Raw genomic sequence first — 57,671 nt, 5'->3', positions numbered from 1 at the left:
CCCCGCCAGAGGTAATGCCGGTCGAACTTCCCGATCCGCCAGAACCACCGGAGCCTCCCGAGGAGCTTCCGCCACCACCGGATCCTCCGGTACTGACTCTCGGCACAGTCTCATCCTGCGTGACAAACACGATCCGGACACGGCACTGCGCCTTGATATGCCCATGGGTCTGATCCTCACTGACGGCCGTCACCACTTCTTCTTTCACTCCGTTTCCACTTACTTTTTCCAACGGTTTTTCCTGTTTCAGGGTGCAGTCCCGGCTGATCAGGTTCTGGATCCATGCCGGATTATGCTCTCCTTTCGGATCCCATACCGGTGTGATCCTGCAGTTCTGTCTGTTTGCTCCCGATACTTCCAGATGCAGATTTTTTCCGCTTTCCGTATCGGTCCAGCTCACCTGTTCATAGAACGGGTGCTCCGGATTCAATGCCGCAGTCAGGGTCACCGGTCCTGTTACTGTGATGCTCTCGGTCGGCTGATAGCAGCTTCCTGTCAGTTTTCTCGTTATGGTAAAGACTGCCTCGTTCTGATTCAGGTTTAATGTTTCCACGCGCAGGGTTGTCCGGTCCACGATCTGGAAATCCACGGCTACGCGACAGTTTGCGTAAAGTGTCGCATGGTCCAATGAGGTATCCGGATTGGTCATTGCCGACACCACACCATAGCGGGTGTAAACGGTATCGCGGATTTTCTCCCGGTACTCATTTTCTGCCTGGGCTTTTACTTCCTGGTTTATGATATCTGTGATAAATGCAGAATTCATATTGGGCAGAACCGCTGCATCTTTCCGGGTATATCCGGTCTCCGAACGGTTTTCCAGAAGATCCGTGTCATCGACCGTCCAGCGCACGGTGCGGTCTATCGTCTGCCCATTTCCATTGTGCTCCACATGAATATATACCGGCTGAACCTCCACGCTGTGATCCTGCTTTCCATCCACGTAACGGGCGATTAAAATGCCATCCTCGTTTTTTACTTCCGTCACGATCTGCGGATGCTTGCGGTCTCCGCTTCGCGTCTGAACAACCGAGAGCCGCGTCTCATTTGGATCTGCTGTCAGCTTCGTAGTCAGCTTGATGTATTCCGCTGTCAGCTCTGTATCGCACTCCGGCATGAGGAACGAGTAGGCACCTGCACCCACATACTGCATTGGCTGCTCCAGACCGTCCTCATCGAGATAAACCGGTGGCTTCACTCCGCCGGTCTCGGATTCGTCCACAACCATCTGGTAGCGGTTTTCCGCTGTATTGTTGGGTGCGGTTGTCACGGTCACCGTTGCCCCGGCTTTGATCGCGGACGGATGATCCTTATCCACATCCCGGTAATAGGAACTTCCCGTAGAAGAGATTGCCGATAACGTTGCCACATCCGTGTCATAGGTTCCATTGGCATTCATCGTGTCAATCCTCGGAATGTAAACCAGATACCCTCTTGTCGGCTCTCCCATATATCCTGGCGCAAAATGATCCATGGCAAACGGAAGGTCTTTTTTGTATCCATCCATGGTAAACTCCCGCCCGAGTTTCTGGGTAACGATATAGCAGATGCCATCCTCCAGTTCCTCATAAAAGAAGCGCTCCCCGCAGTCGTATTCAAGCTGACCGGATATCGTCTTATATTTGCGCTCCATGTCAGACCAGTAGCCAATGTGGGCATCTTTTTCAAACTTGTTATCCCCGTCGATCGTGCTTCCAAATACCTGCTTCGCCTTCGCCAGGGTATTGGTAAACAAATAGGAAATCCGGCTGTCCCGTTCGGTTCCGTAAGTGAACCGGTCGCTGCTGGCACGGGTTCCTATAAACGTGCCCTCCCGGGAAGCACTGCCCGCGTTGGTCCTGGAGATGATACCCGCCATACGCGCCAACACCAGATTGCCGCTCTCATATTTTCCAACAATTCCTCCCACAGAACGGCTTCCGTTTCCGCCGATCGTACCGTTGACGTAGGAATTGTAAATGCCGCTCAGATTCATGATACCGGCAATTCCACCCACATAGCCTTTGCCCTGGATGCGGTCGGAACTGCCATTTTGCGTGATCACCACATTGTCGATCAGGTATGCCTTTTCTGCCTTGCCTGTGATTCCTCCGACTGCCCCGTCGGACTCCTTCACATTCATGGTGATTCCGTCCGCCCTGCAGTTTTCAATGATTACCGCTCCATCGCCTTCCTGCAGCTGCGTCCCGGATCCGGTTCCGTTTCCCGTACCACTTGCAATTGCAGCGATTCCTCCCGCGTAATGCTTTGAACATACATAGCCCGATACGGTGACATTGCGGATCACTGCACCATTTTTTATCGTACCAGCCAGAATTCCGGTCCAGTTTTCTCCGGTGACCTGTTCGCCCTCAATCTCCAGATTTTCCACACTTCCGCCGTCAATCACACCAAACAAGCCAAGGTTGCTCATCCCGCCTGATTCTCCAAGGATCTGAAATCCGGTTATTGTATTTCCGCAGCCATTAAAATGACCGCGAAACGGTGTCTGGACCTCACCGCCAAGTTCTGCCCGGTTACAGTACCATCCGATCGGATTCCAGTTGCCATTGTTTATGGAAAGTCCACCCAGATCCAGACTCTGTGTCAGTTCAAAGTAACAGTCCTCATAATCATTTCCTGCTGCCACCGACTCGGAAAGTCCCATCAGATGCGACAGCGTTTCGATCTGATACGGTGATTCTTTCGTTCCTTCTCCCGGGAAATTTGTATTGCCATTCCAATCCGTCCAGAGATCCCCTGTAGTGGAAAGCTGCATCGCAAACAAGGCTAGGTTCGACTGGGTCGCAATCTGAGGGAGCGGCTGCGCATTGGAATCCGTTGCCAGATCAGCCATAGCCTGTTTTTTCCGATTCATGCCTAAATCAGCTTCGCTTGCCGCATCAGAATCCGTCGCCAGATCCATCTCCAGTTCTATCTCGTCCACTCCGGATTCGCCGTCTTCCAAATCATCCGTTCCAATCGCACGGGTCTCCCATTCGTCCTGTCCGGATCTTTCTGTCTTCAAGCCGTTCTCCCCGGCTTCTGCTTGTCTGGCGATACCTTTCCCTGTTCCTTTCCCTCCTGACTGCTGCCAGAGCGAATCGCTCCCGCTTGCCCGCTCATATCCGGCTCTGCTTTCCGGCACAAACGCCCCTGCGCTCTCTGCCATGGCGTACCCGGCAGGAAGTACCCCCGGTGACAATACTGCCAGCATAACCGCCATAGCCGATGCTGTTTTCCGTCTCATCTCATAATTCTTCCTGTATTTCTTCATACATCCCCCTTACTTTCCTGTTTCTTCCCGCAACGTTTTACTTTTTTCTGTGTTTTTGCCCGCTCATCTCTTTTCCAGGTTCTTTCCCGGATTTTTCCTGATTTCCCGTTTTTTCCAGGTACATGTTCCTCTTTTTCACTGATTTTCCCATGTTCTTCCGTACCTTTCTCCGACCAGCAAACACGGTTACCTCTGCGGCAGCACAAAGGCAGGCCGCACCCCGGTTGTACCGGTCACCTTGATTTCTTCATCCTGCTCCATCCCCTTTCCCGATTTCTGCTCGCGTACACTGACTTTCTCCGGCCGGATATTCCCATTCACCAGATCCACAATGTAAATTTCCGTGCCTTCTGCCTTCCCGCATGGTGTCCGCAGCCAATATCCTTTGCAGAATTCCCCAATCTGTGTCTCTGGATTGCGTTTCTTTGCCCCATGAAATTTCCACAGCCAGTTCCGGTAACGGTATGCCTCATCCACAGAAAGGATAAACAGCCGGTCTTCCATCTTCTGGCTTCCCAGATAAAGCGGTGCCAGGTCATCCTGTAACAGCTGTTCCCAGTATTCTGCTTTTGTACTGCCCTGATAGGCGCGCTCTACCCCCGTATTGACCATAATGGCATCTGCAAAACCACTCTCGGACCTGGAAAGCCATCCCCGGACAGAAGAATATTTGTAGTCCGCACTGCTTCCAAAACGCACGATCGGTCCCGGAACATACACATAGTCATGAGGTCCATCCTCTGGCATCTCAAACTCATACCTGGAACCGGTATTGGCCGGGATTACTTCATCGCAGAGAAACAGAGCCCCGTTCCGGTGAACGTCCATATGGTCGGCATAATTCTGGTCAATGCAGCGAAACCGGTAATCTTTTCCGTCAATCCGGCGTATTACGGTGTCTCCAATGTTCCAATGCCTGGCCGCAGTGCCCGCACCAAAGGCCCGAACTGCCGGAATCAGAAACAAGCAAAGCCATACACGCAGCGCCAAATGCCATGCTTTCCTCTTTTTAAACATGCTCAAATATCATTGCATCCCCCTCTCTTTCGATTCCCTGTAATCCGGCTATCCCGTTTTCTTAACGGGTCATTCCTATTTCCATCTACCGTTTCTAAGTTTCTGACTGTCATTCATCTCACCATCTATCGCGGACGGGAGAAACCTTGCTGCTGTTTGTTGAAAATGCGCGATCTGCGCGGTTATAATCCGAACCGAACATGGATACGCTTTCTGCGTAAGAAATAACATGTGATGAATCTTTCAAATAATCATTTTGTAATACTGTGGGTATATAAAGGTGTGATATCAATGGAAAAAATGAAATGGGTAATGAAAAATGAGATAACAGGAAAAACAAGATCTCAGATGAATCGTTACTGTGCCATCATCATAGCACAGTAACGAAAACAGTACAAGAAAAGTTCATCGACAAAATATGACAAAAAATGCGTTATCGTCTGCCCATTCCGGAAACGATAACGCATGAGAAAATCCTATCCGCGCAGGCAGAACTCGCTGCAGTCCACTACGCGGGTGGCAAAACTTTCATAAAACTCTGGCTCATGGCAGATTAAAAGGATGCTGCCCTTATAAGCTTTCAAGGCACGAGCCAGTTCTTCCTTGGCATCTACATCCAGGTGGTTGGTCGGCTCGTCCAAAAGCAGGACATTGGTTTCGCGGTTGATCAGTTTACATAATCTTACCTTTGCCTGCTCACCGCCGGAAAGGACACGCACCTGACTCTCGATATGCTTGGTCGTCAGACCGCATTTTGCCAGGGCAGAACGCACCTGATACTGGGTATAGGACGGAAACTCCTTCCAGATTTCCTCGATGCAGGTCGTGGTATTGCCCGGCGCCATCTCCTGCTCAAAGTAACCAAGATACAGGTAATCACCTAACTCTACACTGCCGGAAAGCGGCGGGATCAGCCCAAGGATACTCTTTAAGAGCGTGGTCTTTCCGATTCCGTTGGAACCCTTTAACACAACCTTTTCCCCGCGCTCCATGCTGATATCAAACGGGCGGGTCAGCGGCTCATCGTAACCGATCACCAGATCCTTCGCCTCGAAGATCATCTTGCCTGCGGCACGGGCTTCCATAAAGTTGAACTCTGGCTTCGGCTTCTCCTTCGCCAGCTCGATGACTTCCATCTTATCCAGCTTTTTCTGACGGGACATTGCCATATTCCGGGTCGATACACGCGCCTTGTTGCGCGCTACAAAGTCCTCCAGCTCGGCGATTTCCTGCTGCTGGCGCTTGTAAGCAGCCTCCAGCTGCGCCTTTTTCACCGCATAAACTTCCTGGAAATGGTCGTAATCGCCCACATAACGGTCCAGCTTCTGGTTCTCCATGTGATAGATCAGGTTGATGACGCTGTTTAAGAACGGGATATCGTGGGAGATCAGGATGAAAGCATTCTCGTATTCCTGGAGATAACGCTTCAGCCACTCGATGTGCTGCTCATCCAGATAGTTGGTCGGCTCGTCCAAAAGCAGAATGTCTGGTTTTTCCAGAAGCAGTTTTCCTAAAAGCACCTTCGTTCGCTGACCGCCAGACAGCTCGGAAACATCCTTCTCCATGCCGATTTCCTGCAGTCCAAGTGCACGGCCAACCTCCTCAACTTTGCTGTCGATGATATAAAAATCATGAGCCATCAGCAGATCCTGGATCGTGCCCAGTTCTTCCATCATGGCGTTCATCTCATCCTCAGAGGCTTCGCCCATCTTATCGCAGATGGCGTTCATCTGCTCTTCCATCTCAAACAGATACGCAAAGGCACTCTTTAACACATCGCGGATGGTCATGCCTTTTTCGAGCACAGTATGCTGGTCCAGATAACCGGCACGCACATGTTTTGCCCATTCCACCTTGCCTTCGTCCGGCTGCAGTTTGCCGGTAATGATGTTCATGAACGTGGATTTTCCCTCGCCGTTCGCGCCCACCAGACCGATATGCTCTCCCTTTAAAAGGCGGAATGACACATCCTGGAAAATAGCACGGTCACCAAAACCGTGGCTCAAATGTTCTACATTTAAAATACTCATTCAAAACTCCTCTCAAGCTTGTTACCGTTCACCCGCAGCATACCTGCGCTCAAAAACCTGCTGCCATCTCCAGCAGCGCAGCCAGACCTCATGGTTTTTTCACTGCATCAAGACTGTGTCTCATTTTACATGACAAACCCTGCCATGGCAAGCTATTTTCCCTGAAATTGCGCATATCTTATCGTAACAGATCACGGTTTGCGAGGAATGCTATGGTTCTTCCCCTCAGTCATATTCCATCTGCCGCGGATGCACGCATCATCTGGATCGCCAGCGAACCCGTAAAACGGGAACGTCTGGAAAAACAGGGCTTTGTCCCTGGTGCAGTCATTCACTGTGTCCGCCGTTCCCGGCACAGACGTTTTTTTCTCTTCCGGGTCAATGGCCGCCTGATTTTGCTGCCGGGGAAGCTGGCGGGAGAAATTTTCGCGGAAATTCAGAGATGAGAAGAGGCAGGTGGCGTGGGCGATGACATGATCCATGCCATCTGTTCCCACGGCTACGGCATCTGCTGCGATGTGGAACCTGTCCACGAGATGGAAAAAGTGCTGTTTGCTGCTGACGAGCTGACCGGCCTGATCGGTGCCGCTGCCCGCATGCGCCCATCCAAAAGCACTAAAGATATGGAAGTTTCCAGCTTAAAGAAAAAATTCAAAGACAAAAAATTCGCTGCCGGATGCTCCCGCGATATCATCCGCACCGGAGCCGAGCGCCTGGGATGGGAACTGGATGACCTTTTTGCAAAGACCATCGAGGCCATGCGGTCCTGCGAAGACTACGTGAATGCGGAGATGGAGCAGGAGTAACGTTATTTTTCTACATTGTTTCGGTCTGTTAAAATAATTCCCTTATAGCGTGGGGAGGTCCGCTCGAGTTCATAGCATTCGCCTTCCGGGGTCGGATACTGGTCGACGAAATCGCGGATGGTCTTCATCTCGTCTGCGGTTAAGTCGAACTCCAGTGTCTGGATGTTGGACTGCACGTGCTTAGAATTTCTGGTTCCGACCATGACCGCACCCACGCTCTTCTGATTTAAGATGTACTGGGTTGCTACATTGGCGATCGTCACACCGTGATGTTCTGCGATTTCTTTTAAGACTGGAAGAAGCTTCTGCATGCCATCCCAGCCCAGGGAATCTTCGATGATCTGCATGTATTTGACCTGGGAACGGGTTTCCGGTGCCTCGTATTCTTTGCCCATATAGCGCTCCGCCAGAAATCCGCCCGCCAGTGTGCCGTAAGCGAAGGTATAAATGCCATGCTCGGCACTGTAATCCAACAGGGTGCGCTCCGGGCGGCGGTCAAAGACGGAATACTGAGCCTGGTTGGAAACAACCGGGATACCGGCATCGACCATCAGTTTCAAGGCACTGGTGTCCATGTTGCACATACCGATGTTGCGGATCTTGCCTTTTTCCTGAAGACGGAGCAGATCAAACGCGGTGTCCAGCATGCCCGGCACGTTGAAATCCCACCAGTGAAACTGCACAAGATCCAGTGCTTCCCGGTGCATGCGCTTTAAGGAACGGTCTACGATTCCCTCGGTATACTGCATGTTGATGACCGGGAGGACATCCTTATCCGGCACAAATTTGGTATGAATCTGGATATCTTCCTCGTTATAATGACCGGTTCCTTTTAAGTCCATAACGAAACGGCCAAGCACCTCTTCTGCACCGGTATAGATATCCGCACAGTCGAACGTGGTAAAGCCCTGCTCCACCAACATATGAAACGCACGGATGGCATCGTCGTAGTCGAGATGTCCCTGAAGGCAATGCTCGGCAGAAAGCTGCCAGCAGCCATTGATCACACGGTTAAACGTATATCCATTTTTTAATTGACATTTTTTCTGCATGTTCTTTTTTCTCCTTTTTCAATTCGTGATGAATCTGTATCCCTATATTCTTCTCGTATACCTACAGGACTATTTTCCGCTCTGGAAATACGAATTCCGTAACCGTTACAGCAGGCTTACACTTACTCTGCCTCCTGTTTCGCAAGCGGCACAACCGTGCACTGTCCGTGGCTCTGGATCCGTTTGCCAATCCGCGTGATTTTAAATCTCGCCCCGCAGTTTGGGTCCGGACAGGCGATCTCACAGTCGGAAAGCATCCAGTCGTTTGGATGAAGCGGCCGCTCTTTTGCCGGGAGCAGCGGAAGCAGCGCGCTGAGCGAGTACATGGAAAACGATGTCTGCTCCGGAAATACCAGATTTTCGCCCTGCACCAGGAAGTAATCGCCCACTTTGTGACTGCAGACCATGGGACGGTCCGTTGCCACGACTTCTACTTTTAAATCATATAACTCAAAGGTATCGTCCATATCATTCCTCTTTCTGGCATCCCCAGCCGGTGATGACCGCAATCAAAAATACAAAGAACAGTGCAAATCCGTAAATCGTGCCGCCCGCTACCATAACCGGAGACAGACCGGTCAGGGCGGAACCGATGAACACGAACACGCTCATGAACGGAATGATCGCCGGAAGGCTGTTTGCTGTTCCATCCAGCAGGTTTGCCCGGCGGTACGGGTGAATATTTCTTGCTGCACCGATCTTGTTTAAGATCGGACCAAACGTCAGGATCGAAGCACTGGTCACACCACCCAGCAAAATGGTGGTAAACGCAATGCCTGCCATGCAGACTAACTCCGCGCCGCGGGCGCTTTCTGCCATTTTACTGTCCAGGATTTTCTCTGCAATCAGGTTCAGCATGCCCGCATCCGTCAAAACGCCCATAATACCAAATACCGAAATGACCAGCGCGCAGGTCGGCAGAATGTTGTTGATGCCGTCTACCAAAAATCCGACTGCCGCATTGTTCGCCGCATCATTGGAAAATACCTGTGCCGGAGTAAACAGTCCTGCTGCAAGACCGGTCACTGTGCCAACTGCAAGACCAACCAGAATACCCTCGTAGATATTTCGGGTTTTGGTGGAAACGACCAGCATCAGCACAACCGGGATCAGCATGATCAGAGACATCGGGTTTGCAGCCGCATCGATGGAACCGCCCTCGTAGGTACCGCCAATTCCGCCAAGCACCGCAAACAGCACGATCGTAATGATGCCTGCGACTGCAGAATATTTGATACGGCTGGATACGACACCGCCAATATCGGCCGGCTTGCCATTTTTAAACTGCTGGGTAGAAGCAGAAGCAATCGTGGTATCGGAAATCGGTGCCAGGTTGTCGCCGAAAATAGCGCCGGATACGATGCAGCCCGCCATCATCATCTCATTGGCACCTAACATCATACCCGCCGGGTAAAAGATCGGAAATGCAATGAACATGGTTCCGATGGAAGAACCGGTCGCAGTGGATACAATACAGGTAGCCAGAAACGTAAACGCTACAAAGATACCACCCTTCATACCAACGACATTGGCGATCCACACAAAACCGCCGGACAGACCGCAAAGCTTGATCAGCGCACTGAACATGCCGACCAGCAGCAGGATCACAACAACTGACACTGACGTGATCGAGGAAATGCCGCGAATGGCACTGTCCCAGAACTTGCTGTAGTTGGTGCAGAAGACGCCTCCGATCAAGAGCGCCAGAAATCCGCCCACCGCCAAAGCTTCCATATTGAATGCCTTAAACCCAATAAATAGCACCATACAGAAAAACACATAGATACCAACCGGGATCAGCGACATACCGATCCCGCCGCGAAACTCTAACTTCTTTTCCTCTTCCATATGCAGGTCCTCTTTTCGCAAGTTTTGTGATTTGCTTTCGCAATTTAATGTTGTAAACCATCATAGCAACATTCAAAAATCATGTCAAGCAATCAGAGGGATATTTGTGTTTGTTTTTTCCATTCATAACCACATAGAAAAAGCCGGAGATCCTTATAAAATAAGGCTCCGGCAAAAAATGAAAGAAGCAGGCGACGGGAATCGAACCCGCCTCCTCAGCTTGGGAAGCTGATGTTCTACCAATGAACTACGCCTGCACGAACTATTTAGAACAAGATTTATTATAGTTCGAACTTTTTGAAAAGTAAAGAGGCTTTTTTAGCATATCTCGATTCAGTACATTCTTATGGCCAAAATGAAGATCACTTGTATAATATATCATCTGATATTGTTCTCCTCGAAACTTTCTACTTTGTTATCCTAACAGATTTTCACAATTTGATGATACAAGATCTGATATGCTTTCCCTTCCAAAATAAATTCTTCATCCACATGATAATGACCGCAATACCAGGTGCGAAATTCCACTTGTTTTCTAAGTTTTTCAAAATACTCTGTCAATTTATCCTTATCAAATTTGCCCGCTGAAAAATATTGGGCTACCATAGAGGGAGCTGCATGTGTCAGAATATAATCTACCCTATTTTCATGAGATTTTAACACTTCCAAACCAGCTTGCAGTTCGTCATCTGATGGAAGTTCTTCCTCAAACCAGTCCAGTCCCTTTGTTCGATACCAATATTTTCCTTCTGCTTCTAACTTCGCAATTTTTTCAAGACGCCTGGAATCATCCAATTCAAAAATCCCATCCGTAACATCAACGGACCGTGCGCCTCCCATTACAAAAAAAGTACGATTTTCAATCATATAGCAGTTACCGCGCATCAAATGAATAATGTGCGGACGAATGAAGTGTACTTTTCCCTGATGCCATGTTTCGACGGGATAGTTTTTCAAAAGATCAAAATTTTCATGATTTCCATCTACAAAAAGAAGGGTAAACGGCACATAATCTTCCAAAAAATCCAATAATGCGTCTTCCGCCTGTGTTCCATAGAACAATCCGCCAAAGTCCCCCGTCACAATCATGTAGTCACATTTATCTACATCCATAGACTTCACAAATCTCGGATCCAAAAAGCGTTCAAAATTCCCGTGTGTATCTCCGGTGATATAAATAGACATAATTTCTCTAATCTCCATTTTTTTATAGTTACGACTGTACAGCAGCCGAGTGGAAAATCTAAAGCCAGTTTAGCCATGCTCATAACCGTTCTCCCGGATTTTTACCAGAAAGCATAAGGAAAAAAGATCAAAGGAAAAAGTCTTGCAATCAGAAAAAAACTTTTCATCAAACAGAAACAAAAAAGAAAAATCCATCTTTTTTTCTGTATGGACAGGAATCGAACCTGTGACTTCTTGATCCAAAATCAAGCGCTCTACCTTTGAGCTTTACCATATCGAATCTCTTTTCATTTTAGGCTGCATTATGCTCCGCAGCCAGGAGCGGCTAAAGTGAAAGATTTTCGCTGCACAGTCATATCAGAAACCGAACATTTACAAAAAACAGCCGGAATAATTTTCTAATTTTCTTTTCGAAAACATATTCCCATAGCTTATTTATCCTGTATGAATCCTTCTTTCTATGATTTCAAGTAAAACCTCATTCGTAATTGTGTTCTCTAATTCCCGTAGTCTCCGTTTTCCAATCCTTCTGTCACACACCCTGAGGATTTCTGTGATTTCCCATTTATCATCTTCAAAATCATGAAGGATTCCTGATTCCGGACATTGGATATATTCCTCAATCACGTCTGATATTTCACTCATATCCGTAAGCCAGGGATATGCTGTTGACTCATATGACTTGTTTGTATCAAAATCTTTTGGATAATCAAATACGATCTTCTTGCCTATGGTAATAAAATATCGGGGTAACTTATTACCATGATATCCATCATTACTATTCATTTCATATAATGCACAATGAATTTGAAAATTTATTTTAGGATCCATCAAATTATATAATCGCTTTTGTAATTTACTCCATCTCTTTGACATATTACTCCCTTATAACATCTATGCCTGCACAGCTGCCAGGCGGATTACCTCAAGCCAGTTTAGCCATGCTCATAACCGTTCTCCTGGATTTTTACCAAAAATCGCAAAAGAAACATCATTTCTATCAGACAGAAAAAAGCAAAAAACATCATTCACAAAAGATCAAAAAGGAAACAAAAATCAGTTTATATGGACAGGAATCGAACCTGCGCAACTCGATTAAATGTCGAGGGCTCTACCCAGTTGAGCTACCATATGGGATTTGCAATCCTATTTTCATCATTGGCTGCATTAAGCCCGCAGCAGGGCGGCTAAAGTCTGAAGATTTTCGCTGTACAGACACATGGATTAGAAGCTTACTGTAATCGTAGTCGTCGCATTGGAGATCTTAATGGCCGTGTCAAGCTCATTGAGTAAGTCTTCACGATCCGCTTTTAACTGCGTAAGCTTCCTAGAAAGATCCAGCGGATCTACAAGCTTATACTGGTTTGCCTTCAGATACTCATCGACAACTGCAATGGATGCAGAATCCTTCTTGGTCTTTTCGCCGCCCAGAATGTTATTGCGCATCTGCTCTGCAGATGCCTCCAATGCCGCCTGTGACGTCTTCAGTTTTTCCATGACATCTACCATCTGATTCTGCATTGCAAGAATCATTTCCGATTCAAAATCGCGCTTCGCCATCATGTTTTTATCCATAGACAAAAGTGACCGCGGCATTTCCTTCCCGCCTGAAATTTTCAGACGCTGTTTTAACGCGATGGCTGCCGCCACTGTATACTCGCCATATTTGGTTTTCACCATCGTATTTGCATTGCTGGCCACGATTGCGGCATCAATCTCATCGTAATTGTGAATGAGATCCTGGATACTTTGAAAACCAGATTTTACCATCTCGCAAAATGCAGTCTCTTCCATCAGCATTCCGGCTGTGCGTTCTTCGCACTTCTTCTTATAGTCCAGAAAATGCATCTTTTCAAGCTTTTCATGAATTCTGTCCCGAATGAGATCTCGCTCCTGCAACGCTTTGATTACTAATATTTCTCGCATTTTTTATTCCTCCTCTAAATTAAAATTCCTAAATACATACTCTCTATTTTCTCTATTCTTCCCCGACAAAAATCAGTCGCTCAATGTACTCCCGGCCATCGCCCTTGAACATTGGCGGCTCCTTGTCGATGATCCAGTTGGGTCTTCCTTCCTCCGCATTCTCATTCCGGATACAGCAACATCCACGTTTTAAATAAGTATCCAGGTCATTCCAGTTAATTCCTTTTTCCTGCATCAGCATATCCTGAATCTGATTACAGGATTTGCCATGCAGCTGCTTATGGGAGAAGTTAGCCTGTCCAACCATCTGAATGGAATTGCGGGCAGCATCCAGCTGTCTCCAGTAAATCAGGTTGCAGCATTCCTCCTTCGGAATGTTGAAGCAGCGGGCATCAAACATAGCACCTTTTTCAACTGCTTTCTGCAATGCAGCCAGATATGACGCATCATCCGATAGACACTGCTTTACACCTTCTGCAAAATACTGGTTGAATGCCATAGTTGCCATGCTGGCTGCAATGGAACAAACCTTCTGGACCTCGTAATCGAACCACGCATCTGAGGTGAATTTTTTATAATCGATCAGCAATAATGTAATCTCATCTGACTGCGTGTACCCTAACACGCAGCCTTGTATATTTTCGCAGAGATATAGCATCGTTTTGTGCATGCTTTCCATCAATATGTAGTCAAATGGTTTTTGCATTCCACGCGTATAGGTGTGGAATGCTTTACCATCGATCCGGATTGCCACCGGCGTGCGGCGCATCAGCTTCGTTTTGGGAATCACTTCATAATTGTTCTTCATACGGTTTCCTAAATCGTCGCGAAATGTCATAAATTGCTTCTCCTATTGTCGTATAAAATTTTTGTTTTCCAACAGACCAGCCTTTTAAAGTGTATAGGGTGAATTTGGAATATGATACATTTCAAAGAGTTTTTGCGCATAGTCTCCATCATGGAACATCTTACGAATTTCTTCTTTCTTTCCATCCGCTATCATGGAAGCAATTAACAAGCGATAGGCATTTAATGTTCGATCTCTGTTTTGATCAGAAAATGGATCTCGATCTGCAGAAATATTTTTTTCTTCCTCAAGATTCCACGTCCATACTACTTCTTCCAAGATTTGATCGAAGACATCACCATGAAAGATCTCTACATTTTCCGGAAGAATGGTTTGAAACACAGCATCCTCGATCTGTTCTCTGATTTTTTCTTCCCAGATTGGAGTTCCAACCCGTTCAGCGACAAACACATCCACCTCGATCGGATACTCCAACTTCCTTTCTGCACATTGTTCTTCTGACATCATAATTCTAATGTGGTATTCCCCATTGCCATCATTCCGAAACAGTATCCTATTTTCTTCGGGTTCCAAATCCCAGGTCCATGGAATTTTTTCAAACCAAAAATCGTAGGTTTGATACAAAGCATCTTGGATTTCTTTCCGCATTTCTTTTTCCCAGTCCGCACTTTCCGCTGCCTCGAAGACATACACATCCACCTCAATCGGATACTCCAACTTTAACCAGATGCACTCCTCTTTGGATAGCGAAATTCTCACATGAAACCAACCATTTCCTTCTGCTCTGTAAACCAGTTTTCTTTCGTTCATCTGTCTTTCTCCTATTCTCATCCATTTTCTTTGCTTCTAATTCACACGAATTTTCTCTTTCTCATAGGAATTTCAACACGTGTTTCTGATTGAACATCTCCTTCCTATTGTTTTCCGGCTCTGCCGGATGCAATTTATGGATTTCTCTTTTCTGATGCACATTATAAAAAATTTTGCGCTTTACCGATACTGCCAATTTCCGGCACAATCGTTTCATTTGTACAAATTGGTGCAAAACACCAGAATTCGGACACAGGCTCTTCAAGAGCTGCTTTGTCATTCCAATCTATAAAATCACTTACAAAGGCAGCTTCTGACTCACTCCATTTTTCGAACCCAAGCTTTTCTAAAACCCGGATGGATGCTTTATTTCTGGAAAGCGCCTTTGCACGCAGTGCACTGTTTTTATCACAATTCTCGATGAGTTCTCCATCGAAAAATTTCTTTAATAACATAGTCATTGCCTCTGTTGCATAGCCTGCATTTCTATAATTCTCTGCAACATAAAATTCAACCTCAAACCGATTCTCATAATCTGAGAAATCCCAGTCTTTGTGAAACCCAGCATAGCCGATAAATTTGTCCGGTTCATTTTTGGGAAATAACGCATACAGGTATTCCCCAAAATGTTTAAAATACGCTCTGAAACCAAACAAAAAACTCCCATAGGCATTCACACCGGTAAACATGCGAAAATCTTCATTTCCGGCATCCAGAAGCATCTGGAAAAAGATTTCTCCGTCCCGCTCCTGGTTGCTCGGACGCAAGATGAGATGTTGTGTAAACATATTTTTCTTCATGTACTTCACCTCTTGACTTTTCTTCACCGCTTATTAAAATAGAAGGTAAATAACATTACGTTTTCTAACGTTCATGGCTCTATTATAATGAAAAATAACCTTTACTTCCAATGCCAATCCCACACTTTACAACCACATTTGTACAAATTGGAGGCGTTTTATGCATTATATGCTCTATAACTATCGCTGCAGCAGACTAATCGAAGCTGAACTACGTTATCGTGAGTTCTATCGCAAGACCCACGCGAATGCAGATAACACTCAGACTGATTCCCAACATTATCAACTCAACTATCGCAAATTAAAAACTTTAACAAAATTACTTCCTTCTCTGGAAACATTAGAAAAAGAATTTGACCAGGCAATGGACCCAACTCTGAATACGGCAAAATTTTGGAAAGACTTCAAATACAACAGTGAATCCAAGGATCAGAATCTCAGTACATACATGCAGCAAAGTTTTCTGTCCGAACGCTCTCTCAGTAGATTAAGGGGGATGTATCGTCATAAAGAATCGACTAAAAATGTTGCTGAAAAAGATGATCGTTCTTCTAAACCTTATACGGACAGCAAAGAAGAAGCAGAAATGAAAAAATGGTATCCTGTTGTTCTTCGTGCTTCTGCTCTGTTAGACCTTCCTCTGCTCTATATGCTGCAGATTTTTAAATATGAAGATTATTTGGATGATAATATCATCAATAGAGAATTCCTTAATCCCAAAACAGATTATATATGGAAGGAAAATATTGGAAAAAAAGTATTTTTCTGGAAAGATGCCCTTAGTGATGACACCAAAAAAGATTTCAAAAAGAAAAACGGCATAGAAAATGCAGATAACAAAGAAATTGACACACTGACTTCCGATCCATGGATGGAACAGTATATTCGTTTGATTCGTCGTCCTGCCCTGCTGCACCGCAAGGCAATGCAGGCATCCAAAGGTTATCTGCCCTATGAGGAAGTCGCACCAGAGAAATTTATGGAAGCAGAAATGTATGGAAACATCCTGCTCAACCCGGTGCTTTATAAAATTCATGGCATGCTTTATGAAATGAAACTTCAGGAACACACCCCTCTGTATCTGGAACTTTACCGCACGTTCCTTTCCATGAAGCCGGATGATGCTTTTTATCTTTCTTACCTCACATGCCACTCCTATGATGGATCCGATGAAGGGTTTGAATTCTTTGAAGAAATCAAAAAGAATTTGCTCAAATATGCCACCATACGAAAACCTGGCGATGAGCGGTTCCTTGCACTGTTAAATCTGGCAACCCGTGCAAGCGTTCCAACGAAGGAACATTCCGAACAAGAACTGCCAGAAACTCTCTATGAACTGCATTTTGTATCTGATATCAGAAATATTTTTGCTACCATATCCATAACAGATTACGATGAGCGGGAGTTAAAGGAATCGATTTTTTCAAATAATCAGTTTATTCCTTTTTCCAGTCTGTTTGGTGAAGATTCCGAGTGTCAGGCATTGACCCCGGATATTGAAAAAATGAATATTGCACAGTTAGAAAGCCATGTCCTGTCCTGCCTGGAAGCCGCCTATTGGCTTGTGAGCGTCCATGCAGTAACCGAACGTTTCGAAGAATTGATGACCTTGTTTTCCCTGTACCTGTTTTTAACAGATGCACAGAAAAATCATCTCACGATCAAACTTGATAAAACTCTTTACCAGTGTTTTATTCCAGATGATCTCAAAAAAGAGGCTGCGGAATATTTTTCTATCAAAGAAGTGAAGGATAAACTATGAGATTTTTAAAGAAAGTATCTTATCAAGATATAATCCGTGAAACAGATGAAAGTCCGTTTTACTATTACCGGGATATTTCAAATAGATTGAAAGAACTTGAACTTTGTTTAACAGAAGATGATTTATCCACGATTAAAAAAAATGAAGAGAGTTGTCTCAACACATTAAGCAATAAACTAGAAAAGAGCCAAACAGTAATTGCAGCAATATATTGTTCAAAGTCCTGTAATACCAAAGATGTGCTCACGCTTGCAGGTGCTCTGTATAAAAAGCAGTATGCAGCAAATACCAGTGACTCAGAATTCAATGAAAAAAATCATGCCGACAAAGCAATCATTGTAATCCTTCATCCTAACGATAACGATGAAAATTTTGACATTATCGAAAAGTCCAACTTACAGTCTAAGGTTCGTATTGCATTTATGGAAACTATAGAATCTTGTTCTACAATAGATACTGAAATGTTAAAAAATAAAGGGATAGGTCTATGTATCGATTTGACCCCCATCCTGAGTTCTGATGAAGCCAAAAACAAAATTAAAAACCTCAAACCTACAGTTTACGACAATATCTATTTGTACCATGTTTCAAATTATGGTCAAAATTTTCCTCATGGTCATCTGTCTTCGTTTGAACATGAAAATGATCGAAAAACAGTTGAACTGATCAGACAACTATGCACAAAGCACGAAAATGGTCATGACATCCCTATTACTTTTGAAATGACCGCAGGAACTAGTGTTGAAAAAACTTGTCTGAATTACGAAGATATCATATTTTCTTTTAGCAAAAAACATGTATTTGGAAAATTTTACGAGCTATTAAAAAATGAAAGCAATATGGATCTAAAAAGCTTTTTTGATGAGTTGTTTTTTGTTTATACCTGTGACAGAAAATCTGTTTATGAAATAACAGAGGCACTTTGGAAAATAAAAAACACTATATTCAAAAATACTGTATCTCCCACTAAGGATAACACCCTATTTGGAGTTGATTTCGATAAGACGGAGGTAAATTTATCACTCATTCGATTAAAAGCATACATATATTACACCAGGTTTTGTAATCTAGGAATTTATTTGGCAAATAACTACTATAACGGTGAAAATTGTATCTGGTCAAAAGAACAGTGGCCTAAAGAGTATCAGGTAAAGCAAAACTGGGCCGATATGGCTGCAGAAGATTTTGGACTTTCGATGAAATATTTTATGTTTAACGATAATATTCATCAATGTGTGTATACTGGTATCCGGTTTAAGTTTTTAATCGATTTTTTGCCCAAAAAAGAAACGTTTTTCAGATTTAATGACAACATAACAAGTACCAGAAAGATAGAATTCAATGGAGAAAATACAGTTGAAGTTATAATCAAAAAAATATGTGATCATATCTCCGGAACCACTATTGATAAAGATGATAATAGCATTGCAGATTTTTATTCCACAGGTAAAAATTTTGGACAATGCTTATTCAAATACTTTGATAGTAAGCGTGAGGACTGGTCATTGCGTATATATGAAAAACAGCCAATCAATTATGTCCTCTATGATAATAAAGTATATTCTATTCCGGCATTTACACAATACATGCTGATAGAAAATAACAGCATAAAAGGACCTATCAAATTATCCCTGGATATTAGCAGATTTGCAAAAGGAAGAGATGGCGATACTTCAGCTAGTTTGGAAGGATTTCTAAAATATTTTTTAAAGGAACAAAAATCTTTTATAAAAGAAAACGTGGCATCTATCTCAGATGGAGAAATTTTGTTTACCGATTTACCAGCCCCTTCAGCCAAATATACTTTGAATGCTATAGAAGGCGTGATTCTGAAAACAATATTTCTTAAAATAATATCTCTTAAAATGAATATGAATAAAGAGATAATCATTCCTTGTACACTTAATTTTATTGAAAATTCCAATGATACTACAATTGATGGAACTAGACAGCCCAACCAAGACGATTTGAAAGCTCTAAAAGAGCTAAAAGAAAAAATAGATATTGTAAATAAAAATCCTACTCATTCCATATGGGAAATTTTAAAAACAATTCAAAAACTCATTGATTATTCTAATATAAAAGATGAAAGAGCCTCTTTGGAAGAATCTAAGCCATATTCCGGACTCAATGATAAAGACCTCTATACTAATTTAAAAAATTATATTAATTGTAATTGGAAGGAAAACGCAAATGAGTAATAACAGCAGTGTTAGAAAATTAGGCGAAATCATAGAAAATAACGAGTTTTTGATTCCTCTGTATCAAAGAACTTATAAATGGAACTCGGCACAAGCTCAAAAATTGGCAGAGGACATTTATAAATGCCACAAAGATAATCCCAACGGCAACAAATCTTTAGGCTTAATTACTCTGTATAAAGACAAAGGAACAAATGATAATAGATATTACATCATCGATGGACAACAGCGTTTTATTACATTGTCTATTATATTATATTTATTAGACAATAACGATGAGTCAATATCATTGCATTTTGAAAGAGATAACTATGATAATAAGCGACTCAATGCAATCAAAGGATTTACCAAAAATGAGGGAATCTGCCCCGATGTCGACCGAATAGTTCGTAACAGAGTGGCCATTGAGACAAAAATTTCCTTAAACACCATGTCTACAAAAGAAAAGGTGGCTTTAAAAGATTTTATTCTGGGTCATATAGAATTACTTTACAACCAAACCAACGAACTGCCTATTCAAGAATTCATGAATTTAAATGCCTATAAAACAGCATTTTCAGTAAGTGATCATATCCGGGCAAATTTAATTTCACTTAACTCATTTTATAAAGAAGACTTGATGAGCGATAAGTATACTCCTATTCTTGCTAAAAATTTAAGTAATCATTCATACAAGACAGCCATTGCGCTTTTATACAATAATATTCAAAATAAATTATACTGGACCCATGATAGTGGCCACACTGACAATGCTGTCTATAAAAGCATTTACGAGCTATTATCAAAACCCGAAATAATCATTGATCCAGAAAAATGGAACGAATCTCATATAAATATTTTGTTTGGAAGTTTATTGAAAGTAAAATCTGAGAATTATTATTCTGGCGAAATCCCTGAAGAGCTGAATTATTGGATAAACATGCTGCAAAAACTTGCCTATGTTAATAAATTATTAGATGAATTAAAAGACGAACTGACGCAAAATGAATTTCACTCATTCAAGCAAATAGACAATTACCAGACGACAACGAAAAAATCATTTATTCGGGAAGTATTTGATGGAATCAGCAACTTTGACCTGGAACCAGATGTAAAAAACCTTGCAAAAGAAATTCAGAAATATAGTAACATCGACAGTGTTTTAATCCGTTATCTGAAACTGGATTCACAACGATTAGCAAATCAATATTTAGAAGCCTTCGTTTACTCTAATGTTAATGATAAAATAAATAAGCAGGCAGACAGCAAAAGTAATGATAAAATTGAACTTCCTCAGATGTCTATGGATGAAACAATTGAAGATATCAATGAATGCGGAAGATATATTATTGATCGCTATGAATCCGAACATCGAAAGGATTTAAATATTAATATATCAATTCCACCCATAATCAATTTAAACGATTGTGAAAATATAGATTTTGGCGGATCATTAGATTGCTTCAATTCGGGAACAGATACCATTTCTGTCGGAAAATTATTCGAATATAATATCAAAATTCCAGTAATCCAAAGAGACTACTGTATGGGCGCAAAAATTACCGGCAAAAATGATTTTTTAGCTTTTTTACTTGAGGGATTTTCAAACAACCAGGAAAACTTAACAATCAGCACAATCGTAATCGCCGTATCAAAAGATAACAACGATATCTATATTTTTGACGGCCAGCAAAGATCCTTTACGCTCTACAATATACTGCAATTTTGTCTCGGTAATAATAATATGAAAGGCTATGATTTTATTGGAAGAGATTCAAAGCAAAATAGCCAAACACCTTTATCCGGTGGAAGTCTGTACGCCCAAGCAGCTGTTGATCATCTTAAGGATGTTTTGGGAGAAAATGCTATACCCAAAGAAAAGAAAACAGAGTTTGCTGATTATATAAAAAACAAAGTTTACTTTAAAGTAAAACTTGTTAATAACGTATCTGGTGCAGAACAATTTTTTATGGATATTAACGGTGGTGTTCCGCTTGAAAAATATGAAATATATAAAACAATACTATGTGATAAATTATCTCAGTTAGGAAAAGAAGATATCGTAAAAAAAATAGAAAATGTATGGCTGGATTTCTTTTATAACTATAGAAAAAACAATTTAAACGTCAACGATGTCGAAACAGATGAGAGCACTGACGTTCCCCAGGATGAAGAAGAAGTACTAGAAATTCGATTTATCGAGCATGTGTGCCGCTTTATAATGAAACCCAAAGTTAATAATGACTCTGGAGTAAATTTAATTTTTGATGAAATCCCGTCAAAAAGTGAGCTTGTTTCTAAATTAAAATATATAGAACATTTGTCAAACGAGGATGTGGATAAACTGTCTTCTATCATGGATGCAGTTTGTGAGGCACCTAATAGCCCCAAAGAATCTTCCTTGGATTTTCAGCTGAGTGAAGAAGACGATTATTTTATTCGAACCAGCTCCAATGGAAAAATACCTAAAATTTTTATTGCTAAAGCAACCGGCAAACTAAAAAAAGAAGAACTTTTATCAGAAAAAGAAGCTGCTTATATTAATCGTTTTATCTGGTCACTATCGCAAAATGGCAGAGAGCATTTAAAACATTATTATAAATACGCTAAATACGCAGCTGTATCTAGTTTAAGAAAAATATATGATAATGATCAAATAATTCAAGATATATTTCTTAGCAAAATTGATCCAAATTCGGTAAAAAATGACGCTTATTTATATTCGGATCTTTCTAATAAAAAAGTATATATATATGGTGGATATCACAATAAGGAAAAGAGCTTTGATAAGATACCTGAAAAAGAAATTCCAGCATACTATTTAGAAAATATTAATGACATAACTGACAAAGAAAACAGAAAAGAAATCGAAATTTTGAGACTACAATTTCTTTGTGAAAAAGCGAAAGAAGCTAATTTGTCAAAAGAAAATAAATTGTATTTTGCACTTGTTGAAAACGGAATTCGTTATGAAAACGGCGACTTCAGCAGATTACTCCTATTAGAAGATTCTATCAAATACTTTAAAGATCATTATGATAAAGACGAGTTTGAATATTTCTGGTTTTCAACAGATCGAGTCTTGTATAATTCTTTAGCTAAAAATAGCGCTTACCTATTTAGAGGTTCTGCTTTAAAATATGTAAATACAAAGAGCATATAGCTTTCGCAACAAGCGAGTAAATTGCTGCTGATCTTATGAACAAGGAAAATCCGTCGTTGGTCAGACTGAGAAGTCAGCAACATGATATATTATTCCTATAATATTTTTCTTGGTAATCAATTGGTAGGCTCGAACTGATAAAGAAGGTATAGAAATGGATTCATGGTGATATCGAATTTCAAACTGGAAAATATCTGTAAGATTCCCGTTCTTACAAGAAGGAGAGGGAGTATAATGAAACTTAAGAAATGGTTGGCTGAATATAAAAAAATCACTTATGCCGAATATAAAGCATTTTCAGATTATGATAGATGGGCAATGGAAGAAGAGTTTCGACAATTCAATCGACGTGAGCAAATACATGCAAGTCAGAATTGGAGACCAATGACTGAAGAAGAAAAGGAAAAATTAGATATTGTACTTGAAAAAGAAAGAATTCGATATGAAACAAGCTTGAAAATCGGCGGCATTGACGAAAGCGGAAATTATATGGCGCTTTCACATAGATGGGAAAATGTATGAATTTTTTGAATATTATGATGCGGCTGGTTCTTCCGCAATTATCCGGAATGGTGACTCCCAATATAGTCCGTCTCCGGACAAGCGGCTCAGATAGCCCCGGAATAATCAGCCAAATCATATTTCAAATATATTTTTGACAAATCTTCAACATAGTTCTCAGTCTCATTAACAGAAAGTGTTCTTACCGATGAGAATCTAAACTCATTTGCATATACCCTAATATATGAGGCAAGATCAAATTCTTTATCAAAAGCAGAGTTTTCTATTTCTTCTTTAATTCCTCTTAAATAAAGCTTAACAAAATCTACATCGGCCTCATCGTCAAAGGCTTGAAAGCGCTGGAAATTGGAGATATATTTGAAATCACGTTGTCCTGTTGTTACATTGTGAAATAATACACCTATACATAAGCACTCATCAGAAATAGGTGAATGATAATAATTCAATGCCGCATATTCAATGTGGTACATAATATTTCCTCCTTCCTTACCTGTTATTGTATGTTAGAATCGTGGATACTATCACATCCAAATTATCGACTCTGTATAGAATATAGTTTACAAGTTCATCCAAGTCTTTTTGTGTTGGTTTCCATTCGTCTGGAATAATGCTGATAAACTCCGTTATTATATCACGGCTAATTTTATTTTTAAAGACGATGCTTTCCCTTTCCAACATTTCCCTGGTAATTGAAAAATTATGAAAAAACATTTCATAAAGATAAGAATTATACTCAAGTACCTTTGTATCTAGCAAGTCATTTTCTTCCATTGCTCTTTTCAGGCAGTTCGCATCCCAAAAAGTCTGATTAATAAAAACATGTGTATGATCTATGACTTTGAGCGAAACATCATCTTTGCAGAATCTAACCAAAAGATTACCTGGATTTCTATCCGTATTAAAAATAATATGGTCAAACAAAAGAATTTTCACAAAGTCTTCTTTATTTTTCATCTTACCTATAATAGGAGAAAGCAACTTTGTTACTTTAGGCATATATTCTGAAAAAAAGGCTTTACCATAATTTCGTGTACTTGCAAGTTCATCCTCTTGAATTTCCGATGAGCTATCTAAAATACAGATTCCTGATCTGGGCATAGGAATATCTAGCAAAATAGCCAAACGATAGCATAAATACTCATTAAAAAGTACCAAAGTACCTTCCGGTCCATTATATAATTTAGTGATAACCTGTCTCCCATCATCCAAAATTGCGAATTTAGGTTCTGTAGAACCAATCTTCATATTATAGCATAATTGACTAATTCTAGGCTCGTTAATAAATATCACCTCCTCGTAACCATACATATTCATGGAGCTCTTTCCAACAAACAAAAAGCATCACTCGTTTTTTATATTTCAAGTGCTGCTTTTTGTTGTCCTTATGAAATTTATTCCTCGTCATCCTCTTCTGCCACAACACTGCCGATGATGCCCAGCATGCTGGCTACCACGGATACTACCACGAACAACACCAGCAAAAGAATGCATCCAAGAAAAATCATGATATCCATTTGAAAACGCCTCCATTCTTACTTGACTTGTATCTGTTCAATGCTTCACAGATACAGGCAAAAATCCATTTAAAATACCTGCTCATTTATCAACAATTAAGTTAAGTATAGCACAGCTTGTTTTTCAAGTAAAGAGAACTTCCGGGACTTTCCTGCGAATAAATCCTGTAAATATCCCTGTAAAAATCCTGTTTCCGTGCAGAAACCTACGCGTCATAATCATCCAGAAAATGATGCCGTACTCCGCCTTTTTTGTACGCTACCACGGTATCCAGATTGACATTCTCCACGCTCTTGAAGATGTTGCTCTCCACGAATGGGTTCTTCTGTTTCAGGGTGCGGATCAGCTCTTTGATCTCCACACGCTTGGACTGGTTTTCTTCGTTGTTGCAGGTGGTGCAGGTGTCGGTGAACTTGCAGGCGCACTGGATAAAGTGCAGGTTATTGTAATCGCGCCACGCCTTAATGTCGTCCTCGCGCACCAGATACAGCGGGCGGATGAGCTCCATGCCCTCAAAGTTGGTGCTGTGAAGCTTCGGCATCATGGTCTGGACCTGGGCACCGTAAAGCATGCCCATAAGAATGGTCTCGATGACATCGTCATAGTGGTGTCCCAGCGCGATCTTGTTGCAGCCCAGCTGCTTCGCGAACGTGTAGAGATGACCGCGTCTCATGCGGGCGCAGAGATAACACGGGGATTTCTCGATGGTATAGACCGCATCGAAAATGTCGGACTCAAAGATCTCAATCGGAATCTTTAACTTTCTGGCATTCTCCTCGATGACCTGGCGGTTTTCCGGGCTGTAGCCCGGATCCATAACCAGGAATTTTACTTCAAACGGGAACTTGTTGTGTTTCTTTAATTCCTGGAACAGCTTTGCCATCAGCATGGAGTCCTTGCCTCCGGAAATGCAGACGGCAATGCGGTCGCCTTCTTTCACCAGTTCATACTGGTTGATAGCTTTCGCAAATTTACTGAAAATGTTTTTGTGGAATTTCTTACGCAGGCTCTTTTCCACGGAGTCGCAGATCTCGTCTGCTTCCTGCTTTTTGATCTCGGCCATGAGCCAGGTAATGTAGCCGCCCTTTAAGCTGACTGCGTCGTAGCCCTGCTCGCAGAGATTCTCTGCTACATCACGGCTGACACGGCCGCGGCTGCAGCAGATGATGATCTTTTTATTCTTTTCTTCCGGCGGGTTTTCTTCCAGCTCTTCTGCGGAGCTGGCAATGGCTCCCTTAATGGCACCGTGATTGATTTCTTCCGTGCTGCGGATGTCGTAGAGCAGGTAGGAAGCCGGGTCCAGCGCGTCAAATTCTTCTATTGTGATCTCGTTCATAATTTCGCTCCTGTGTGATGGTAAATCCAAATTCTTATCATGCAAAAACAGACGCCTGCGCTGCAGCCGTCTGCTCTGATTTGCGCATATCCATCATACAGGAAACGTGCACAAAACTCAATATTTATCTTTCTTGATCCATGGTTTTCTGTTTGCAGATTTTGCAATTGCAGCACTCAGTTTCCACTATTTCCTGCCACAACCACATTCTGGCTGTTTTCTTCCGCCTGCTCCTGCGCTGCCACAGTCCATACCTCCGAGGTCACCCACTCGCTCTTGTTGTGGCTGGACTGGCGCACGGTGCGGACGCGGAAGGTGTAGTCTCCCGGTTCCGTCATCTGGCTGGAAAAGTCATAACTGGTCTTGTAAACGGAGCGCATGATGCCGGTGTCGATGCCATTTCGCATCAGCTGGATCTGGTAATACCGAGCGGAACTTTCCGCATTCCAGGATGCTGTCCCAGGATGGGCGCTGTCCCAGCCAAAACCTGCCGAAGAAGAGGCATCGCTCTGTGCCAGGGAAATTGCCGGACGCCGGTCAATCTTTGATTTTTTGTCATAGATCAGCCGGACACGCAACGTCAGCATGGCATTCTTTTCCGTCCGCTTTGCACTGACAAACTCCACCTTATCGTAGTGGGACTTGGAAGACGGTGCAAGGCTTAAGCGGAATGCATCCGAGGAAGAGCTGGCAAAATACCACTGATCTTCATCTTCCACAAACAGGGTGACTTCGATTTCCGGCGGGTTGCTGTCGCTGAAATCGTCGGTGTCGGTATTGACCACATCCACATCGCTGATGTAGTAACGGTCTGTATTCGCGCCGTCGCAGGTAACGGAAAGTTCTTTTCCGTCCACCCCGATTCCCAGGTCTGAGTCGAACACCAGGCTGATCTTTCCTACCTTGCTCTTATCGGATGCTGCATACATGGTGCCTGCTGCCCCGATGGAAAGAAGCACAGCCATGGCACTTATCAGCACACCTGTAAAAAGACGTTTTACTGTATGTTTCATGATTTTTCGGTCTCCCCTTCCTGTTTCCGCTCATAGAGATGGCAGATCAGATCCACGCAGGTATCGAACCCGAGCTCCGCACTGTTGAGCGTCACATCGTAGCTGGCTCCGGCTCCCCAGCGCTTTCCGGTATAGCACTCATAATAATTTCTCCGGCTCTTGTCGGTCTTTTTGATCAGGGTGATTGCTTCATCGCGGGTAATCTTACGGGCTTCCATGAGCCGGCAGATCCGGTCATTCATATCTGCATAGATAAATACAGACGTTACTCCCGGCTGTTCGCGCAGCACATAATCAGCACAGCGTCCAATCAGCACGCAGGATTCTTTTGCCGCCAACTGCCGGATCACCTCCGACTGCACATTAAATACCATATCGTTAATGGCAATGCCGCGGCCGGTCTTATCGTTCTGCATCTGACGCGGTACGGAATAGAGAAACGGATTTGGGCGTTTCTCTTCCGCTTCCTCCAGCACCTTCTGGTCCAGTTCTCCGTAACTGCAGGCCAGTTCAATGAGCTGTTTATCGTAACATTTAATGCCCAGACGCTTTGCCACTTCCATGCCGATCTGACTGCCGCCGCTTCCGATCTGTCGGCCGATCGTGATGATTTTATTTTCTTTCATATGTAGTGTTCCCCCTGTCCAACATTTCGCATTTTTTGTCGATGCATTCCTGTTCCCGCACGTTTGCTTTCGCGCAGCTGCTTTTGTGGCTTTGCTTTCCCATTCCTGTCCACACATCGCCAGCCAGCCGCGTTTCCACTGTATTCATTTGGAATGCCATTTTATCTCTTCCTACCGGTTCTTGATAATCTCCACAAATGCTTTCCACATTTTCACGAGTACGTTCCAGATCCGCTTTAACGGACTTTCGCTTGCTGCCTCGCTCTCCGCATCCAGCAGTTCATCGTCGTCATCCAGGCTGATCTCCGCGGTGCGCAGGATGATCTGCACAGACTGCGGCTCTTCGTTTTCATCGGATGTAAAGGATACCTTTTCTGCGTTCGGATCCATATTCAGGAAACGGGTATCGCCGTCTAAGTCATCCCATTCTTTGTCGATTGCCTCTTTCATGGTCACGCCTGTATGGCGGATGGAAGCGGTGCTGTCCAGTACGCTTAAGCTCTTATCCAGAAGTTCCAGAGTGCCGCGGATGCTGTCGCGGGTGGCTGCATCCAGATTGTCACTGCTGTTTTTCAGGGTATTCTGCACAATGGCCGCAGTGCTGATTCCGGTGTTTAACGCTTCCGTGGTGCGATTTAACAGCTCCTCGGAATCGTCCAGGGCTGCCTGCAGATCCGGGTAATAGCTGTCCATGGAATCGTACAGAGCTGCGGTATCCTCGGTGAGCATTTCCAGATTGTCGGTCAGCTCAGAGGTGTATTTTGCTGCGTCAGAAACATCGTCCAGCAGACTGGAAAGTTCGGATGCCAGTTTGTTGCTGGCTGCGGATAAGGTCTGCAACAGCTGGGCCTTTTCCTGCAACTTTTCGATCAGCCGTTCTGTATTCATCATAACGCCCGATGCTGCAGCCGCAGATGCACCGGCACCCGCTGCATAAGTGGCAATTCCTGCATCATCGTCATCTGCGTCACTCTCCGTTGCCTGCATGTCATTCTGCAGATAAACCTCATCCGTGCCCCAGCCGTCATTCACGATCCAGTCATCATCTATGTAATAATCATCTTCCAGATCTTGCGTGCTAGTCAGCAACCCAGGCAGAGCAGCAGTTACATAAATCTGTTCACTCGCCTGCAGCTTCGCATCCAGCGCAATGATCTGCTGCATCAGCTGGTTCAGCGGAGAAACCTGACCCGCCATATCCTCGGAACCACTCTTAATGCCCTTTAACGCGCTGTGGAGCTTGTTTAACGGATCCTGCATTTCCCGCACGGTTGCTACGATATCGCCCAGGCTGTCGTGTGCCGTATCCGCTGCATCCTTTGCAGTCTCAATATGCGGGATCATGGCTTCGAGCTGGTCGGATACTGCGCTCAGGGTTTCCAGCGCCCGGTCGTTGCCTGCCAGGATACTGTCTTTCGCACCGCTCCAGGTCTGTCTCGCACTCTCTGCGGAGTTCATGCCGTTTTGCAGAGCGTTGACACCGTCCCGCATCGCCTCGATGGAAAGTGCCATCTGCTGCATGCTGTCGTGCATCTGGTCGCCGCTTTCCTTCCAGGTATCCTTTGCTTCCTTTAAATCCGTCACATGCTCTAAGTCACTGCCGGTTAACGGAGTCATAGCCATGAAAACACCACTCGTCTCAAAGCTGTCCGTACCAATGCGCACGGTGTAGTCTCCGTCCTCACCCGGAAGCGCGGTAAAGACAACGGCGCTCTGACCGCCAATGGTCTGCTTCTGTGCCCCGTCTGCCTCCACGCTGTAGCAGTCATTTAAATCTACCAGCACGGCTACCGCCAAAACCATGTTGTTCTTATAATATTCATTCACATCAGCGCTGTCGTTGAACTTCGCATCGACGTGAATCTCAATGAGTCCGGATGCTCCCGCCAACTCATCGGCATTTTTCGGCACGCCGTTTAATTTGTAAGAGACATCAAAGTTCCACGGAAGAGCTACCTTTTTCGCATCCATTTCGCCCTTATAATAGAAGCGTCCCTTGTGGTCTGACGGAACATTCCAGGTTACTTTATTTCCTTCGATGACCGGCTCCGTGTAATCGGACATATTTGTCACCGTCTTATAATCTCCATAATCGGTGATCGTGGTTTGACCATTCAAGTCGCAGCCTTTTACCACATTGACTTTGTCCACGTTTCCGTAGTAATCCAGGTTTACATACATGCTCTCATCGACTGCCACGGACGCCTGACCCGCCAGCACCGGCAAAACGGTACCAGTGCAGGTCATGACTGCCGCCAGTCCCATGACACCCAATCTATAATATTTCTTCTTCATGACATTTTCCTCCTGCTGCCACTCTCGTCTTTCCTGTTTTTTGCTCTGGCAGCACACCTTTTCGTTGTTCTGCACACTGGCAGCTACCTCATCTTTTCTGCTTCTCGGCCCAGTTCGTTCCATTTTGGGCTTCCAGCCGCCTGTTAGTGATCTCTTCTGTGTTCTTCCAGTCTGGTTCGGATCTGCTCTGCCCGCTTGTGGAACTGCTGTTTTCTGGTCACATAACGCTCTCTGAGTTTTCTCCTGGATCCTTTCCACTTCTTTTCGATGACCAGTCCGTCGGTCAGCACCAGAAGTGCCGGAAGCAGGGTCAGCACCAGAACCAGACTTAAGAATCCGCCTCGTCCGATCAGATGACCCAGATCACCGATGGCTGCCGTCGTGGAGATCAGGTATACAATGTAGCCCGCCAGGGTGATGATGCCGCCGGATGTGAAGATGGAGGAGCAGGACCGGGTCACGGCCTCGATGCACGCCTCCTTCTTCGGAAGGGTCGCACGCTTCGCAATGTAGTTATTCGTTAAAAGGATCGAGTAGTCTACGGTCGCACCCATCTGGATACTGCTGACGATGATGTAGCCCATATAGATCATATCCACGCCCTGCACATACGGGATTGCCATATTGATGAAAATCGCAACTTCAATCGGGATCATAACGACAATCGGGATCAGCATGGACTTGAAGCTGCACATAACAACCAGGAACACGCCAAGCAGCGTCAGAACATTTACACGCGCATTATCATCGGTGATGGTTGACTTGATATCCTGGGTAGACGGAGTCTCGCCGACCACATAGGAATTGTCCGGATAATACTGTTTCATAAGATTCCGGATCTCGTCGGTATATTCAAAAGACTTATCGCTCTCACCTTTCGTCCTTATGTACAACAGCATCCGCGCTGTATCTTTGGTATGGAGCATACTCACCGTAGAATCTGGAAGGAAATCCTCCGGGATACCCTCCGGCAAGGTATTCGCCATAGAAGTCACGCTCTTTACATATGGAAGATCTTCCAAGTCATCCGATAACTTCTTTTCCGCTACCGGATCCGTATTCGGATAGATGAGAAGCAGCATGTTGCTCCGGCCAAATTTCTGGGTGATCTCCTGATCATCGGCGTAAACCTGGGTTCCGGGCGCTCCTCCTACTGCACTGTTTCCGTACTGGAAATTGTTCATTTGCTGCGCTACATACGCAGGCGGTGTTACAAGAAGTACAATGGCGAGCACCAGATAACGGATGTGGAACACGCCTTTTCCCAGTCTCGTGAAATCCGGGAAGAAGGAGCGGTGCTTGGTCTTATCGTTCCATTTGGTAAATTTCAGGATCATGGCCGGCATGAAAAGTACCACAGTCAGAAGGCTGAAGATGATACCTTTCGCCAGAACCAGTCCCATATCGAAACCGATGTTGAACTTCATGGTTACCAGAGCCAGGAAACCAACGACCGTTGTTAAGCTGCTGGCGAAAATGGAGTTGATGGCTTCTTCTACCGCCTTGACAATTGCCTCTTCCTCAGAAAGTCCGGTATCACGCCAGTTCATATAAGCGTCCAAAAGGAAGATGGAATAGTCCATGGAGGTTGCCAGCTGCAGGATGATCGCAACATTATCCGTCAAAAACGAGATGGTTCCCAAGAAAATGTTGGTTCCTTTATTCAGGAGAACCGCCACGCCCATAACCAGAAGGAACAGGATCGGCTCGGTCCATGCCGTTGTTGCCAGACACAGCACAACAAAAATCATGATGACTGCAACCACCAGGATCTTGTTCATCTCCTCATGGGTCGTCTGGATCAGGGATTTGTTCTGCACTGCCATACCGACATAACGGCCTTTGTCTCCCGTGATGGCTTTCATCTCATCGATCGCCGCCTCGGTTCTCGCGGAATCCGATTCCTCGTCGAACGTGATATCCATCACCGCACAGCCGTCTTTGTAGTAATCCTTGATGTCATCCATGTTGATGAAATCTTCTCCGGCGTAAATATCCACCGTGGTGTCGCACCAGAGGACCTGATCCACACCGTCGATCGCCTGTATCTTATCTTTATATTGCTTCGCCTCGTACAGGCTTACATCTTCCAACATGACACGCGCCGTGCCAGGGTAACCAAATTCCTTTTTCATTACATCCAGACCAATGCTGGACTGCGCCGTGGACGGAACGTATTTTGTCAGGTCATAGTTGACATTCACAAACAGCATTGCAACTGCACAGAAAATACATCCTGCAATAAATACCGATTCGATCCAGGCTCGTTTTTCTATGATGAAACGCGCCAGACGGATGGTAAAACCGGTATCCGCCGAACTGCTCTGCTTTTTCTTTTCTGCTCCTTTTTTGTGGGGCAGATGTTCTTTTATCTTATCTCGCAGGGATTTTTTGTCTTCCATATCGAAACACTACTCCTCTTTCCTTTTTGTTTTTTGTACTACCGCATCAAAATCACCATGAAGTACTGCTCTCCGTCTTTCTCCGCATGAGCCATACCAATGCGCCGGTAATACTCCAGGGAATCCTTCCGTTTCCCATTCGAATCGTATTTGTCCTGGGTCTTGCCGATGAGCTTATCAAACGCATCGTCTGCGTCTTCCCGCCCCCGCAGATACAGTTCCCGGCAGCTGGAATTTTTCCGGTAGGAAATTTTTTCCAGGTAATTCTTTAAGGTTCCCTCACCAGGAATCGCATCACCGCTGTAGCCATTGACCAGAGCCGCTTCCAGACGGTAAGCTGCTGCCTGATTCAGCTTTTCATCCATGAGGAATCCGGCATAACGGTCGTACTGCGTCTTTTCATCACCACTGTAGTCTTCTTCCCGGTCCGGGTATTCCTCAAAATACAGATCCCGCTTCTCGTCATTTAGCTGATCGAACAAGAACTGTGTTTCCTCATCGTAACAGAACACCGGATAAGCACCGCCGCCGGTATTCGGTACCCACTGGGCAGTCTTTAAAGAGCCGTTCCAGTTAAATTTATAAAGGGCATTGTCAAACCGGATATCCTGCCGGTTCCTGCTTCCATCTGGCAGGAGATAATACCAGTCGTCCCCCTCCTTTACCCAGTTTGCCCGGGCCGTTTCTGTTTCTTCTGAATCGATTACTGTTGTCGTTCCATATACAGACGCCGGCTTTGTCTCTGCCACAGCACCGCTTCCTGCCTCAATGGTAGAAGCAGCCGCCAGCACCGGCACCGGGTAAGACAGCAGCATGAGTCCTGCCGCCAAAAATGCGACACCTATAGGAGTCGTTAAGAACCCCTTGTTTTTGTGCAATTTATCTCGATAATCCATAGAAACCTCCTGAATTCCGCTTCATTTTCTTGCATTATTATCTATGTATATGTTAAAATACACAAGTATCAGTTTTATTTGGAATGTTCATAATGAAACACCTTTTTTAGATTTGTCCAGAATTATACATTATGAACCCATTCTGTTTTTCATGCGCAAATTCATCAATCACGGAGGTTATCATGGCACAGTCTACATCCCGGAAAACCAGCATTACCGCACGCCGCACCTATGCGCTTTTAAAGGGTGCTCTCTTTTCCCAGCTTGCAGCCCTGCCCTTTGAACAGCTCACACTGACCGACATCTGCAATACCGCGTTGATTTCCCGGTCTACGTTTTACCGCTATTTTGAGGATAAATATGACCTGCTCCATTACTGCCTTGGCTCCATGGTAGATGAGCTTGGCCTGGATGAAGATGTCATGTATTTCATCAACCGCTCTTCCGTGCGGGATTTCCTGCTGATCCTGCTGCGTCTTATCGGCGAGAATCGGATTCTGTACCAGAAAATCTACCGTGCCAATCAGGATGGTGACCTGATGCGCATCATCCGCACCGGCCTCATCCGCATTATGAATGATAAAATTCAGGCTGCTGAACAAAAGGGCTACCGCTTGAAGCTTCCTGCCCCTATATTCACCAGCCTGATGACAGATTTCTATTTTAATATTGTACAATGCTATCTCGATCAGGAAGAGCCCTGTGATCCGGACAGCTTTGTCGACAGTGTATGCCTGTTTATTGAACGCGACTTTTTTGCACCGCCGGAGTCCTGAGCCTTCTGCCCAGCGCTCCGGTGTTTTTTATCGCCAAATTGCACTTCCGACAGCCTGATCCTGTTGTGGCACTCAGCGTTCCCGCGCCCAGCCGTATGCGTAGCGCACTGCTTTCTCCCACCCGCGGACCATAGTCCTGCGGGTCTTTTCATCCAGTTCCGGCATAAAGATCCGGTCTGTTTCCTGATTTTCCTTGACTTCTTCCTGATTCTTCCAGTAACCGACGGCCAGACCTGCCAGATAGGCCGCACCCATGGCTGTTGTTTCCACACAGGCCGGGCGTCTGACCGGTGCCTGAATGAAGTCTGCCTGGGTCTGCATCAGGAAATTGTTGGCACTGGCTCCGCCATCTACCTTCAGGGAAGTCAGGTCAATACCGGAATCCGCTTTCATGGCCACCAGTACGTCGTGTACCTGGTAGGCGATAGACTCCAGCGTGGCCCGGATGATGTGGTATTTGTTCACGCCCCGGGTAATACCCACAATAGTTCCTCTGGCGTACTGATCCCAATGTGGCGCCCCAAGGCCGGTGAAGGCCGGAACCACGTAGCAGCCGTTGGTATCCTTCACTTTTTTTGCCATATACTCGGAATCCTCTGCCGAATCGATCAGCCGCAGCTCATCCCGCAGCCACTGGACCGCCGCCCCGGCTACGAAGATGGAACCCTCCAGCGCATAATTCACCCTTCCGTCCAGTCCCCAGGCAATGGTGGTGACCAGCCCGTTTCGGGAGAATACCGGCTTTTCTCCGGTGTTCATGAGCAGGAAACAGCCTGTTCCATAGGTATTCTTCGCTTCACCCGCCTCAAAACAGGTCTGACCGAACAGCGCCGCCTGCTGGTCACCTGCCGCCCCGGCAATGGGAATGGCTCCACCCAGATAAGAAGGATCTGTCTCTCCGTATACGCAGCTTGACGGCTTTGGCTCCGGCAGCATGCATTTCGGAATATCCAGGATCTTTAAGATTTCATCATCCCACTGCAGCGTATTGATATTGAACAGCATCGTACGGGAAGCATTGGAATAATCGGTTACATGTACCGTGCCCCTGGTCAGCTTCCAGATCAGCCAGGTTTCCACGGTGCCAAACAAAAGCTCGCCCTTTTCCGCCCGCTCCCTTGCTCCCGGCACATGGTCTAACAGCCATTTGATCTTGGTAGCGGAAAAATACGCGTCAATGACAAGTCCCGTTTTCTTCCGGAAGCTGTCCATATAGCCCTGTTCCTTCAGAGAATCGCAGTAGGCTGCGGTACGGCGGCACTGCCAGACAATGGCGTGGGCAATGGGTTCACCAGTCTCCTTATCCCATACAATGGTGGTTTCTCTCTGATTGGTGATACCGATTGCCGCAATGTCTGCTGCTTCTGCGCCAATGCGGCTCATAGCCTCCACGGCCACTCCCAGCATGCTGGCCCAGATCTCATCCGCGTCATGCTCCACCCAGCCCGGCTGTGGAAAATACTGGTGAAATTCCCGCTGCGCCATGCTGCAGATCTCGCCCTTTTTATTGAAAAGAATACAGCGGTTGCTGGTTGTCCCCGCGTCCAGTGCCATAATATAATCTGCCATGATTGGTTCCCCCTTTATATGAGATTTTGTCTGATTATTACTCTATTATCCTTAAAACTCAACGATAAAGCTGTTTTCCCTCTCTCCTACACCCGCATCGTAGCCCCAGACCTTGGATAGCAGCAGCTCCAAAGGGCTTGGTCAGATAATAATCTGCTCCGGAGTCCAGTCAGCATATCCGGTCCTCCAGTCCAGTCAGCCCGTTTTTCTGCTTTCTTGCATCATACCATTTTTTTTCGCACTCGTACAGTTGATTCAATGACTTCTTCTTAAAATGCACCGGAAATGCCAACAAACGCGGCTGGGGCAAGAGCGGAAGCAACGGCGGTGAGAACAGTGCAAACGTCATCATCAAAAAGAGTGATGGAACAGTAATAAAAAAAGGAAGCAGCTGCTATACCATTACGGTAGATTCCTGCAGTGCTTCCTGAATCATATAATGCTATTTGGCAGGTCTGCGCATTCACTTTACAGACCTGCCAAACGGTTTCCTCTTAGTCTACTTTTTCAACAGAAAGGATTTTTCCCGTGAAAGCATCCACGGTATTTACCGTACCGGTATAGGTTACCATCACGGTATCACCATCCTTTACACTGTCTAACCCCTGCGGCTTCTCATTCTGATCAAAGCTGAAGCCGTAATCCTGACCATCAAATGTGATGGTAAACATGAAATCCTTGATGTCGCTGATCGTGCCTGTCATGCTTGCTTCTTCCTGATCTGCGGCAGAATCTGCCTTAGATTCCTCTGAATCCTTTGCTTCATCTGTGTTCAGACTCTCAGCAGAGGCTGTGCTTTCTGCCTTTGTGGCCTCCTGCTGTGTTGTCTCTGCCACTGCAGCCGTTGTCTCGCTTGCTGTAGCAGACGGGGTATTTTTTGAAGAACAAGCTGCTGCAAATACCATGACCATTGCGGTGCTCATCATAATCAATGCTCTTTTTTTCATTTTAACCACCTTTCTTTTTTCAGCAGACGGAATCTGTTTTTTCTCGATCTGAAAGCATTTCCGGCTGCTGATGCATATGCGATCTGTAACTGTGTCTATCTCCACAGCCACTCCTATTAAACAATAAAATTGTGTCCAAATTGTCATCATTTTATGAAGAAAGGAAACTTTTTTCTTAAGATAAAAGTATGGAGACTGCAGATATGGGACAGAAACCGGAGTCTGGCTTTTACAGGTGAAAAAAGAATGTGCCTTTGCACATTCTCGCGCCGAGGCGCGGTTGCTTCGGCAACCATCTGCCTTTGCGCCGAGTGCGCATCCTCGCGGAGCGTTTTTGTATGATAGGACGCAATTTCCTATCATACAGGCAAAAAGTCCACAGACCAGCAATTTACTGGCCCGTGGACTTTTTATTTACTTTCTTTCATGCGGTTCTGCAGCCATCTCAGCCTGCTTACGCATTAACCTTCAATGGTAACATACTTCTTGGTTTCTACCGCCGGTTTTGCTTCCTTCTTCGGAACAAACAGTTTCAGGATGCCGTGCTTGAACTCGGCCTTGATATCCTGCTCAGTGATGTCTTCACCAACGTAGAAGGAACGCTGGCACGCACCGGCATAACGTTCACGGCGGATATACTTACCGGTTTCTTTCTCCTGCTCGTCCTTATCAAGTCCCTTGGATGCGCTGATGGTTAAGTAACCATCCTTCAGCTCTGCGGTGATCTCGTCTTTGGTGAATCCTGGAAGATCCATCTCCAGCTCATAGCCACCTTCCAGTTCCTTAATGTCGGTCTTCATCATGTTCTTTGCATGACGTCCGTAAAGTTTTTTCTCTATCTTATTTCCAGCGTTCTCATCGAAGAATGGAAAATCTCTCATAAAATCATCAAACATATCCTCACCAAAAATACTCGGCATTAACATAAGTCATCTCTCCTTTTCTATCTAAGCTTCTCTATGCTTAACCTTGTTTCTTTGGAACCAGGATTTTTCAGGGACTCCCGGGAACCTCTTTCTTTGTTCCCTCTGTATCCCCTTCCTTTGTTCTACATGTAATATAGCACGCATTATTGGCACTGTCAAGGGGTGAGTGCTAATTTTTTTGTGAAGATTTTGTGAACGCCGCATGTCTTGTCCTGCGCGATTACATTTTCATAAACCGATCCAAAGTTAATATCTACTTCCTTGTTCAGAATACGAAGCTGCAAACCATCCATATACATAGAAGCTAAAAGACCGACATTGGAAGCAAATAACTTGAATAAATTTGTTGACCGTGAGAGAAGTAATGGCAATGCTGGTTCCGAAGCACAATACACCGGCAATGCCACACCGGCTTCTTTCAGCCAGATTTTTCCCTGTGCTTTTCGCATACTGCCGGATTACAAATGTTTTTCCCGTCTGTCATGCACACGTGATCAAAAGCGCTTTCTTTTGTGTTGAAATTTTCTCCGCTTTTCCAAATGAATATCCCCCTATTTCGTCCGTTTTTTCACCGCCCGCAACATATACAGCGGCGTTGCGCCATAAAAAAACTTCTCGCGTTCACTCCAGAGTTCTTTTGTGACATCCCGCACAAAGGAGATGTCGGTGCACGGGAGCTGTCTGAGTACACCCATGTCAAAATCCGGGCGCAGCGCGTTTCCGAATACCCGGTAATTTTCCGGCTCCAGTTCACTGTCGATGTATTCGTAGGAACCGTCATGGGTATAGCCCCTTCCGTATTTTTCCAGACCTTCACGCTCGCGGCGGATCGCCTCGTCCCGCACCGGTCCCAGCTGATACGGCAGATGCCAGTTGGCATCGAAGATCAGGAGCACGCCGCCCGGTTTTAAGACCCGCAGCCACTCCCCGTATACCTTCAGATGCTCTCTTATGATGTGGGTCACATTCCGGCTGATCACCAGATCAAAGGTATCGTTTGGAAATGGCAGGGCACCGAAATCTCCCTTCAAAAGCTCCGGTGATACCCTGTAATGTTCCGCATTTTTTCTGGCGTGCTCCAGCATTCCTTCGGAACCGTCAATGCCCGTCACCTGGTGTCCGGCCTTTGATAACAGGACAGAAAAAAAGCCCGGACCGCATCCGGCATCCAGAATCCGAAGCGGACGCTGGTCCGGTGCCTGGGACTCGATCAGCTCCAGCCATTTTTGCGGACGGTCCGTGGCAAATTCTTCTTCCACATAATGATTGTAATTATCAGACCGGACGGTCCAGTCTGCATTGATCTGTTCCTGTGTTAGCATTACAAAATTTCCTCGTCTTTCTATCTATCTTTTCCTGGCTGCAATTCCAGATGAATCCGCAGACAGCTTTCTCGTTCCTCTCTACGCTTTGCGCAAACAGCAACGTTTTCCCTACACAGATAACACCGAATCGATCAGCTTTTTCGTATACGGCTGTCTTGGATTTTGAATCACCTGCGCAGTCTCCCCTTCTTCCACAACCTTTCCTTCATAAAGGACATAAAGCCGGTCGCAAAAGCTGCTGACCAACGCCAGATCATGGGAAATAAACAGGAGGGAAAGCTGCTGTTCCCGCCGGATTTCATTCAAAAGTGCTATGATCTGTGCCTGCACGGACACATCCAGTGCAGAGGTTGCCTCATCACAGATCAACAGCTTTGGTTTTTGCGCCAATGCCCGTGCGATCGCGGCGCGCTGGCATTCGCCGCCGCTGACCTGCCCCGGGTAAAAGCTGAGAAAGTCTTCATTCAGGCTGACGCTGCAAAGCAGCCGTCCGGCCGCTTCCATGCGTGCTTTTTTGTCTGCCATAACCGGTTTTAAGGCTTCACAAATACTCTCCCCCAGTGTTAAACGCGGATCAAACGAGCTGCGCGGTTCCTGAAAGATCATCTTCATGTTTCGGTAAGCTGCACGCAGGGCAGCTCCCTTTGCTGTAGTCAGTTCCTCCCCGCACAGCTTTACCGAACCACTGTCCGGCAAGATCAGGCGGGTCACAATGCGCGCCATGGTTGATTTTCCCGAACCACTCTCTCCAACAATTCCAACGCACTCGCCTTCTCTTACGGTAAGAGAAATGTCGTTGACTGCACGAAACCGGCTGCCGCCATGCTCATGAAATGTCTTTGTGATGTGCGTTGCTTCCAATATCGGCTGCATGACTGATCGCAAAATAGCTTCACCTCCTGGTCTTCATAAGCTTTGGAACGGCTTCCAGCAGTTCCCTTGTGTACGAATGCTTTGGATACTTCAATACTTCTTCCCTGGTGCCGCATTCCACGATCTGCCCGCTTTTCATCACCACGATCCGGTCTGCCATCTTCGCTGCGACGCCCATATTGTGCGTGATCAGAAGAATGGCGGTCCCATACTGTCTTCTCAATTCCATCAGCTCATGGACAACCTGCGCCTGCACGGTAACATCCAGCGCACTGGTCGGTTCATCTGCCAGAAGAACTTCCGGCTCCAGGACCATGGACAGGGCGATCGCGATTCTCTGGTTCATTCCACCGGACAGCTGTGCCGGACAGCTGTCGAGGATCCGGTCGGGGTCCGAAAACTCCATCTGTTTGAGCAGCGTTGCTGCCCGATTCCTTGCATCTGCCTTTTGCACTCGTTTATCATGCGCGTGCATGGCATCATAAAACTGTCTCCAGATTTTGCGGGTAGGATCAAGGGATGCGCCCGGCTCCTGGAATACAACACCGATTCCGGTACCGCGGATGCTGCGAAGCATACCGGTTCCAAACCGCCGTTTTCTCCGATTCCAAAGCGTTCTTCTTACAGACCGGCAGGCTTCTCTCCCAGCCGGAAAACAGTCTGCGCATTCTGAAGCATTGGTTCTCCCAGGTTTCCGGGTCGCTGTCTCATACAGGTTCTCACCACGGAACTGCACATTGCCTTCCGTAACCATGACCCGGTCTGATAACTGCAGAATCGACTGGAACAGTGTGCTCTTCCCCGATCCGCTTTCCCCGATCACACAGATGATTTCCTCTTTATGAAGGGAAAGGCTGATGTCTTGCAGAACCGAGTCGGAACCGTCTGCATAGCGCACCGACAGATTTTTTAATTCCAGCAGTGCATTCTGTTCCGGCTGCACTGCACATTCCGGTTGCACTTCCTGTTCCGACTGCATTGCACATTCTGACTGAGTTTCCAATTCCGGATTCATTGCACTCCTCAACTGCATTTCCTGTTCCACAAAAATCTCCTCCTTCCCCTGTCATCTGAGTTTTCTAACAACAACACGATATTACTCTGCTTCCCCGTGCCTTGCCATGCAAAGGCCTGCAAGACAGTTACTTTACACAGGTCTTTGCCGTGATATGGTAATAATCCACCGGTGACTGTGTCAGTCCCTCCACGGTATCCTTCATTGCCATATACATATTTAAATGGAACATATTGCAATAAGAATTATCTGACAGCACGATCTCGTCGATCTGCTTTGCAAGCTCTGCACGCTTGTCCGTATCAAATTCCACAGCAAGTTCTCCAAGCAGGGCATCGACCTCTGCATTGGAATATCTTCCGAAATTGTTGGTGCCGCCCGTTCCGTAGCTATTCATCAGGTAGGAATAAGGGTCGCCGGTCGGAAGTGTTACCTCTGCGTAAACACTTAAATCAAAGGTTCCTGCATGACCACGGTCTTCTGTGCTGTCTAACTGTTCTACGCCTGCCTCGATGCCAAGCTGGCTTAAGGCAGACTGCAATGCCTGGCTGCTCTGCGGCAGACCGGTACGGCCATAGGTAATGATCTGAAGGGATACCTTTTTGCCATCTTTATCCAAAACTCCATCTCCGTCAGAGTCCGTATAGCCATGATCCGCCAGCAATTTCTTTGCACCTTCCATATCGAAATCCGGTACATTCGTCAGGGATGTCTCATCACTGAATGCAGTAACCGCAGGGAATGTGGTCTTGGTCGGGGTTCCCGCTCTGTTCACAAGTACCTTCGCATAATTCTCACGGTCCACTGCCATGCAGATGGCTTTCCGGAATACCGGGTCTGCGGTAAATTCATGTTCCAGGTTAAAATAAACCTTGTATACACGGGAGGTCGCAGCCTGGGAAATCTTGAATCCCTTTGTGCCATCAAATAAGTCACGGGCGTCGTAAGACAGACCATAGCAGGCATCCAGCTCCCCCTTCTGCAGCGCCATGCTGGAAGCATCCAGATCGTTGATGGCGCGGATCGTCACATGCTTGCTTGCCGGTTTTCCATCCCAGTAATCATCAAAGGCATCCAGCTCCATGCGCTGGTTTTCAACATACTCTACCAGTTTAAACGGCCCGGTTCCTACCGTTGCATTGCCTTCTGCATCCAGGTTTTGCACATCCACAATACCGGAATACGGGTCACACAGGCAGTTTGGTAAAATCGGATTCGGTGTATTGGTTGTGATCTTTAAAGTATTGCCCTCTGCGTCGATGGATGCGATATTTAATTCCTGCGCCGCACGGCTCTGCAGGGAACAGGTACGCAGCAAAGATTCCTTTACCGCTTCCGCATCCATGGGATTTCCGCTCTGAAAAAGCACCCCATCGCGCAGCTCGATGGTCCAGACCAGACCATCCTCTGAAACCGAGTAGTCTTTTACCAGATTTTTTTCTACGTTTAAATTTTCATCGAACCGGAACAATGATTCCATAACACCGGTACGCATGCCGACCCAGGCATACGCACCGGAAGCCGGATCGACATTGCCGACATAATCGCCAAAGATAAAATCGCTGCGGGTATCTGCGCCTGTATCCGAAGATGCTGCTTCCGAATGATCGTCCGCACCAGAACCAGCTGCTGCATCAGAAGCCGCTGTTTCATTTACCGCATTCCCGTTTTCGATCGTTGTTTTCGATCCACAGGCTGCAAGACTTAAGATTGCTGTGATCGCCAAACCTGCCAGGATTGTTTTTTTCATATACTTTTTCCTACCTTTCCAATTCTATTTGTTCTATTTTTCAATTTTTTCTGTTGTCTATTCGTGCCTGCCCCTACACTAAAATTTTGCTGGTCCGAAACACCAGGCATCGGCAGGCATTCCTTCGTGATTCACACAGTTTCTGATCTTCATCTGGTTTTTGGGTCCAACGCGTCACGCACACTGTCTCCCAGCAGATTAAACAGGATCGTAACCAGAAAAATGGCAAGCGCCGGATACAGTACGACCCACGGACACTGCTGCATCAGACTGCGTCCTTCCGAAAGCATACTGCCCCACTCTGCGGTGGAAGAGCCAAGCCCAAGGAAACTCAGTCCGGAAATACTCAGCATGGCACTGCTCAGATGCAGCGTTCCTGTCACAACAACCGGGCGGATCGCATTCGGAAAGATATGGCGCCACAAAATTGCAGCACTGCTCTGCCCGTTTAGGATCGCCGCCTTAACATAATTTTCCTGCCGGATAGAAAGCACATAACTTCGCGTCAGACGCGCATACTGAGTCCAGCTGGTCGCCGCCAGCGCAATGATTCCGTTTTTCAGTCCGGGACCCAACATTCCTGCTACCGCAATGGACAGCACAATACCCGGAAACGCCAGGAACACATCTACAATACGCATGAGGATTTCATCGGTCATACCACCTGCATATCCGCTGACAAGTCCTATGGAACAGCCAACAAGCATCGATAATCCCACGATCAAAAGAGAGGCAAAGATCGAACTGTATGCTCCTGCCAGCAGGCGGGATAAAATACATCGTCCCAGCCAGTCTGTCCCCATCGGATATTCAGCATCCGGCGGACGTTTTGCGGCAAGCAGATTAACCAGCTCCGCATCATGCGGAGCCAGATGGACCGAAACCAGACTAAACAGACATAAAGCAATAAATAAGATCAGGTAAAACATCATCTTCCGTTTTGTCCAAGTCACTGAACGCTTCATGATTTTCCCTCCATTCCGGCACTGATCCGCGGATCCATATAAGAATAGAAGAGATCCGTCAAGAGGTTGATCAGCAGATAGATGACACTCATCCAGACAACAAACGCCTGAATGACCGGGTAATCGCGGGCTGTGACCGCACTGGTTACCATGTATCCCATTCCCGGAAGGGAAAAGATCACTTCAACCGCTGCCGTTCCACCCAGCAGGGAGCCCACCGACATAGACAGCAGCGTGATGATCGTTGTCATTGCATTGCGAAGCACATAAGAAAAGATCACCATTCCCGGATGCAGTCCCCGGGAATATGCACCGTTTACATAAGATTTCTGCAACTGCTCCAGAACCGCTGCCCGAACCTGACGGATATATTTTCCGGTCATCGGAATTGCCAGGGCCAGTGTTGGAAGCACCAGACTATCCCATGAATCGGTAGAAAGGATCGGAAACCAGCCAAGCTTTAACGCCAGCACATACAGAAGCAGCAATGACACGATAAAATTCGGCAGACTGTTGCCAATAAAACTAAAGAAACGAACCAGAATATCTGCCGTTTTTCCCTGTTTCACCGCCGTCAGAACGCCAAGTGGAACCGAAAAAAGAACTGTCACAAGCACCGATGCCGCTGTCAGTTTTAAGGTGTTCGGCAGCGCGGACAGTAGTTTTCCCACCACCGGGGCACCATCCAGGTACGATACCCCCATATCGCCACAAACAAACCGGTACAACCAGTCAAAATACTGGACCAGAAACGGCCGGTCCAGTCCCAGCTGATGCTGCATTGCCTCTACGACCTCCGGGTCCGGTGCTGTTCCCTGTCCCTGAAGCATCATCTCGACCGGATCCTGCGGGGAAAGATACATAAGACCATAAGTCAACAAGGTAACCCCGATCAGCACCGGGATAAGAGACATCATCCGTCTCACCGTATAGCGAAGCAGCGGATGACTGGTTCGATCAATGCGTACAACCGACATAGTTACTTCTCCTTCTCTGCGCAAACCATAAACGTATGGATCGGATTGTCACGCTCCCAGTCTAACGGGTCCTGTACGCCCGGACCAATATCGTCGATCACCTTCACAATTCGCATTCCCAGTTTTTCCAACACGGCTCTGTCCCATTCCGGTCTTTTTTCCCTGGAAAGAGGAAGCGCATACGCCGTTTGCTCCAGCTCCAAAACACGCGATTTCGGAAGGTCTCCGGCATAATTGTGAACCGGATATTTTTCTCGGAAAGCTTTCTCGGCCGCCTTCTTCTGTGCACGAAGTTCCTCGTCATATAGATATAAATACCAGTTGGCATCAAAATAAACCATACGGCCGCCCGGTGCAAGGACACGCGCCCATTCCGCAAGGGCCTGCTGCGGATATTCCAGATTCCAGACCACATTGCGGCTGACGATCAGGTCAAAGCTGCCATCCTCAAACGGCAAAAATTCTCCCCGGTGAAGGACAAAATTCACCTTCGCGCCATAGCTTTCGGCATTCTTTTTTGCATACGCAAGCATCTCTTCCGTTACATCGACCGCCGTCACTTCGTGCCCGGCAAGCGCCAGGTTAATGGCAAAAAATCCTGGGCCTGTCCCAATATCCAGAATACGCAGGCACTCCTTTTTTGGTGCATGGGAGAGAATCAGTTCTCTCCATGCCTGTCTCCGCCAGTCATTCATCTCCGCAATATTCTGTGCGCTGTAGCTTTGCGCCCGATCCGTCCAATAAGACGTCAGCGCATCTAAAATTTCATCCTGTTTCATCTGATCCTGCACGATTCCCTGTTCTCCCGTTCTTCTGGCAGTTTTCTGCCGTTTCGTTCTAATAGCTGCTTTTACTGCCTGGATTCCTCCTGGCAACGTTCTGCCATTTCGTTTTCGCGGCTGCTTTTACTGCCTTCATTCTTCTTTGGCGGCTTTCTGCCATTTTCTCTCTGCAGCTGCTCCCCACAGCCGCAGCTCTGTCGCCCTAAATCTGCTTTTTCACTTCAGCAAGGGACATGCCCTGCTCTCTGGCGATCCGCGCCAGATCCTCATACTCATACTTCTCCCGCGTCACACCGTAACCGGAAGAAACTTTCTTCTGAACCTCTCCATATGGCGTGTGCACGGTTTCAAAGCTGCGCTTTAAGGTATAGCGGCTGCAACTGTGCTCCCGCACGCCGATCGTTGTCGTATTTTTGAAGATCACCTGCACCAGTTTTTCTTTCTGGTCCTCATGACACAGCACGCTCAGCAGCGTACCCGGTCTGGATTTCTTCATGCCGACCGGCACCGTGTAGACCTCCAGCGCACCGGCTGCCAGAATGGTTTCCATGGCAAAGCCCAGTTCTTCTGCAGTCATGTCATCTACATTACACTCCAGCTGCGCAATGGTATCGCCGGCATCCTCTGTCTCGCCAAGGATTGCACGGACACAGTTTGCCACCTCAAAATCCTTCTTGCCCATGCCATAACCGATTGCCTCGGTACGCATCACCGGCATGTCTCCAAAGCGGGTTGCAAAATGCTTTAAGAGCGCAGCGCCGGTCGGTGTGCAAAGTTCTCCCTTTACCGCTCCGCCGTAAATCGGCACTCCATTTAAAATATAGGCAGTGGCCGGAGCCGGAACCGGCAAAATGCCGTGCGCACAGCGCACCTGTCCGCTTCCCACATGAACCGGAGAAACAATGACCTGTTCCGGAGCAATGCGGTTCATCAGCAGACAGACAGCCGTAATATCTGCAATGGCATCCATGGTACCGACTTCATGGAAATGAATCTCGGTTACCGGGACTCCGTGCGCATGGCTCTCTGCCTCAGCGATCAGACCGTAGACTGCCATAACATCCTGTTTCACCTGCTCCGGAAGATTCAGATGATCACACACAATGTGCTCGATGTCGTGGAGGCTGCTATGGTGATGATGGTGCGTATGCTCGTGGTCATGATCGTGTGTATGCTCGTGATCATGTGCATGGTCATGCTCTTCGTGCATGTGCACATGGTCATGGTGGTGGTCATGCTCCTCGCAGCTGTGCTCATGATGATGTGCATGACCTTCGTGACTGTGCTCATGACCTTCATGGTCGTGCTCATGCCCTTCGTGGTCATGCTCATGGCCCTCGTGGCTGTGCTCATGCTCCTCATGGCTGTGCTCATGCTCTTCGTGGCTGTGCTCGTGGTCCTCATGACTATGCTCGTGGTCCTCATGACTGTGCTCGTGGTCCCCATGGCCGTGCTCATGTCCCTCATGATCGTGTTCATGCTCATGATGGTGGTGGAACATCTCCTCCGACTCTTCTTCTCCATGCACCAGCACACTCATATGGGTTCCGCCAATGCCGCACTTGCTCATCGGCTCCTTCACAAATTCCACACCCGGAATTCCCAGACCGTTTAATTCCTCTACTACGGCATCCGGATCTGGCATCAGTTCTAACAGCGCAGCAGTCAGCATATCCCCTGCAGCGCCCATGTTGCACTGTAAATATAATGTTTTCATCTGTCTTTCCTCGTTTCCCGATTACTCTCTATTTCCTCGCCTCAGCCATATGGTTGATCATGCTTGCCAGGTATCCGGCACCAAAACCATTATCGATATTTACCACCGATACCCCGCTGGCGCAGGAATTCAGCATCGATAACAGTGCAGAAACACCGCCAAAGGACGCACCATATCCGATGCTGGTCGGCACAGCAATGACCGGGCAGTCTGCCAGACCGCCGATCACGCTGGCCAGGGCGCCTTCCATTCCGGCAATGGCAATGATCACCGACGCACTCATGATATCATCCATATGAGCCAGCAGACGGTGAAGTCCGGCTACGCCTACATCGTACAGACGCACAACCTCATTTCCATGTGCTTCCGCAGTCAGTGCAGCCTCCTCAGCTACCGGAATGTCCGAGGTTCCTGCTGTTGCCACCACGATTTTTCCCATGCCGTCTGCTGCCGGGAACTGTCCGATCGTACCAATCTTTGCATCCTTCCGGTAATCCAGCTGAGGATAAGTTTTTTGGATTTCTTCTGCCTTTTCCGGTGAAAGCCGGGTGATCAGGATGGTCTGCACCTCATGCTCCAGCATTGCTCCGATAATTCCGATCATCTGCTCCGGTGTCTTTCCGGCTCCGTAGATCACCTCTGCGGCACCCTGGCGAATTCCACGGTGCAGGTCTACTTTGGCATAACCGATATCCTCAAACGGCTCCTTTTTGATGGCAAGGAGCGCATCATCAACCGAAAGTTCACCGTTTTTCACGGCCTCTAATGTTTTTCTGATCTCACTATTCATACGCGAACCTCCAGGTCCAGAAGCACTGCCGGATAGCTTTTCTTAAGCTCTGCCAGAATCTCTTCGCGCTTTTCCATTACAAGCGGAAGCTGGGCGGCAGGAACCTGCAATCTTGCCGCACCGTTTGGCATCATGCGCACACGGAAATCGCTGAAGCCAAGGGAGAACATGAAATTCTCTGCTGCCTCGGTCTTCTGAAGCTTCTCCGCCGTAATCTCACAGCCGGTCGGGATACGGGTTGCCAGGCATGCATAAGACGGTTTGTCCCAGGTGAACAGACCACCCGCTTTGGAAAGTCTGCGGATCTCGGATTTTACTAGACCACATTCACGAAGCGGAGATTTTACCTGCAGCTCCTGCAGGGCTTTCATGCCCGGGCGGTCTCCTGCATCGTCAGAAGCATTGGTTCCGTCCAGCAATACCGTGTAACCATCTTCCGCAGCTGCCTTCATGATCATGTTAAAGATGACCTTCTTGCAGTAATAGCAGCGGTTAGACGGGTTGGAAACCACCACCGGGTCAGACAGCACATCCGCACGCAGCACACGGACCGGAGCCTTTAACTGCTCTGCCAGACGCATTGCGTCATCCATCTCAAACTGCGGCTGGAACAGAGCCTTTACATAGTACGCTTTCACATCTGCCCCATATTTCATAGCTGCATAAAGTAAGTAAGAAGAATCCACACCGCCGGAAAAAGCAAGTGCCACCTTCGGGTTTTCTTTGAAAAATTCCTGTAAGTCCATCGTATCCAGTCCTCTCTTTCTCAAAAAATAATAAAGGAAGGCAAGCGGCTTCTCCTGGAAAAGCCGTATGCCTTCCTGTGCATACATTCTTCAAAAAATACGTCGTAAAATCAAACACCATTCAGAAGCTTCTGCCTCTGTAAAACAGCTTCGTGCTGTCCAATTGAGAAGAATTATAGCATAACTTTGCCGATATGGCAACTAGAAGTTGAATGTGAAGTTAACTTCAGCTTATATTCTATGGCATTATATATCCCAAAATATTTATTTACGAACACAGTTTCCACTTTCCATCAGCTTCCCGACTTCCGCAACCACACCCTCGATCAGCTTTGTCATGCTCAGATCCGTCACACCCACGATATAGTTATCGCAGTGGTTTACCGGGACCAGGATGCGCTTTGCCGGACTTTGTCCGACAGCCGCTGCCATGGCAGCTGTAATCTCGCCAAGAAGTGCGTCCGCAATCACAATTCCGACCGGTCCGATGATCACATCGGCTCTACGGCTGCACACAATGACCGGATTTTCGCCGGTGGCTGCCGCATCCGCCCCTGCTTTTAACATGGAAGAAGCAGCCAGACTGTTGGTTCCCACCGCGGTGATATACTGCTCCGGATAACGTTTTTTCAAAGCACTCACAATCTGTTTTCCAATGCCGCCGCCCTGCGCATCAATCACAAGTATATTCATACAATTATGCTTCCTCTTTTCATGGATTTTTTCTGATATTTCACTTGCACTCCGAGTAAACTGCTTCCGTACATTCAGTCAGGCTTCACTCTGTTCCACATTTCCACTGGTAATTTTTCATATCCACACAGCCATTTTTCTTGAATTGTACACCCTCGTCTTCCAGAAGAAGCCTCTGCTCCCACCAGCCAGGAGCGGTACGCCCCGCACGGTTAACAACCCGATGGCAGGGATACTCCCCATACCATTCAGCCCGACTCAACACTTTCCCCACCAGCCGGGAATTTTTATCCCGACCGATAAGTTTTGCAATTTGTCCATAGGAAGCAACACGCCCTTCTGGAATTTCCTCCACTACTGACAGAATTTCATAAATAAAATTTTCGTTCAGTTTACTCATGAACTTCCAGCACTTTCTCCAGCTCCTCGATCACAATCTTCATTGCCTTAATGCGGGCATATTTTTTATCGACGGATTCCAGAATGTGCCACGGTGCGTAGGTCGTGCTGGTCTTCGCGATCATCTCGTTTACTGCCTGCTCGTACTGATCCCATTTTTCCCGGTTTCTCCAGTCTTCATCGGTGATCTTCCACTGTTTTTCTGGCGTATTCTGACGCTCAGTGAAACGTGCAAGCTGTGTATCCTTATCGATCTGTACCCAGAATTTGATGATGACAGCGCCCCAGTCATGAAGCTCCTTCTCAAACTCATTGATCTCATGGTAAGCCCGCTTCCAGTCATTCTCGCTGCAGAAGCCCTCCAGCCGCTCTACCATAACACGGCCATACCAGGTACGATCGAAAATGGCAATGTGACCTGTCTTGGGCAGTCTGGTCCAGAAACGCCACAGGTAATGTCTGGCTTTCTCGTGCGGCTCCGGGCTTGCGATCGGATGCACCTCGTATCCACGCGGGTCCAGCGCACTGGTGATGCGCTTGATATTTCCACCCTTTCCTGCGGCATCCCAGCCCTCGTAAGCAATGATCACCGGGACCTTCTTGCGGTACAGGCGGTTGTGCAGCTCCCCAAGGCGTTCCTTTAACTGCTTCAACTCTTTTTTGTATTCTTCGTCAGTAATGGTCTTATCGAGCGGGATCTCGGAAAGCAAAGGCATGCGCTCCAGCGGGAACACATTCTGTAACAGCGGCACTGCCATCTGGCTGTTGCTGAGGGCAACATCGATTCCCTGGGTCAGGATTTCCATGATCTGCAGTTCCGTCCACTTTCTCGATTTCGCATCAATAATGTACCATGGAGCCGATGGCATGCTTGTCCGCTTTAAATAATCCGCGAACACTTCCCCGCAATCTTCATAGTGCTCATGCTGCCACAGATCGTAGCTGCTGACGCGCCACTGCGTATCCTTCTCTTCAGTCAGATGGCTGATGCGCTTCCCCTGCTCCTTTTTGGAAATATTCAAAAACAGCTTCACCACCAGATAGCCGTTATCCGTCAGCTGGCGCTCAAAACGGCGCACACTCTCCAGCCGTTTTTCATATTCTTTCTCCGAAAGCTCGCCCTGAAGATAAGCAGAGGTCAGTTCACTCATCCAGCCTGAATCCAAAAATACGAACTTTCCCGCTTCCGGAATCTTTGCAAAATGGCGGTATAAAAATGGCTTACGGGCATCCTCCTCGCTTTTTTTCTCCATATCGAAAACCTTGAAGAAACGCGGGTCGATATTCTGGATGACCCGTCCGATGCTAGAGCCCTTACCCGAGGTTCCCCAGCCTTCTACCAGCACCAGAACCGGAACTTTCTTCTCCTTCATCTGAAGCTGCTGTACCGCAAGTTTCTCTCTGGCTGCCTCAAGTCTCGTCTTCAGTTCCTTCTCTTCCGGCATCTTGACCGGGATCCATTCCTTTAGCACAGACAGATCCTCCTTCTTTCCCGTAAAGCTTTTTTCCGGTATTGTTCACATGCCAGAGGGCTCCGGCAACGGGAGCTTCAATCCAGGATTTCCCGCTCCATGAACAACAACGGTTTTCTATGTATCATTCAACCCCTGTATGCTTTGTTAACACAAACAGTTAAGTCTATTATACACAATATTGCTTCTGGTATCTAGAGAAAATCTGTTAATACACTAGTCTGCCTGTGTCGCTTTTACAGTTGCCTTAATACCGTTCGTTGAAATCGCCTTCAGGTTTCCTCCTGTTCCGGCATTGATAACCCATTTTGCAGCCAGGGGCTGGATCGATGCAGATATTGTTGCCCAGGTGGATGCATGCTTCCGATGATTTTTCAATGATTTTTTCCAAGGTCAACTCGGTGACATTCTAATTTCGGAGTTAAAAACGATTATACTTCCGTTACTTTCTCCAATAGCTTCATAGCACTCTCGCATTGTCATATTTTAGTCCTCCTGTCAATTGTATTCCACTAATTCATGAACCTCTGCTAATCAATTATATACATACCTTAAAATCGTTTTTATAACTTCATCAATCACAATCGGCTTTGACAAATGTGCGTTCATGCCTGCATCCAGTGATGCCTGAATATCTTCTGCAAATGAATTAGCTGTCATTGCTATGATAGGAATGTTTTTTCCATCCGGTCTGTCATTCATTGCCCTGATTGCTTTTGTCGCTTCATAACCATTCATTTCAGGCATCATGATATCCATCAGGATTACATCAAATGTGCCTTTCGGATGATTTCTGAAAATCTCAACAGCATTCTTTCCATCCACAGCTCTTTCTACATTCATCCCGAACTCTTCCAACTGCACGGCAGCAACCTCTGCATTCAGTTCATTATCCTCTGCAAGAAGGACATTCACACCTGTAAGATTTACCTTTTCCGAAAAACCTGTGTCTGATTTATTACATTCCTTATCTGTAATTTCCAAAGGAATATCCACAGTAAATGTGGTTCCCTCATGCTTTTTACTCTGCACGGAAATGGTTCCACCCATCATATCTACATACTTCTTTACGATAGCCATCCCCAGTCCAACTCCATGGTACTGCGTTCTCACACCGGAATCTTCCTGTGCAAATTCCTCAAAAACTTCTTTTGTAAATTCCTCACTCATGCCAATACCAGTATCCGAAATGCGGTAACGCATATTTATATATCCATCCCCGCTCTTTTCCTGACACCGGGCTTCAAAGGTAATCGTCCCTCCATCCGGAGTGAATTTCACGGCATTGCTCAAAATATTGACCAGCACATCACGCAGGCGTGCAGGATCCACAAGTACATTTGGAATCTTTGCTTCTTCACGCTGAATCTTAAAGTTGATATCCCTGTTCGTAAGAAAGCCTTTTATAATATCCAATGCATAATCTGTAATGTTTTTCACATCCGCCGGTACCGGATTGTATTTCACTTTTCCACTTTCGATGCGGGTCAGATCTAATACATCATTGATCAGCGACAGTAAATGCTCTGAGCTTTCGTCAATCTTTTCCAGACAATTTTTCACTTCGTCTGACGGATTGTTTTTCATTGCAATACCGGTAAATCCTATGATTGCATTCATCGGTGTCCTCATATCATGGGACATATGTGATAGAAATGCTGTTTTTGCCTTGTTTGCATCCTGTGCATGCTCTGCCAGTTCCGCCATTTCCTCAGCTTTCTCCTGGGCCGCCTTCTGAGCTTTTTTTCTTGCACTGAGACGCACCATTGTCCCAGCCATAGCAGTCAGCAGCCATCCAAAAATAAGAAGAACCCAAACAGTAACAACAGGATGCAGACGGATCCAGTCAACAAATGTAAGCTCTGTTGCTTTGTATGTGGTATACTGTGCTGCAAGATCTTCAACAAGATTTTGGGGCATGGCATACATTGCTTTCGTCAGAATACCAGCCAGCGCATGGTTCTCAGTTGATGAAATTACCATGCGGTAGGTGAATGTAGGCTGTTCCAGCAGAGTATATGTCATGGTGCCCGTAGTGTCACTGTTCACAAACGCCTGTGCCATGTAATAGTAGACGAAGGCAGCATCTGCTTTACCCTCACGGACAGCTTCCATCATTTCCTGTCGGGTACTGCACATCAGTTTTTCTGCACCGGGTGCCATTGCATCTTCAATTGAATTTGATGCTGTCTGGTCAACAGTAGCAACAACATTCATTTTTCCATCAAAGTCACGCCGTGTCACCCTTGCCAGCTGCATCGTAATGAAAGGTGCAGTAATCCCCCATTTTTTCGTCTCAGCATAGTTATCTGTTTCCAGGCGTGCATCGATGCTCATATCTGTGGTTTCCGTATTTTTCTGATAAGCAATATACTCATCTCTGGTAGCAGGTGTAAGAAACTCATAGGAAATCCCGGCATAGTCTGCAATTTTCCGGAAGTAATCCGGGATAATACCCTTCATCTCACCATTTTCATTATAAGAATATGGATAACGGGTCGGATCACACAGAACATGAAGCGGGTTGTCCTTGGAATACTGTGAAATAATACTTTTTTCTTTCTCCGTATATTCCAGATTCTTAGTTTCGATGCTTTCATAATTTTTATTGTAAAGCGTCGTTTTCCAGTCACCCTCAACCGCATTCATCTGATCGATCGCATAATTGATCTCATTCAGCAATTCTGTATTGCCCTTTTTAACAATGACATAGAAATCGCTGCTGCCAAATTTCTCCACGATTCGCTCATTGTTTGTTTTTCTCAGAGAACTGGTAACAATCGCATCAACTTTTTCGCTCTGAAGGGCTTCATCCATTTCTGTGGTCGTATCAAAATAAGATGGAACATATGTAAATCCTTTGTCGTCTGCAAAATCCGCAAACTCTTCATTCCGGGTGTTTCCGTTCAAAAGCGCCACACGCATACCGTTGTAAGTGCTGTAATTGCCGTCCACAATCGTGCTGTTGTCACTGCGGACGGTCAGCATCCCATAATTGGTTCCGATCGGACGTGAAAAATCAAACTTTTCTTCTCTGTCCGGTGTTTTGCGGGCAGATGTTACCATGTCAATCTCGCCATCTTCAAGCATCTGCTGCATATCATCCCAGCTCTGATCGTATCCGACATATTCGTAATCTACATTCCAATAACGAGCCATCAACCGGAGGAAATCATAGCCATAACCGCTGCGGTTGCCTTCTTCATCCATCACATGATAACCATCCATGGCAAAGAAACCGACTTTGACAGTTTCATGCTGCGAACTGTCCTCGGCTGCGTATGCAGTCTGGGGAGAAAATATCATACACACGCATACAAAAGCCAGTAACACTGCCACATATTTCTTTGCTCTCGAAATCATATTAAATCTCCTTGTCAACCTCCTGGTTTCATAAAATTGCACTGCCGCATCAATATCTTCATCTGAATCTGCCGCCCTGACCGGGGCTGCCAGAAACACAACACAAAGAATTGTCTTACTGCATTTTCTGTTTTAAAACCAATAGCAAAGTGTCCTCTATTTTTTTACTATCAATGGGTTTTGCAATATGTGCATTCATTCCGGCATCTATGCAGTCCCTGATATCATCCTGAAATGCATTCGCTGTCATCGCAATGATTGGTATCTCTTTTGTATCTTTACGGTTCAATGTCCTTATCTGTCTGGCTGCTTCTAATCCATCCATTACCGGCATCATGATATCCATAAAAATAAAATCAAATCTGCCCGGAACTGACTGGGAAACAATATCCACAGCCTTCTCGCCATTTTCTGCCGTAGTCACAACCATCTTTTCATCTTCCAGCAGCATTTTTGCAATTTCCAGATTTAGCTCATTATCCTCAACTAATAATACACTCTTACCGGACAGATCAGGCTTTTCCACTTTTTTTTGCTGTTCCTTCTCAGCATTATGATCAATCTCAAGTGGTATCGTGACGGTAAACGTTGTACCTACATTTTCTTTACTTTCCAGTTTGATTGTTCCGTTCATCCTGTCCACAATATCTTTTACAATAGAAAGTCCAAGTCCGGCACCACTATATCCATTCGTTGTTTCTTTTCCTTCCCTGGCATAGGATTCAAATGCATGTTTCTGAAATTCTTCGCTCATACCAAGTCCCGTATCAGAACATACAAATTCAAAAACCGCCGTCTTGCCATCGCTTGAAATCTCATTGAAATACAGGATTACTTTACCACCGCTTCGGTTATATTTAACGGCATTTCCGGCAAGATTCATAAGAAGACGGTTTAGATATTCCTCACTGCCAATAACATATCTGTGATGAAAAGTACTCATGGAAACTCCGCCTTCAAAGCTGATACCATACTCCTTTGCATTTGTCTCAACAATCGAAATCTGTTTTACGAGCATTGCAACCAGATCAAATGGCTTGTTTACCAACTGTAATGTTCCAGATTCTACTTTTCCGATATCCAGAACATTATTCAGAAGGGACTGCAGATAGTCCATCGATTGCATTACCTTTGCTTTACATTCATCCAATTTTTCTTTATTGCCATAATAACGCTCTGATATATTGATCATCCCAATAATTCCATTTAAAGGTGTCCGGATATCGTGGCTCATATGTCTCAAAAAATCTGTCTTTGCACTGTTCGCCTTTTCTGCCTGCTTCTGTGCCTCTTTTGCCTTTTTCTCTGCAATTCTGGCTTTTTGGAGTAATCCAAGTATCAGTATCAGCACGATCAAAAAAACAGATACAACAAGCACCGTAAAGCCCCAGAAATTGTCCCTTATAAACTCCTTTGCCGTAACTTTCTTCAGATTACTGTCATACATATACACAGCATTGGAGAATTTTGAAACAGACATTGTTTTTATAGTCTTATTCAGGACAGACAGCAGCATGCTGTTTCCACGTCTGACTGCAAATGACACCATATCGTACTTTTCCAGAAAAACACTATGCAGTTTATTATCATCAGAATATTGTTCCAACTTGCCTAAGTCCATAATCATGCAGTCTGCTTTTCCATTATAAACAGCCTTCTTTGCATCCTTCCATGTAGCATATTCCTTCACATGCCACTGTGGATAATTGTAGGAAACATAAGACTTCAAATCACTGTCTTCTCTTGGTATCGCAACCGTATTTTCAGCATTTTCATCAAAACTCTTTTTAACCGTTGCAGCCGCCATATTGTACTTCCAGACAGTATCTGTTAAATCATAGCCCAGGTCTTCGGCAGCATTCGTATTTTGCATCACATGAAAAATCATATCAATTTCTCCATCATGCAACGCTTTTTGCATATCCTCTTGTGAATCATAGCCCTTCAGGTCAAATTTCAAAGTCTGTCCTTCCAGGCAGTTTTGTGCAAGCTGGCTGTAATCCATGATCAGGCCGCTCACTTTTCCGGTTTCTGTATCAAGAGTACTGACCCCGCCATCGTTTATCAAATAACCGATTTTGATTGTTCCATGCTCTGACAGCCATTTCTGTTCTTCTCCCGTCAGAAAATATACCCTGTCCACTGACAGAAACTGCTTATGCAGTTCATCTGCATAATAAGGATCATCATCTGTGATCCTTCTCATAGCATTATCCAGCTCTGTCTTTAAATCAGAATGACTCTGGCCGATTGCAAAATATATTTTTGAACTTCCGAGATTCGTTAAGGCCACCATTCCGTACCCATCCAGACTGGAATCCTCTAACGATACAAAAACGTCAATTTCTCCGTCTGCAATTTTCTTCAAAGCATCTTCATTATTTGAAACATTGACATGCTGTGTATGCAGATCATATTTCTTTTCCCACTCGTTCAATACCATTTCCGACAGGTAACCCATAAGCACCCCAATCGTTTTCCCATTGAAAGATGCAGTGTCAGAGGATGAGATGTCTGTATGATCGGGTTTTACATAGACATAATATCTTTCGTCTCCCATTGGAATAGCGGAAAAAAGCATAGTCTCTGCCCGTTTCTCCGTATAAGAGATTCCTTCTATCATATCCAGCTCATCATTTTTTAATTTGTCGAAACAATTTTCCCATGTACAATCTACATATTCATAGTTCCACCCGGTATAACCTGCGATTTTCTGCAGATATTCATAGCCGTATCCGCTTCTTTTTCCATTTCCATTTATCTTATCATATGTATCATCCGGTACACCAATCCTGACAACTCTCTCTTTCTGATTTTCTGCTGCAAAAGCATAAACCGGACAGATTGAAAAAAGGATGCAGCTGCACAATATAAAAATGATACCTCTTTGCAATACTGATTTATTCATTTTTATCCCTTTACGTGGCATTGTAATTACTCTAATTTTGCATTTTTCTATTTTACAGTGTCAAAATATCCAATGATTCCAATGTATCCATGTCATATTTTAGTTATCCTGTCTATATTTCACCGCTTATTTGACACTGCTCTATCAATCATTCACCAATTTATGAATTACTTTTATCAGTAATTCCACATCAACTGGCTTAGCAACATGTTCATCCATCCCTGCTGCTTTTGCTCTTATTCTGTCCTCCGTGAACGCATTTGCTGTCATTGCAATGATCGGTACCTCCTTTGCATCCTCTCTGTCCAGAGACCTAATCATCTTTGTGGCTTCATAACCATTCATTACAGGCATCATAATGTCCATAAGAATGACATCAAATTCACCAAGTTCACTTTTTCTGAACAGCTCAACCGCTTCCTGCCCATTC

Annotated in this window: 48 protein-coding genes, 3 tRNA genes and 1 pseudogene (1 of these 52 running past the window's edge); 6 read left to right on the top strand and 46 right to left on the bottom strand. The window is 45.7% G+C overall.

Features of this window, described 5'->3' with window-relative positions; all coding sequences use genetic code 11:
* The 4 genes from DWZ40_RS07290 to DWZ40_RS19995 form a co-directional block, all read right to left on the bottom strand.
* Positions 1–3,256, bottom strand: partial view of a hypothetical protein gene (locus DWZ40_RS07290; protein WP_118542209.1) — the 5' portion only. Its footprint begins 449 nt before the window's first position; the window shows 3,256 of its 3,705 coding nt (coding positions 1–3,256); its start codon is at positions 3,254–3,256; its stop codon lies beyond the left edge, outside the window.
* Positions 3,257–3,442: 186 nt separating this feature from the next.
* A complete protein-coding gene (locus DWZ40_RS07285; RefSeq protein WP_118542207.1) occupies positions 3,443–4,273 on the bottom strand; it encodes a DUF6273 domain-containing protein in 831 nt (276 codons plus the stop codon).
* 476 nt (positions 4,274–4,749) lie between these two features.
* Positions 4,750–6,303 (bottom strand): ABC-F family ATP-binding cassette domain-containing protein, encoded by a 1,554-nt coding sequence (locus DWZ40_RS07280; RefSeq protein WP_118542205.1) that lies wholly within the window; start codon positions 6,301–6,303, stop codon positions 4,750–4,752.
* A 191-nt stretch (positions 6,304–6,494) separates the two neighbouring features.
* On the bottom strand, positions 6,495–6,785 hold the full coding sequence (locus DWZ40_RS19995; protein WP_243035251.1) for a hypothetical protein: 291 nt from the start codon (positions 6,783–6,785) through the stop codon (positions 6,495–6,497).
* Here DWZ40_RS19995 and DWZ40_RS07270 point away from each other — a divergent pair.
* Positions 6,771–7,109, top strand: a pseudogene (locus tag DWZ40_RS07270) (hydrolase); the annotation flags it as partial. The gene DWZ40_RS19995 and the pseudogene DWZ40_RS07270 sit on opposite strands and share 15 nt — an antisense overlap.
* Before the next feature lie 2 nt (positions 7,110–7,111).
* Here DWZ40_RS07270 and DWZ40_RS07265 read toward each other — a convergent pair.
* The 12 genes from DWZ40_RS07265 to DWZ40_RS07210 form a co-directional block, all read right to left on the bottom strand.
* Entirely contained in the window at positions 7,112–8,161 is a 1,050-nt protein-coding gene (locus DWZ40_RS07265) for an aldo/keto reductase (RefSeq protein ID WP_118542201.1), read from the bottom strand.
* Positions 8,162–8,283: 122 nt separating this feature from the next.
* Positions 8,284–8,628 carry a TIGR04076 family protein gene (locus tag DWZ40_RS07260; RefSeq protein WP_118542199.1) on the bottom strand — a complete coding sequence of 115 codons (345 nt, stop codon included), beginning with the start codon at positions 8,626–8,628 and terminating at the stop codon, positions 8,284–8,286.
* A 1-nt stretch (position 8,629) separates the two neighbouring features.
* Positions 8,630–10,009 carry a Na+/H+ antiporter NhaC family protein gene (locus DWZ40_RS07255; RefSeq protein WP_118542197.1) on the bottom strand — a complete coding sequence of 460 codons (1,380 nt, stop codon included), beginning with the start codon at positions 10,007–10,009 and terminating at the stop codon, positions 8,630–8,632.
* Between the two features lie 186 nt (positions 10,010–10,195).
* Positions 10,196–10,266, bottom strand: a tRNA-Gly gene (locus tag DWZ40_RS07250).
* A 163-nt stretch (positions 10,267–10,429) separates the two neighbouring features.
* On the bottom strand, positions 10,430–11,212 hold the full coding sequence (locus tag DWZ40_RS07245) for a metallophosphoesterase (RefSeq protein WP_118542195.1): 783 nt from the start codon (positions 11,210–11,212) through the stop codon (positions 10,430–10,432).
* Between the two features lie 186 nt (positions 11,213–11,398).
* Positions 11,399–11,471 (bottom strand) — tRNA-Gln (locus tag DWZ40_RS07240).
* Between the two features lie 158 nt (positions 11,472–11,629).
* Positions 11,630–12,070, bottom strand: a complete 441-nt coding sequence (locus DWZ40_RS07235) for a hypothetical protein (RefSeq protein ID WP_118542193.1) — start codon at positions 12,068–12,070, stop codon at positions 11,630–11,632.
* A gap of 185 nt (positions 12,071–12,255) precedes the next feature.
* Positions 12,256–12,328, bottom strand: a tRNA-Lys gene (locus tag DWZ40_RS07230).
* A gap of 90 nt (positions 12,329–12,418) precedes the next feature.
* The gene (locus DWZ40_RS07225; protein ID WP_118542191.1) at positions 12,419–13,120 is read right to left on the bottom strand and encodes a hypothetical protein; all 702 of its coding nucleotides are present in this window, start codon (positions 13,118–13,120) and stop codon (positions 12,419–12,421) included.
* A 52-nt stretch (positions 13,121–13,172) separates the two neighbouring features.
* The gene (locus DWZ40_RS07220; protein WP_118542189.1) at positions 13,173–13,958 is read right to left on the bottom strand and encodes a tRNA(His) guanylyltransferase Thg1 family protein; all 786 of its coding nucleotides are present in this window, start codon (positions 13,956–13,958) and stop codon (positions 13,173–13,175) included.
* 54 nt (positions 13,959–14,012) lie between these two features.
* Positions 14,013–14,738 carry a hypothetical protein gene (locus tag DWZ40_RS07215; RefSeq protein WP_118542187.1) on the bottom strand — a complete coding sequence of 242 codons (726 nt, stop codon included), beginning with the start codon at positions 14,736–14,738 and terminating at the stop codon, positions 14,013–14,015.
* Between the two features lie 161 nt (positions 14,739–14,899).
* Positions 14,900–15,538: a GNAT family N-acetyltransferase gene (locus DWZ40_RS07210; RefSeq protein ID WP_118542185.1), complete on the bottom strand. Its 639-nt coding sequence runs from the start codon at positions 15,536–15,538 to the stop codon at positions 14,900–14,902.
* A 160-nt stretch (positions 15,539–15,698) separates the two neighbouring features.
* Here DWZ40_RS07210 and DWZ40_RS07205 point away from each other — a divergent pair, with 160 nt between their 5' ends.
* The 4 genes from DWZ40_RS07205 to DWZ40_RS07190 all read left to right on the top strand — a co-directional run bounded on the left by DWZ40_RS07205 (position 15,699) and on the right by DWZ40_RS07190 (position 23,165).
* Complete coding sequence (locus DWZ40_RS07205; RefSeq protein ID WP_118542183.1) at positions 15,699–17,300, top strand: hypothetical protein; 1,602 nt, start codon at positions 15,699–15,701, stop codon at positions 17,298–17,300.
* Positions 17,297–19,501, top strand: coding sequence for a hypothetical protein (locus DWZ40_RS07200; RefSeq protein ID WP_118542181.1), 2,205 nt, complete (start codon positions 17,297–17,299; stop codon positions 19,499–19,501). Before DWZ40_RS07205 ends, DWZ40_RS07200 begins: the two co-directional genes overlap by 4 nt.
* A complete protein-coding gene (locus DWZ40_RS07195) occupies positions 19,494–22,643 on the top strand; it encodes a DUF262 domain-containing protein (RefSeq protein ID WP_118542179.1) in 3,150 nt (1,049 codons plus the stop codon). The genes DWZ40_RS07200 and DWZ40_RS07195 overlap by 8 nt, the downstream gene beginning before the upstream one ends.
* A gap of 234 nt (positions 22,644–22,877) precedes the next feature.
* Positions 22,878–23,165: a hypothetical protein gene (locus DWZ40_RS07190; RefSeq protein WP_118542177.1), complete on the top strand. Its 288-nt coding sequence runs from the start codon at positions 22,878–22,880 to the stop codon at positions 23,163–23,165.
* 86 nt (positions 23,166–23,251) lie between these two features.
* Here DWZ40_RS07190 and DWZ40_RS07185 read toward each other — a convergent pair whose 3' ends face one another.
* From DWZ40_RS07185 to DWZ40_RS07150, 9 genes are all read right to left on the bottom strand, one after another.
* Entirely contained in the window at positions 23,252–23,635 is a 384-nt protein-coding gene (locus tag DWZ40_RS07185) for a DUF3037 domain-containing protein (RefSeq protein ID WP_118542175.1), read from the bottom strand.
* A gap of 16 nt (positions 23,636–23,651) precedes the next feature.
* Positions 23,652–24,473, bottom strand: coding sequence for a HipA family kinase (locus DWZ40_RS07180; RefSeq protein WP_347560063.1), 822 nt, complete (start codon positions 24,471–24,473; stop codon positions 23,652–23,654).
* An 83-nt stretch (positions 24,474–24,556) separates the two neighbouring features.
* On the bottom strand, positions 24,557–24,679 hold the full coding sequence (locus DWZ40_RS20300; RefSeq protein WP_279220639.1) for a hypothetical protein: 123 nt from the start codon (positions 24,677–24,679) through the stop codon (positions 24,557–24,559).
* Between the two features lie 206 nt (positions 24,680–24,885).
* Complete coding sequence (locus DWZ40_RS07175) at positions 24,886–26,016, bottom strand: ATP-binding protein (protein ID WP_118542171.1); 1,131 nt, start codon at positions 26,014–26,016, stop codon at positions 24,886–24,888.
* A gap of 176 nt (positions 26,017–26,192) precedes the next feature.
* Positions 26,193–27,029, bottom strand: coding sequence for a hypothetical protein (locus DWZ40_RS07170; protein WP_118542169.1), 837 nt, complete (start codon positions 27,027–27,029; stop codon positions 26,193–26,195).
* Positions 27,026–27,655 carry a cytidylate kinase-like family protein gene (locus tag DWZ40_RS07165; protein WP_118542167.1) on the bottom strand — a complete coding sequence of 210 codons (630 nt, stop codon included), beginning with the start codon at positions 27,653–27,655 and terminating at the stop codon, positions 27,026–27,028. Before DWZ40_RS07165 ends, DWZ40_RS07170 begins: the two co-directional genes overlap by 4 nt.
* Positions 27,656–27,826: 171 nt before the next feature.
* Entirely contained in the window at positions 27,827–30,073 is a 2,247-nt protein-coding gene (locus DWZ40_RS07160) for a hypothetical protein (RefSeq protein ID WP_347560057.1), read from the bottom strand.
* Between the two features lie 20 nt (positions 30,074–30,093).
* On the bottom strand, positions 30,094–32,352 hold the full coding sequence (locus DWZ40_RS07155) for an MMPL family transporter (protein WP_118542165.1): 2,259 nt from the start codon (positions 32,350–32,352) through the stop codon (positions 30,094–30,096).
* Positions 32,353–32,390: 38 nt separating this feature from the next.
* Positions 32,391–33,248, bottom strand: coding sequence for a hypothetical protein (locus DWZ40_RS07150; protein WP_118542163.1), 858 nt, complete (start codon positions 33,246–33,248; stop codon positions 32,391–32,393).
* Between the two features lie 182 nt (positions 33,249–33,430).
* On the opposite strand from DWZ40_RS07150, the gene DWZ40_RS07145 reads away from it, so the two are divergent.
* Positions 33,431–34,024, top strand: a complete 594-nt coding sequence (locus DWZ40_RS07145) for a TetR family transcriptional regulator (protein WP_182431655.1) — start codon at positions 33,431–33,433, stop codon at positions 34,022–34,024.
* A gap of 72 nt (positions 34,025–34,096) precedes the next feature.
* On the opposite strand, the gene glpK is transcribed toward DWZ40_RS07145, so the two are convergent.
* From glpK to DWZ40_RS07040, 21 genes are all read right to left on the bottom strand, one after another.
* Positions 34,097–35,593, bottom strand: coding sequence for a glycerol kinase GlpK (gene glpK / locus DWZ40_RS07140; protein WP_118542159.1), 1,497 nt, complete (start codon positions 35,591–35,593; stop codon positions 34,097–34,099).
* A 494-nt stretch (positions 35,594–36,087) separates the two neighbouring features.
* Positions 36,088–36,540 carry a hypothetical protein gene (locus tag DWZ40_RS07130; protein WP_147354146.1) on the bottom strand — a complete coding sequence of 151 codons (453 nt, stop codon included), beginning with the start codon at positions 36,538–36,540 and terminating at the stop codon, positions 36,088–36,090.
* Between the two features lie 461 nt (positions 36,541–37,001).
* The gene (locus DWZ40_RS07125; protein ID WP_118542153.1) at positions 37,002–37,466 is read right to left on the bottom strand and encodes an Hsp20/alpha crystallin family protein; all 465 of its coding nucleotides are present in this window, start codon (positions 37,464–37,466) and stop codon (positions 37,002–37,004) included.
* A 155-nt stretch (positions 37,467–37,621) separates the two neighbouring features.
* Complete coding sequence (locus DWZ40_RS07120; protein ID WP_182431654.1) at positions 37,622–37,915, bottom strand: hypothetical protein; 294 nt, start codon at positions 37,913–37,915, stop codon at positions 37,622–37,624.
* Positions 37,916–38,017: 102 nt separating this feature from the next.
* A complete protein-coding gene (locus DWZ40_RS07115; protein ID WP_118542151.1) occupies positions 38,018–38,788 on the bottom strand; it encodes a class I SAM-dependent methyltransferase in 771 nt (256 codons plus the stop codon).
* 111 nt (positions 38,789–38,899) lie between these two features.
* Positions 38,900–39,676, bottom strand: coding sequence for an ABC transporter ATP-binding protein (locus DWZ40_RS07110; RefSeq protein WP_243035249.1), 777 nt, complete (start codon positions 39,674–39,676; stop codon positions 38,900–38,902).
* Between the two features lie 7 nt (positions 39,677–39,683).
* A complete protein-coding gene (locus tag DWZ40_RS07105; protein ID WP_118542147.1) occupies positions 39,684–40,709 on the bottom strand; it encodes an ABC transporter ATP-binding protein in 1,026 nt (341 codons plus the stop codon).
* A 97-nt stretch (positions 40,710–40,806) separates the two neighbouring features.
* On the bottom strand, positions 40,807–42,429 hold the full coding sequence (locus DWZ40_RS07100; protein WP_118542145.1) for an ABC transporter substrate-binding protein: 1,623 nt from the start codon (positions 42,427–42,429) through the stop codon (positions 40,807–40,809).
* Between the two features lie 149 nt (positions 42,430–42,578).
* Complete coding sequence (locus tag DWZ40_RS07095) at positions 42,579–43,394, bottom strand: ABC transporter permease (protein ID WP_118542143.1); 816 nt, start codon at positions 43,392–43,394, stop codon at positions 42,579–42,581.
* Positions 43,391–44,371, bottom strand: a complete 981-nt coding sequence (locus DWZ40_RS07090) for an ABC transporter permease (protein ID WP_243035248.1) — start codon at positions 44,369–44,371, stop codon at positions 43,391–43,393. The genes DWZ40_RS07095 and DWZ40_RS07090 overlap by 4 nt, the downstream gene beginning before the upstream one ends.
* Positions 44,372–44,373: 2 nt before the next feature.
* Positions 44,374–45,246, bottom strand: coding sequence for a class I SAM-dependent methyltransferase (locus DWZ40_RS07085; protein WP_118542141.1), 873 nt, complete (start codon positions 45,244–45,246; stop codon positions 44,374–44,376).
* 109 nt (positions 45,247–45,355) lie between these two features.
* Positions 45,356–46,870 carry a nickel pincer cofactor biosynthesis protein LarC gene (gene larC / locus DWZ40_RS07080; protein WP_118542139.1) on the bottom strand — a complete coding sequence of 505 codons (1,515 nt, stop codon included), beginning with the start codon at positions 46,868–46,870 and terminating at the stop codon, positions 45,356–45,358.
* A gap of 28 nt (positions 46,871–46,898) precedes the next feature.
* A complete protein-coding gene (larB, locus tag DWZ40_RS07075; protein ID WP_118542137.1) occupies positions 46,899–47,660 on the bottom strand; it encodes a nickel pincer cofactor biosynthesis protein LarB in 762 nt (253 codons plus the stop codon).
* Complete coding sequence (gene larE / locus DWZ40_RS07070) at positions 47,657–48,430, bottom strand: ATP-dependent sacrificial sulfur transferase LarE (protein ID WP_347560056.1); 774 nt, start codon at positions 48,428–48,430, stop codon at positions 47,657–47,659. The genes larB and larE overlap by 4 nt, the downstream gene beginning before the upstream one ends.
* Positions 48,431–48,670: 240 nt before the next feature.
* Positions 48,671–49,099 (bottom strand): DUF3842 family protein, encoded by a 429-nt coding sequence (locus tag DWZ40_RS07065; protein WP_118542135.1) that lies wholly within the window; start codon positions 49,097–49,099, stop codon positions 48,671–48,673.
* Positions 49,100–49,184: 85 nt separating this feature from the next.
* Positions 49,185–49,499: an MGMT family protein gene (locus tag DWZ40_RS07060; RefSeq protein WP_118542133.1), complete on the bottom strand. Its 315-nt coding sequence runs from the start codon at positions 49,497–49,499 to the stop codon at positions 49,185–49,187.
* Positions 49,492–50,970, bottom strand: a complete 1,479-nt coding sequence (gene pap / locus DWZ40_RS07055) for a polyphosphate:AMP phosphotransferase (RefSeq protein WP_118542131.1) — start codon at positions 50,968–50,970, stop codon at positions 49,492–49,494. Before pap ends, DWZ40_RS07060 begins: the two co-directional genes overlap by 8 nt.
* 216 nt (positions 50,971–51,186) lie before the next feature.
* The gene (locus tag DWZ40_RS19430) at positions 51,187–51,348 is read right to left on the bottom strand and encodes a hypothetical protein (protein ID WP_182431653.1); all 162 of its coding nucleotides are present in this window, start codon (positions 51,346–51,348) and stop codon (positions 51,187–51,189) included.
* Between the two features lie 156 nt (positions 51,349–51,504).
* A complete protein-coding gene (locus tag DWZ40_RS07050) occupies positions 51,505–54,333 on the bottom strand; it encodes a transporter substrate-binding domain-containing protein (RefSeq protein ID WP_118542129.1) in 2,829 nt (942 codons plus the stop codon).
* A 115-nt stretch (positions 54,334–54,448) separates the two neighbouring features.
* Positions 54,449–57,241, bottom strand: a complete 2,793-nt coding sequence (locus DWZ40_RS07045) for a transporter substrate-binding domain-containing protein (protein WP_182431652.1) — start codon at positions 57,239–57,241, stop codon at positions 54,449–54,451.
* 144 nt (positions 57,242–57,385) lie between these two features.
* Positions 57,386–57,671, bottom strand: a 286-nt coding sequence (locus tag DWZ40_RS07040) for a response regulator (RefSeq protein ID WP_147354145.1), incomplete at its 5' end; no start/stop codon positions are given.

The organism is Clostridium sp. AF32-12BH, assembly GCF_003477935.1.
In the GTDB taxonomy this organism is placed as follows: Bacteria; Bacillota; Clostridia; order Lachnospirales; family Lachnospiraceae; genus Brotaphodocola.
Note: the sequence above shows the minus strand (reverse complement) of the source record. Positions and strands in the feature narration are given on the sequence as shown.

What these genes read in the sequence shown, in the direction of transcription:
- DWZ40_RS07285 (WP_118542207.1), bottom strand. Translation starts at nt 4,273, where the DNA reads ATGTTTAAAAAGAGGAAAGCATGGCATTTGGCGCTGCGTGTATGGCTT.
- DWZ40_RS07280 (WP_118542205.1), bottom strand. Translation starts at nt 6,303, where the DNA reads ATGAGTATTTTAAATGTAGAACATTTGAGCCACGGTTTTGGTGACCGT.
- DWZ40_RS19995 (WP_243035251.1), bottom strand. Translation starts at nt 6,785, where the DNA reads ATGGATCATGTCATCGCCCACGCCACCTGCCTCTTCTCATCTCTGAAT.
- DWZ40_RS07265 (WP_118542201.1), bottom strand. Translation starts at nt 8,161, where the DNA reads ATGCAGAAAAAATGTCAATTAAAAAATGGATATACGTTTAACCGTGTG.
- DWZ40_RS07260 (WP_118542199.1), bottom strand. Translation starts at nt 8,628, where the DNA reads ATGGACGATACCTTTGAGTTATATGATTTAAAAGTAGAAGTCGTGGCA.
- DWZ40_RS07255 (WP_118542197.1), bottom strand. Translation starts at nt 10,009, where the DNA reads ATGGAAGAGGAAAAGAAGTTAGAGTTTCGCGGCGGGATCGGTATGTCG.
- DWZ40_RS07245 (WP_118542195.1), bottom strand. Translation starts at nt 11,212, where the DNA reads ATGGAGATTAGAGAAATTATGTCTATTTATATCACCGGAGATACACAC.
- DWZ40_RS07235 (WP_118542193.1), bottom strand. Translation starts at nt 12,070, where the DNA reads ATGTCAAAGAGATGGAGTAAATTACAAAAGCGATTATATAATTTGATG.
- DWZ40_RS07225 (WP_118542191.1), bottom strand. Translation starts at nt 13,120, where the DNA reads ATGCGAGAAATATTAGTAATCAAAGCGTTGCAGGAGCGAGATCTCATT.
- DWZ40_RS07220 (WP_118542189.1), bottom strand. Translation starts at nt 13,958, where the DNA reads ATGACATTTCGCGACGATTTAGGAAACCGTATGAAGAACAATTATGAA.
- DWZ40_RS07215 (WP_118542187.1), bottom strand. Translation starts at nt 14,738, where the DNA reads ATGAACGAAAGAAAACTGGTTTACAGAGCAGAAGGAAATGGTTGGTTT.
- DWZ40_RS07210 (WP_118542185.1), bottom strand. Translation starts at nt 15,538, where the DNA reads ATGAAGAAAAATATGTTTACACAACATCTCATCTTGCGTCCGAGCAAC.
- DWZ40_RS07205 (WP_118542183.1), top strand. Translation starts at nt 15,699, where the DNA reads ATGCATTATATGCTCTATAACTATCGCTGCAGCAGACTAATCGAAGCT.
- DWZ40_RS07200 (WP_118542181.1), top strand. Translation starts at nt 17,297, where the DNA reads ATGAGATTTTTAAAGAAAGTATCTTATCAAGATATAATCCGTGAAACA.
- DWZ40_RS07195 (WP_118542179.1), top strand. Translation starts at nt 19,494, where the DNA reads ATGAGTAATAACAGCAGTGTTAGAAAATTAGGCGAAATCATAGAAAAT.
- DWZ40_RS07190 (WP_118542177.1), top strand. Translation starts at nt 22,878, where the DNA reads ATGAAACTTAAGAAATGGTTGGCTGAATATAAAAAAATCACTTATGCC.
- DWZ40_RS07185 (WP_118542175.1), bottom strand. Translation starts at nt 23,635, where the DNA reads ATGTACCACATTGAATATGCGGCATTGAATTATTATCATTCACCTATT.
- DWZ40_RS07180 (WP_347560063.1), bottom strand. Translation starts at nt 24,473, where the DNA reads ATGTATGGTTACGAGGAGGTGATATTTATTAACGAGCCTAGAATTAGT.
- DWZ40_RS20300 (WP_279220639.1), bottom strand. Translation starts at nt 24,679, where the DNA reads ATGGATATCATGATTTTTCTTGGATGCATTCTTTTGCTGGTGTTGTTC.
- DWZ40_RS07175 (WP_118542171.1), bottom strand. Translation starts at nt 26,016, where the DNA reads ATGAACGAGATCACAATAGAAGAATTTGACGCGCTGGACCCGGCTTCC.
- DWZ40_RS07170 (WP_118542169.1), bottom strand. Translation starts at nt 27,029, where the DNA reads ATGAAACATACAGTAAAACGTCTTTTTACAGGTGTGCTGATAAGTGCC.
- DWZ40_RS07165 (WP_118542167.1), bottom strand. Translation starts at nt 27,655, where the DNA reads ATGAAAGAAAATAAAATCATCACGATCGGCCGACAGATCGGAAGCGGC.
- DWZ40_RS07160 (WP_347560057.1), bottom strand. Translation starts at nt 30,073, where the DNA reads ATGGAACGAACTGGGCCGAGAAGCAGAAAAGATGAGGTAGCTGCCAGT.
- DWZ40_RS07155 (WP_118542165.1), bottom strand. Translation starts at nt 32,352, where the DNA reads ATGGAAGACAAAAAATCCCTGCGAGATAAGATAAAAGAACATCTGCCC.
- DWZ40_RS07150 (WP_118542163.1), bottom strand. Translation starts at nt 33,248, where the DNA reads ATGGATTATCGAGATAAATTGCACAAAAACAAGGGGTTCTTAACGACT.
- DWZ40_RS07145 (WP_182431655.1), top strand. Translation starts at nt 33,431, where the DNA reads ATGGCACAGTCTACATCCCGGAAAACCAGCATTACCGCACGCCGCACC.
- glpK (WP_118542159.1), bottom strand. Translation starts at nt 35,593, where the DNA reads ATGGCAGATTATATTATGGCACTGGACGCGGGGACAACCAGCAACCGC.
- DWZ40_RS07130 (WP_147354146.1), bottom strand. Translation starts at nt 36,540, where the DNA reads ATGAAAAAAAGAGCATTGATTATGATGAGCACCGCAATGGTCATGGTA.
- DWZ40_RS07125 (WP_118542153.1), bottom strand. Translation starts at nt 37,466, where the DNA reads ATGTTAATGCCGAGTATTTTTGGTGAGGATATGTTTGATGATTTTATG.
- DWZ40_RS07120 (WP_182431654.1), bottom strand. Translation starts at nt 37,915, where the DNA reads ATGCGAAAAGCACAGGGAAAAATCTGGCTGAAAGAAGCCGGTGTGGCA.
- DWZ40_RS07115 (WP_118542151.1), bottom strand. Translation starts at nt 38,788, where the DNA reads ATGCTAACACAGGAACAGATCAATGCAGACTGGACCGTCCGGTCTGAT.
- DWZ40_RS07100 (WP_118542145.1), bottom strand. Translation starts at nt 42,429, where the DNA reads ATGAAAAAAACAATCCTGGCAGGTTTGGCGATCACAGCAATCTTAAGT.
- DWZ40_RS07095 (WP_118542143.1), bottom strand. Translation starts at nt 43,394, where the DNA reads ATGAAGCGTTCAGTGACTTGGACAAAACGGAAGATGATGTTTTACCTG.
- DWZ40_RS07090 (WP_243035248.1), bottom strand. Translation starts at nt 44,371, where the DNA reads ATGTCGGTTGTACGCATTGATCGAACCAGTCATCCGCTGCTTCGCTAT.
- larC (WP_118542139.1), bottom strand. Translation starts at nt 46,870, where the DNA reads ATGAAAACATTATATTTACAGTGCAACATGGGCGCTGCAGGGGATATG.
- larB (WP_118542137.1), bottom strand. Translation starts at nt 47,660, where the DNA reads ATGAATAGTGAGATCAGAAAAACATTAGAGGCCGTGAAAAACGGTGAA.
- DWZ40_RS07065 (WP_118542135.1), bottom strand. Translation starts at nt 49,099, where the DNA reads ATGAATATACTTGTGATTGATGCGCAGGGCGGCGGCATTGGAAAACAG.
- DWZ40_RS07060 (WP_118542133.1), bottom strand. Translation starts at nt 49,499, where the DNA reads ATGAGTAAACTGAACGAAAATTTTATTTATGAAATTCTGTCAGTAGTG.
- DWZ40_RS07050 (WP_118542129.1), bottom strand. Translation starts at nt 54,333, where the DNA reads ATGATTTCGAGAGCAAAGAAATATGTGGCAGTGTTACTGGCTTTTGTA.
- DWZ40_RS07045 (WP_182431652.1), bottom strand. Translation starts at nt 57,241, where the DNA reads ATGAATAAATCAGTATTGCAAAGAGGTATCATTTTTATATTGTGCAGC.